The organism is Pseudomonas sp. VE 267-6A (assembly GCF_024126555.1).
Lineage (GTDB): Bacteria > Pseudomonadota > Gammaproteobacteria > Pseudomonadales > Pseudomonadaceae > Aquipseudomonas > Aquipseudomonas palmensis.
Map to the genome: position 1 here is coordinate 55609 of NZ_JAMYBY010000022.1, position 51225 is coordinate 106833.

Sequence of the window (51225 nt, forward strand, 5' to 3'; positions counted from 1 at the left end):
GCGCAGGGTAACGGTAGAGCCGGACATAGTATTTCCAACATCGTGTGGTCGTGAGGGTGCGCAAGAGCCTCGGCAGCAAGCCGGGCCCTGGGGCGCATGCAAAGTGGGTTCAGACGACGATGTGGGCAGGTGGCGCGCGGCTGCGGGCGCCGGGGAAGATGGCCTGGCGCGCATGGCCCTGGCGCGGCTGGGCGCGCAGGGTGGTGTGGGGCGAGACGGCCTCGGTGTCGAGCAGGCTGAGCGTCTGCGGCAGCGCCGGGCAGTGGAAGAACAGGCTGCAGTAGCCGCACTTTTCCCAGATGACGTGCAGTGCTGCCGGGTTGTCGGCCGGGCTGCTGGCGTGGCTGCCTGAGTGGCAGTCCATGGCCATGTCCATGCCGGGCATGGAGGCACGGTGATCCATCGGCATCGACTGGGAGACCAGTGGGCCGATGAAGATCATCAACATGGCGAACAGGCTCAGCCAGCTGCCGCGTGCTCGTTGGAGGTCAGCGGGGCGGGCGAGCCTGCTGCGGGGCAGGCGCATGGCGTGCAGCCGTCAGCGAATCAATGGCTGTGGGCGGTGCCCTCGGGGGCCTGTTTCTGCACGGCCACTTCGACCGTGATGTTGCCGGCCTTCTGGAAATGCAGGGTCAGCGGGAAGCGCTTGCCGTCGCTGAGCAGGCTGCGGTCCTTGGGCTGCATCAGCATCACGTGGTAGGCGCCGGGGGCGAACACCAGGTCGGCACCGGCGGGGATGTCGACACCCTGCACCTGCTGCATCTTCATCAGGCCGTCCTTGTGCACATGCTCGTGCAGTTCGGCGTTGTCGGTGATCGGGCTGTCGACGCCGAGCAGGCGGTCGGCGCTCTTGCCGTTGTTGTGCACGATGAAATAGGCGGCCACGTTGGGGGCGTTGGGCGGCAGCTCCTGCGACCACGGGTGGGCGATATGCAGGTCGCCCACGGTGTATTCATGGGCGTTGGCAAAGGTGGCGGGCAGCAGCAGGGCGGCCAGCAGCAGGGCGTTCTTGAGCATGGTCAATCTCCGTTCGGGTCAGGTTCGCAACTGGTAGCGTAGTGAACTCAGGCCTGGGGGGAGGCGCGGGGATTGAGCGCGGGCCATTGCTGGCGTGGCGTGGGGTGGTAGCTGGCGAGTAGCGGTGACGGGGTGTTGAAGGTGTGCTCGGACGTCACCAGCCGTGGCGGGTGGCCGGGTAGGGCCAGCAGTGGGGCAGTGCCGGAGCAGCACCAGCAGTGCTGCATGGTGGAGTGGTCGTCGTTCTGCTGTTGGCCGTCGGGGGCATTCAGCGAGATGGCGATCATCTTGGTCACGCCGCTGGAGCAGAAGGTGCCCCACAGCAGTTGTTCGGGTTGGGCTTTTGCAGCGGCGGCGGACAACGGCATGGCCAGCAGATTGAACAGCACTGCGAAGCAGGCGATCCAGGCGTAGGCGAGCCGGTGTGCGGGCATGGGGAGATCCGGTCAGGAATCGAGTGGGGCTATTTAGCCAGATGTCGAAGTATATGTAAAAAAGCCGGGGTGTGATGGAGTGTCGCAGGTGGGGTAACTGCGTCGACAGCGCATCTATCCTTCCCCTGACCTTGTGTCAGCCTTTTTTGATCGACTCTGGAGCTGTGTGCACCCGTCAAAGCGCCGCCAGCACATCGGCGACGCGCACGAACTCCCGATCCACCCCCGCCAGCGCCGGCCGCTTCAGGATCAGTACCGGCACACCCCGCTCGCGCGCCACTTCGAGCTTGGGTTCGGTCGCGGCGCTGCCACTGTTCTTGCTGATCAGCACATCCACCCGGCAACGCTCGAACAACGCCCGTTCATCCTCCAGGCGAAACGGCCCCCGCGCGCCGATCACTTCGCATCGCGCATTCCCCTCGCACGCCTCCAGCGCGCGCAAGGTCCAGAACTGCTGCGCGGGTATCTCGTGCAGGTGCTGCAACGGCTCGCGCCCCAGGGTGAACAGGGGCCGGCGAAACGGTTTCAATGCCTCGATCAACTGCGTCCAGTCTGCCACTTCCCGCCAGTCGTCACCGGCCTGCGCCTGCCACGCCGGGCGCCGCAACGCCCAGCATTCAACCCCGGCCAGGCGCGCTGCCTGCGCCGCATTGCGGCTGATCTGCGCCGCATACGGGTGGGTTGCGTCGATCACCAGACCGATGCCTTCGGCCCGCAGGTAAGCGGCCAGGCCCTCGGCTCCACCATAACCGCCCACCCGCACCTGGCACGCCAGGTCGCTGGGCACCCGGCCGATACCGGCCAGGCTGTAGACGTGCTGCGGGCCCAGTTGACGGGCTATCAACAGCGCCTCGGTCACGCCGCCCAGCAACAGGATGCGCCGGCTCATCGAACACCCGCCCGGCCGACGATGCCGCCCTGGCGGTCGATGGCGAACACCTCCACCTGTACCTGCGCCGGCACCACGCTGCGGGCGAAAGCCAGCGCGTGCTCGCACACCGCATCCCCCAGCCCGACCCCCGCCGCACTGGCCAGGGCCAACGCCTGCTGGCTGGTGTTGGCGCCGATGATCGCCGCCTGCAACGCGGCGTCGGCACCCACCGCTGCCGCCCAGCCAGCCAGTTGCGGCAGGTCGATGCTCGAATGCCGGCTGTGCAGGTCCATGTGCCCGGCCGCCAGTTTGCTGATCTTGCCGAAGCCGCCGCAGATGCTCAGCTTGCCAACCGGCACCTTGCGCAGGTGCTTGAGCACCGCGCCGACAAAATCGCCCATCTCGATCAGGGCGATGTCGGGAATGCCGTAGATCCGGCGCATGGTGTCTTCGCTGGCATTGCCGGTACACGCGGCAATGTGTTCGTAGCCATTGGTCTTGGCCACGTCGATGCCCTGGTGGATCGAGGCAATGTAGGCCGCGCAGGAAAACGGCCGCACGATGCCACTGGTGCCCAGAATCGACAGCCCGCCGAGGATGCCCAGGCGCGGGTTCATGGTTTTGAGGGCCAGGCTGTCGCCGTCCTGTACGTTCACGGTGACCTCGAAGCCCCCCGCGTAATCGCACTCCAGCGCCAGACGCTGCAGGTGCTCGGTCATCATGCGCCGCGGCACCGGGTTGATCGCCGGCTCGCCCACCCCCAGTACCAGCCCGGGGCGGGTCACGGTGCCCACGCCGATGCCGGCGACAAAGCGCACGCCCGGCTCGGCCAGCAGCCGCACCTGGCTGTAGAGCAGCGCGCCATGGGTCACGTCGGGGTCGTCGCCGGCATCCTTGAGGGTGCCGGCTTCGGCGCCTGGCCCGGCCAGCCGGCAGAACTCCAGGCGCATCTGCACCTGTCTGCCCTTGGGCAGGGTGATCTGCACCGCGTCGTCGCATTGCCCGCTCAACAGCAGGCGCGCCGCCGCCAGGCTGGTGGCGGTGGCGCAACTGCCCGTGGTCAGGCCGCTGCGCAGCGGCGCCGGCTGTTCTGCGGTTTCGTCACGCATCGAGGGGCTTTACCACATCAAGCAGGGTGATCGGCAGCGCCTGGCGCCAGGTGTCGAACTCGCCCAGCGGCTGCGCCTGGGCCACATGGATACGGGTGAGCTCGCCGCCATGACGTTCGCGCCAGCTCATCAGCAGGGTCTCGCTCTGCAGGGTCACGGCATTGGCCACCAGCCGGCCACCGGGGCGCAGGTGCGCCCAGCATTCGTCCAGCACGCCCTCGCGGGTCACGCCGCCACCGATGAAGATCGCGTGGGGCCGCTCCAGGCCCTGCAACGCCTGCGGGGCGCGCCCGCGCACCAGTTGCAGGCCAGGCACGCCCAGGGCGTCGCGGTTGTGTTCGATCAGTTGCTGGCGGCCGGCGTCGGCCTCGATGGCCAGTGCCCGGCAGCTGGGGTGGGCGCGCATCCATTCGATGCCGATCGAGCCGCTGCCGGCGCCCACGTCCCACAGCAGCTCGCCCGGCTGCGGGGCCAGGCGGGCGAGGGTGATGGCGCGCACGTCGCGCTTGGTGATCTGCCCGTCGTGCGCGAAGGCCGAATCGGGCAGGCCGGCCAGCGGCGACAGGCGCGGTGCATCGGCGCCGGCCCGGCAGTCGATGGCCACCAGGTTGAGGTCGGCGAAGTCGGCGTCCTGCCAGCCATCGGCACGGGCATCGATGCGCCGTTCGTCGGCGCCGCCCAGGTGCTCCAGCACGCTCAGGTGGCTGGGGCCGAAGCCGCGCTCGCGCAACAGGGCGGCCAGGGCGGCGGGGCTGCTGCGGTCATTGCTCAGCACCAGCAGGCGCTGGCCGCTGTACAGGTGGGCGGCCACGGCGGCGACCGGGCGTGCTACCACCGACAGCGTGACCACATCCTGCAGGGGCCAGCCCAGGCGGGCGGCGGCCAGCGAGTAGGAGGACGGTGCAGGCAGCACCCGCATGGCCTCGGCCGGCAGCTGGCGCGCCAGGCTGGCGCCTACGCCGTAGAGCATCGGGTCGCCACTGGCCAGCACGCACACCGGCTCGCCACGTTCGGCCAGCAGTGGCGCCAGGGAAAACGGGCTGGGCCAGGCGACGCGTTCGGCGCGCGAGCAGTGGGGCAGCAGGGCCAGCTGGCGCGGGCTGCCGAACACCTTGGTGGCTCGCAGCAGGGCATGCCGAGCCTGTTTGCCCAGGCCCGTGAAGCCGTCTTCGCCAATACCTACTACCGTCAACCAGGGCGCCATGCCGTTCCTCTTCGCTTGCCTATCCGACCGGCTGGCTTAGCCTGCCGACGGACAAAGCAGGCATAATACCGCGCCTTTGTGCTACCAGCGCCTTTTGACGATTGCCGGGTGATCCCTTGCCGCAACCCCTGCCCACTCCAGCTCTTCGCCCCTCGGCCTGCCCGGGGTTGTGGCGTATCGTGCAGGCGCTGGACGGCGGCATTTCACGCATCAAGCTCGACGCCGGCACCCTGAGCGCGGTCCAGGCACACGCAGTGGCCGATGCCGCCGAGCGCTTTGCCGGCGGCGTGATCGAGGTAACCAACCGCAGCAACCTGCAGATTCGCGGCATCGGTGCCGACCACGCCGGGCTGGTGGCATGCCTGCTCGACGCCGGCCTGGGCCCGCGCCAGGCGGCGGGCGACGATGTGCGCAACCTGATGCTCAGCCCGGCGGCCGGTCTCGACCCGGCCATGCTGTTCGACAGCCGGGCGCTGGCGGGGCAGATCCTCGAATCGCTGCAGACCTGCGAGCGCTTTCATCAGTTGTCTGCCAAGTTCGCCGTGCAACTGGACGCTGGCGAAGACCTGGCCATGCTCACCCACCCCCACGACCTGTGGCTGTCGGCACTGCGCCTGGACGGCGAGGTGTGGCTGGCCTTTGGCCTGGCCGGCTGCCCGGCCGAGGAGGGTGCGCTGGGCGCGGTGCCGCTGGCCGATGGGCACGCGCTGGTGCTGGCGGTGTTGCAGCGGTTTCTCGACCTGGCCACTGCGCAGCAGGCGCGCATGCGCCAGTTGCTGGCCGAATGCGGCAGCGAGGCTTTCGTGCAGGGCCTTGGCGTGGCGCTGCGCCGCGACCACGCGGTGCTGGGCTGGCGCCGGCCGCGACGTGACCAGGCCCGCCATCTGGGTGTCTACCCACAGCGCCAGACGGGCAGGGTCGCGGTGGGCGCCGCCGCACCGCTGGGGCGCCTGAGCGCCGCGCAGTTGCGTGGCGCCGCGCACCTGGCCAGCAGCCTGGGCGACGCCAGCCTGCGCATGACGCCCTGGCAAAGCCTGCTGCTGCCCAATCTTGCCGCCACCGACGCCGAGCAGGCGCTGGCCGGGCTGGCAGCGCTGGGTTTGCTGTGCGACCCGGCGCAGCCGCTGGCGCGCATGGTGGCCTGCACCGGTTCGGCCGGCTGCGCCAAGGCCCTGGCCGACACCAAGGCCGACGCCGTGCAGCTGGCGGCGCTGCTGCGCGAGCCGGGCCCGGTGGCCGGCATTCACCTGAGCGGCTGCGCGCGTTCCTGCGCGCTGGCCCACCGTGCACCGGCCACCCTGCTGGCGGTCGGGCCCGGGCATTACGACCTGTATTTTCACGACCCGGCGCAGCCGGGCCTGGGCGCCCCTGGCGGGCGCAACCTGACATTGAAAGAAGCGGGCGCGCAACTCGACGCCCGCCTACGGAGCAACCCCGATGATTGATTACATCCGCGACGGCCAGGAGATCTACCGCAACTCCTTCGCCATCATTCGCCAGGAGGCTCGCCTGGAGCGGATCCCGGCCGACCTGGAAAAACTCGCGGTGCGGGTCATCCATGCCTGCGGCATGGTCGAGGTGGTCGACAAGCTGCGCTTCAGCGAAGGCGCCGGCAAGGCCGGGCGCGAGGCGCTGGCCAACGGTGCGCCGATCCTGTGCGATGCGCGCATGGTCGCCGAAGGCATCACCCGTGCACGCCTGCCGGCCAACAACGAGGTGATCTGCACCCTGCGCGACGACAGCGTGCCGGGCCTGGCCAAGGAGCTGGGCAACACCCGCTCGGCGGTGGCCCTGGAGCTGTGGCGCCCGCACCTGGAAGGCAGCGTGGTGGTGATCGGCAATGCGCCGACCGCATTGTTCTACCTGCTCGAGATGATCGATGCAGGGGCGCCGAAGCCTGCGCTGATCCTCGGTTTCCCGGTCGGTTTCGTCGGCGCGGCCGAGTCCAAGGCGATGCTCGCGGCCGACAGCCGTGGCGTGCCGTTCGTGATCGTCGAGGGCCGCCTGGGCGGCAGCGCGATGGCAGCAGCGGCAGTCAATGCCCTGGCCACGGAGGTCGAATGATGCAGCCACGCGGACGACTGCTTGGCCTGGGCGTGGGCCCCGGCGACCCCGAACTGATCACGGTCAAGGCGCTGCGCCTGCTGCGCGAGGCGCCAGTGGTGGCGTATTTCGTGGCCAAGGGCAAGCGCGGCAATGCCTTCGGCATCATCGAGGCGCACCTGCAGCAGGCGCAGACATTGCTGCCGCTGGTGTACCCGGTGACCACCGAGGCACTGCCGGCGCCGCTGTCGTATGAGCAGGTGATCAGCGACTTCTACGACGGCGCCAGCCTGGAAGTGGCCGCGCACCTGGATGCCGGCCGCGACGTGGCGGTGATCTGCGAAGGCGACCCGTTCTTCTATGGCTCCTACATGTACCTGCACGACCGCCTGGCCGAGCGCTACGAGGCCCAGGTGATCCCCGGCGTGTGCTCGATGCTCGGTGGCGCCTCGGTACTCGGCGCGCCGCTGGTGTATCGCAACCAGAGCCTGTCGGTGCTGTCGGGCGTGCTGCCGGCCGACGAGCTCAAGCGCCGCCTGGCCGATGCCGACGCGGCGGTGATCATGAAGCTGGGGCGCAATTTCCCCAAGGTGCGCCAGGTGCTGGCCGAACTGGGCCTGGCCGAGCGAGCGCTGTACGTGGAGCGCGCGACCATGGCCAACCAGAAGATCGTGGCGCTGGATGCGGTCGACCCGCAGTCCTCGCCATACTTCTCGCTGATCATCGTGCCGGGTGAACGGTGGCAAGGGTGATGACATCTCACGCACCGGCCATCGTGATCCTGGGCAAGGGCAGCCTGGCCACTGCCCGCAGGCTCCAGCAGCTGTACCCCGATGCATTGATCCACGGCCTGGCCGGGCGGGTCGAGGGCACGGACCGCAGCTACCAGGACTTCGGCGCCACCCTGCGCCAGTTGTACCAGCAGGACACACCGATCATTGCCCTGTGCGCCGCCGGCATCGTGATTCGCAGCCTGGCCAGCGTGCTGCTGGAGAAGGGCGCCGAACCGCCGGTACTGGCCGTGGCCGAAGACGGCAGCGCCGTGGTGCCGCTGCTGGGCGGGCTGGGCGGGGTCAACGGGCTGGCTCGCGAGATCGCCGCCGGCCTCGGCGTGGCGCCGGCCATCACCACCAGCGGCGAGCTGCGCTTCGGCACCTGCCTGCTCAACCCGCCCAGTGGTTATGCGCTGGCCGACCTGGAGCTGGGCAAGCGTTTCGTGTCCGACCTGCTGGCCGGTGAAAGCGTGCGCATCGATGGCGCCGCGCCGTGGCTCGAACAGGCGCAACTGCCGCAGAGCGAGCAGGCGCAGCTGGCCATTCATGTGGGCTGCGATGCACGTGAGGCCGACGCCAACGAGCTGGTGATCTACCCGCGCTGCGTGCTGGTGGCCGTGAGTGCCCAGGTGCCGGAGCTGGCCGCGGCGGTGCGTGCGGCGCTGCACCGCGCGAAGATCGCCGAGCCGGCATTGGCCTGCCTGCTGGCGGCCGACAGCGAGATGGCCAGCCCGGCGTTGCACGCGGCAGCGGCCGAGCTGGGCGTGCCGTTGCGCTTCGCCCCGGCCGCCGGCAGCGTTGCCGAGCTGGCCGCGCAGGCCTGGCCGCAGTTGCTGGCGCCGCAGTGCGCAGGCGAGGGCGTGGCGATTGCGGTGGCCGGCCAGCCGATCGACCCGCAACGGATCGGGCGCGCCCGTGGCCGCCTGGCGGTGATCGGCCTGGGCCCGGGCGCCGCCGACCTGATGGTGCCGGCGGTCAAGGCCGAGCTGGCACGCGCCAATGACGTGCTGGGTTATGAAACCTATGTGCGCATGGCCAGCCCGTTCCGCGCCGATCAGGTGCTGCACTGCACCGACAACCGCGAAGAAATGCAGCGCGCACGGCATGCCTTCGAGCTGGCCGTGCAAGGCCGCTCGGTGGTGGTGGTATCGTCGGGCGACCCGGGCGTGTTCGCCATGGCAGCGGCGGTGCTCGAAGCCCTGCACGAGTCGACGGACCCGCAGTGGCACAGCGTCGAGCTGCAGATGCTGCCGGGCGTCTCGGCCTCGCTGGCCACCGCCGCGCAGGCCGGTGCGCCGCTGGGGCATGACTTCTGCGTGCTGTCGCTGTCGGACAACCTCAAGCCCTGGGACATCATCGAGAAACGCCTGGACCTCGCCTGCCAGGCCGACCTGGCGCTGGCCTTCTACAACCCGATCTCGCGCTCGCGGCCCTGGCAGCTGGGGCGTGCCCTGGAGATCGTGCGCCAGCACCGCACGCCGGCCACCCCGGTGGTGCTGGGCCGTGACATCGGCCGCCCCGGCCAGACCCTGCGCACCCTGACCCTGGGCGAGCTGACGCCAGAGCAGGTGGACATGCGCACCATGGTGCTGGTGGGGTCGTCCACCACCTGCGCCTTCGCGCGTGCCGACGGTGGCGAGTGGGTGTACACGCCGCGTTGGTATGGCGCCGGCCGCCCTGGATAGCCACAGGGTCTCGTAGGGAAAGAAAGGTGCGCCTGGAAACGGGCGCACCTTTTTTCATGCAGGCCCGGTGATAGTTTGCAGTGGCCTGGCTGTGCCGCGGCAAACCAAAACTGAACAAGGATGATGTTATGGATAACTCGACTGTGTTTCCCTGCGCGGAAAAAAGCGCTGAATTCTTCAGCAACCTGGAAGTACCGGATCTTCAGCATTCGCCGCTGTCCATGCGCGGGCTGCTGGCCAGTGAAGGGCTCGATGACGAAACGGGCGAAGTGGCACTGATGACCAGCGAAGGCCCGACGATTCTGACCTTTGCCGACAAGCTGTCGGCGGACAAGCGCCAGATGGCCAAGGACGCCACCCTGTTCGCCGAGATGGTGGCCAACACCTCGGGCAGTATCCAGGAGCGGCCCCTGCAATGGCTGGCAGCCTACCGGGAGGCCATGCTGCACGCCGGCTGGTTCATGACCAGTTCGGACCGTCAGAGCTACAACACCAGCAAGCGCGACATCACCATGGACAGCGTGGTGCTGGAAATCGTCGCCTCGGTGGCCGGTGGCAACGCAGCCGCCATGATCCCGCTGGTTTCCAGGGCCCTCGACAAGCTCAAGGGCGACGAGGACATGATCACCCTGTTCAACAACAACAGCACCGGCGCGAGCAAGGACAGTTGCCGCATTCTGCCGTGCCTTGAAACGGATAACGGCGAAGCCGTGACACTGTTCATCGGGCTTGAATACAACAAGCGTACCGACAAGGGCGGCGCACTGTTCTGGAAGTGGGACAACGAAACCATGGACATCACTCAGGTGGCCACCATGGTCAACTGGAACGAACGTGTCTATCAGCGCAACAAAGACGACATCCACGACTACATGGGTATTTCCTCGGATAACTTCTTCAGGAAAATCAAGAAGAAGTAATTCTACCGGCACCGGTGTCAAGGCGCCGGTGCCGCTATCCTCAAGGAGTCGAGGCATGGCAATGCAGTACGAGACATGGGTCAATGGTGCGCAGCTGATTTCATTTCCCGGCGGGTTGAGCGCACCGGACAGGGATGATGTATTGAACTCCCACTTGCTGGCGCAGGTGTCGGCCAACCAGGACGGCCTGGTCACCGCCAACCCCCGGGCCTGGTTCAAGCGCAATGTGGACGGCCTGGGCCAGCTCATGTGGAGCACCCAGACCGTGCAGTCCGATGTGTCCAGGTTCGCCGGCCTGGATGACCTGAGCATCGTCGCGCTGGTGACCAGGCACCTGAAGAAGAAGTTGCCTGCGGCCATCGTGCGGCAGATGACCGACATGCTGGAGCAGATTTGCGAACTGGCCTACGAGCACCCGGCGCGCCAGCTGTTTCGTGCCCAGGTGCTCGCGCACAGCCAGGCCAGCCAGCGCACGGCGATCAACTTCCAGCTCAGTGCGTGTACTGCGCCAGACCAGGTGTTCAGCCTGTTTGTGAGCCTGGCGCTGGTGGTGCCGCTTCAGCAGGACTTTCTGCACCAGACGTTCTGCGGGGTCGACAGCCCGGGCGACGCGCTGTTCTTCTACAGCCACAAGCAGTTGTCGGTTGCGCGCTATGCGCGACTGCGCGACATGACAGTGGCAGCCCTGGAGGACGATGCCGTTGTGCTCAGGCGGGTGGTGCCGCAGGCCAAGGCCAAGGCCGACTGCTCGCTGCAAGGGGGCACCCATGACCTCCACTGAACGTTCGCAGGTGATCGGCGACAACCGGGTGTCGTTCGGTGAGGGCATGGACCCTGCCGACATGCAGGACATGATGGACCTGATGGTGTACGCCGAGATGTACGCCAGCAAAGCGGTTGGTCAGCATGCCTCGCCGCAGGCCTGGAATGAGTTCCACCATGCCTGCCTGCTGCGGCATGGTTGCCGCCTGATCAGCTTTCTGTCGTCGGTGTCCACGGCTGCCCACGACCTGGCGCAGGTGCGTGCCTTCGAGGTCACGGTGGTACAGCGGGACGCCGAGGTGCTGTTTCACCAGGTGATCAGCCAGTCGCTGCGCGACCTCGACCTGGAGACCAAGGCCCGACGCCACTTCGAGTCTTCGGCCATGCCCAGGCGCGACGTGGAGAAGGCCATGCACTGCAAGGTCACGCCCTGTTTCACCGATCGACGCAACCAGCCCATGCTGTGTTTCTGCGGGCTGGTGATGCGCTTTGAAGTGGACGTCGAACACGGCTTTCTGACCGATACCTACCGGCGCTACGTGACCCTGACGCCCCATGGTGGCTGCTACCTGTTCGATCGCCAGGCGTACGCGAGCCATCGCACGTTCGTACTGGCCCAGACCCGGGCACTCTCGGAAGGTTTCTTCCAGGACCGGTAGGGGCTAGAGCACCAGGTAGCCCTTGATCCCGGTGAAGATGATCTGCGCCGCCAGGGCGCACACGAACAGGCCCATCAGCCGGCTGACGATCTGCAGGCCCTGGTCGCCAAGCAGCCGTTCGATGCGGTGCGACAGAAACAGCACCAGGCCAACGGTGAAGCTGGCCAGGGCGATACTCACGATGGCCAGCAGCTTGTCGTCCCAGTGCGGCTGGCTGACGCCCATCACCAGCAGCGCACCGATGGTGCCGGGGCCGACGGTCAGCGGGATGGTCAACGGCACGATGGTCACGTCCTGCTGCACGTTGTCGGTGTTGACCGCCGACTTGCCCTGGGCCATGCCCAGCGCCGAGATGAACAGCACGCTGCCGGCGCCGATGCGAAACGCGTCGGGGGTGATGCCGAAGATGCCGAAGATTGCCCGCCCGAACAGGTACAGCAGCACGCTGGCGATCAGTACCGCCAGCGCCACGCGCCAGGCCAGCTGCTTGCGCTCCTTGCTGGAGTGGCCGCGGGTCAGGCTGATGAAGCAGGACAGGACGAAGAACGGGCTGTAGAGCACGAGCATCTTCAGGTAGACGCTGAACAACTCATGGAGCATGGCGTGGGCTCGCGGCAAAGGGGGCGTTGGGCAAGTGTATCAGTGGGGGACGGGCGCGTTGTCGGGCTGCTCGTGGGGCTTGCGGTGGGCCACCCAGTATTCGATCAGTTCGCGCAGTTGCGACAGCTCCACCGGCTTGGCCATGTGCCCGTCCATGCCGGCCTGGCGTGCGCGCTCCTTGTGCTCGGCCAGGATGTGCGCGGTCAGCGCCACCACCGGCGTGCGCGGGCGCAGGCTGACCGCCTCCCAGGCGCGCAGCTGCTGGGTGGCCGAGAAACCGTCCAGCACCGGCATCTCGCAGTCCATCAGCACCAGGTCGTAGCGCTGCGCCTTCATGGCCTGCAGGGCTTCCTCGCCGTTGCTGGCGGTGTCGGGCTCCAGGTTGAGCTTGCCGAGCATGCCGCGGATCACCTTGGTGGAGATGTTGTTGTCTTCGGCCACCAGGATGCGGAAGTCGGCGGGCACGTCCAGCGGGGTGGCCAGGCTGGGCGGCTGCATGCCGAGCATCTGGCCCTTGCTGCGCTGGGCCAGTTCTTCGGCCAGGGTGGTCTTGAGGGTGTAGCCGGCCACGGGCTTGGCCAGGATGCGCTTGACCCCGGCGTTGCGGGCGATGACCTTGCTCGGCGCATTGGTGATGCCGGTGAGCATGATGATCAGGATGTCGTGGTTCAGGCTCGGATCTTCCTTGATCTTGGCAGCCAGTTGCATGCCGGTCATGCCGGGCATGTTCTGGTCGAGCAGCACGGCATCGAAGTAGTCACGCAGGTGCGCCTTGGTGCGCAGCAGCGCCAGGGCTTCCTTGCCCGAGGGCACGGCGCTCACGTTCATGCCCCAGGCGCTGCACTGCTGCACCAGCACCTTGCGGCAGGTGTCGTTGTCGTCCACCACCAGCACCCGGGCATCGCGCAGCGGGCCGTCGAGGTCGGCGGCGGGCTGTTCGAGGCGCTGCGGGTCCAGCGGCAGGGTCATCCACAGGGTGTTGCCCTGGTTGTGGCTGGTCTTGATGCCGAACTCGCCCTGCATCAGGGCGATCAGTTGCTTGGCGATCACCAGGCCCAGCAGGCCGCCGAGCTTGTTGCTCGACAGCACGTGCTCGCTGTGCAACTCGGCCTGCAGCAGTGCCTCGCGCTCGCTGGGCGGGATCGGTTCGCCGCTGTCCTGCACGGCCAGGCGCAGGCGCGGGCTGCTGCCGCGCTGGTCCAGTGCCACCACCAGCAGGATCTCGCCCTGCTCGGTCTTTTTCAGGGCGTTTTCCAGCAGGCTCAGCAGGGCCTGGCGCAGGCGCGTGGGGTCACCGCTGATGACCCGCGGCACCTGTGGCTGGGTGAAGCTGATCAGTTCGATGTTCTGCTGTTCGGCCTTGGCCCTGAAGATGCTCAGGCAGTCCTCGATCAGGGCGTTGAGGTCGAACTGCACGTCATCCAGCTCGATCTGGCCGGACTCGAGCTTGGAGATGTCGAGGATCTCGTTGATCAGGGTCAGCAGCTCGTTGCCGGCACTGTGGATGGTCTGTACATAGTCGCGCTGCTTGACCGACAGCGGGGTGCCCAGCAGCAGTTCGGTCATGCCCAGCACACCGTTCATCGGGGTGCGGATCTCGTGGCTGATGCGTGCCAGAAACTCTGCCTTGGCGTTGATTTCGGCGGTGCTGGCGGCCAGCTCGCGGCTGGCGCTGAAGCGCGCCTCGCTGATGCTGCGCAGGCGCTCGCCCAGGGCCATGTTGAGCAGAAGGCCGGTGAAGGCGGTGAACCCCAGCAGGATGAACAGCAGCCATTCGGTGGGGGTGCGGGTAAGGCCCAGCAGCGCCGGCAGCACCACCAGGCAGCCCAGGTTGAACACCAGCATGGCCAGGCTGAACAGGCGCGCCGGGGCGAAGCCGCGCACCCAGTGGCAAACGGCCGTGATCAGCATGCTCAGGCTGGCCAGGGCCACCAGCGCGTAGGTGGCCAGGTTCAACGGCAAGGTGTCGACGAACAGCAGCAACAGGCCGCCGATGGCGATCAGCAGGATCTCGCCTTGCAGCAGGCGGGCCAGGCGCGGCTGCTGCAGGGGGGCGAAGAAGCGCAGGGTGAAGGCCAGCCCGCAGAGGCTGGCGAGCAGGGCGGTGAGGTAGGCGGCCGGGGTCTGCGAAGTCTGCCAGAGGTTCCACGGCCCGCTCAGGTTGAGCAGGATCAGCGCGCTGAGCAGCATCAGGCTGTGGTAGCCGGCCAGCCACAGGCTGCTGGTGGAGCGCGAATAGCCGAAGCGCACCAGGTTGTGCAGGATCAGCATGCCCATGCAGCCGAACAGCAACCCGAACAGCAGTGGCTGGCGCTGGTCGGCGGCGGCGCTCACGGCGGGCATCAGGCTGATGCCGGGCCGCAGCTGGTGCTCGGAGACCAGCCGCAGGTAGAGGTCCTGGGCCTGGTCGCTGCTCGGCACCGCCAGCAGGTGATCGTTGGTGGTCAGGCTCACCGGGCCGTTGGTGTCCGGGCGGCCGTTGTGGGACTGCTCGATCAGCCGGGCGCCGTCGACCACATACAGGTTCAGGTGCGACAGGTCCGGGGCGAACAGGCGCAGTACCTGTTCGGGCTGGTGTGGGGGCAGGTGGTAATGCAGCCAGAGCGCCTGCTGGGGCTCGGCGGCATCGAGCTGGTTGAGCTCGATGGGACTGAACTGGTTACGGTAACGCTCGGAACGGATGTCGCTCAGTTGCAGGTTGGCCTGATCGTCGAGCAATACCGACCACCCACTGCCCGAATCGGCCGTGGCCGGGAACAGGCAGAGCAGAGTCAGCAGGCTGACGGTGAGTCCAATGGCAATCCTGAGCCAACGCACGAGATATCCCTTCCTAGCCAAATGCCGGTTTGCAACTATGCGCGGCGTGCCAAGCCGAAGGCAAGGCCCCTTTGGAGCCTTGCCGTGTCAGCTTACTCCTGGTGCTCGCCACGTTCACGGGCGATGGCGCGGTAGCCGATGTCGGTGCGGTAGAAACTGCCGTCCCACTCGATTTCGGCGGCCAGGCGGTAGGCCTGCTGCTGCGCGGCTTCGACGGTCTCACCCAGGGCAGTGGCACACAGTACGCGACCACCGCTGGTGACCACCTGGCCGTCCTTGAGGGCGGTACCGGCATGGAAAACCTTGCCGGTGAGCTTGGCTGCGGCGTCCAGGCCGCTGATCGGTGCGCCCTTGGCGTAGTCGCCCGGGTAGCCGCCGGCGGCCAGTACAACGCCCAGGCTCGGCTGCGGGTTCCACTGCGCTTCGACCTTGTTCAGGGCCTTGGCGAACGCCGCTTCGATCAGCAGCACCAGGCTCGATTCCAGGCGCAGCATCACCGGCTGGGTTTCCGGGTCGCCGAAGCGGCAGTTGAACTCGATGACCTTGGGGTTGCCGGCCTTGTCGATCATCAGCCCGGCATACAGGAAGCCGGTGTACACGTTGCCTTCGGCAGCCATGCCGTTGACGGTCGGCCAGATCACCTGGTCCATCACGCGCTGGTGGACCTCGGCGGTGACCACCGGGGCTGGCGAGTAGGCGCCCATGCCGCCGGTGTTGGGGCCGGTGTCGGCGTTGCCGACGCGCTTGTGGTCCTGGCTGGTGGCCATCGGCAGCACGTTCTGCCCGTCGACCATGACGATGAAGCTGGCTTCCTCGCCGTCGAGGAACTCTTCGATGACCACGCGCGAACCGGCGTCGCCGAAGGCATTGCCGGCGAGCATGTCGCGTACCGCGTCCTCGGCTTCAGCCAGGGTCATGGCGACGATCACGCCCTTGCCCGCGGCCAGGCCGTCGGCCTTGATCACGATCGGTGCGCCTTTTTCGCGCAGGTAGGCCAGGGCCGGCTCCACTTCGGTGAAGTTCTGGTAGTCGGCGGTCGGGATCTTGTGACGGGCCAGAAAGTCCTTGGTGAAGGCCTTGGAGCCTTCCAGCTGCGCCGCGCCCTTGGTGGGGCCGAAGCAGTCCAGGCCGCGGCTGCGGAACAGGTCGACCACGCCGGCCACCAACGGGCCCTCGGGGCCGACGATGGTCAGGGCGACGTTCTTCTCGGCAAAGTCGGCCAGTTGGTCCAGGGCGGTGACGTCGATGTCGACGTTCTTGCACTTGGCTTCGGTGGCGGTGCCGGCGTTGCCGGGGGCGACGAAGACAGTCTCGACGCGAGGGTCCTGGGCAACTTTCCAGGCCAGGGCGTGTTCGCGGCCGCCGCTACCGATGATCAAAACGTTCATGTCAAAACCTCGATGACGCTAATTCGGAGAGTAACTGTAGGAGCCGGCGTTGCCGGCGAAGGTCGCACCGCGTTGACCGGGCGGGCCCATTCGCCGGCAACGCCGGCTCCTACACGCAGTGGATCAGTGACGGAAGTGGCGCATGCCGGTGAACACCATCGCGATGCCGGCTTCGTCGGCCGCGGCAATCACCTCGGCATCACGCATCGAACCGCCTGGCTGGATCACCGCAGTGATACCCACCTTGGCCGCGTTGTCGATACCGTCGCGGAACGGGAAGAACGCATCCGAGGCCATGACCGCACCCTGTACCTGCAGGCCGGCATGCTCGGCCTTGATCGCGGCAATGCGCGCCGAGTTCACGCGGCTCATCTGGCCGGCGCCGACACCGATGGTCTGGCGGTTCTTGGCATAGACGATGGCGTTGGACTTGACGTACTTGGCCACTTTCCAGGCGAAGATCAGGTCGTGGATTTCCTGCTCGGTCGGCGCACGCTTGGTCACCACCTTCAGGTCGCCCTCGGTGATCATGCCGATGTCGCGGCTCTGTACCAGCAGGCCGCCGGTGACGCGCTTGTAGTCCCAGGCAGCGGCACGCTCGGCCGACCACTGGCCGCACGCCAGCAGGCGCACGTTGGCCTTGGCGGCCACCACGGCGCGGGCTTCTTCGCTCACGCTCGGGGCGATGATCACTTCGACGAACTGACGCTCGACGATGGCCTTGGCGGTTTCGGCATCCAGCTCGCGGTTGAACGCGATGATGCCGCCGAAGGCTGATTCGGTATCGGTGGCGTAGGCCAGCTCGTAGGCCTGGCGGATGCCGCCCTCGGCGTCCGGGCTGACGGCCACGCCGCACGGGTTGGCGTGCTTGACGATCACGCAGGCCGGCTTGACGAAGCTCTTGACGCATTCCAGCGCGGCGTCGGTGTCGGCCACGTTGTTGTACGACAGCTCCTTGCCCTGCAGCTGGGTGGCGGTGGCGATGCCGGCCTCGCTCGGCTTGGCCTCGACGTAGAACGCCGCGCTCTGGTGCGGGTTCTCGCCGTAGCGCATTTCCTGGGCCTTGACGAACTGGCTGTTGAAGGTGCGCGGGAACTGGCTGCGGTCTTCGGTGCTCAGGGTGTCGGCCGACTGGTTCACGGTGCCCATGTAGTTGGCGATCATGCCGTCGTAGGCGGCGGTGTGCTCGAACGCCTTGAGCATCAGGTCGAAGCGCTGGGCGTAGGTCAGGCCACCGGCCTTGAGGCTCTCGAGTACCTGGCCGTAGTCGCTGGCGTTGACCACGATGGCCACGTCCTTGTGGTTCTTGGCCGCCGAGCGAACCATGGTCGGGCCGCCGATGTCGATGTTCTCGATGGCGGTCGGCAGGTCGCAGCCCGGCTTGGAGATGGTGGCTTCGAAGGGGTACAGGTTGACGGCGACCAGGTCGATCGGCTTGATCCCGTGCTCGGCCATGATGGCGTCATCGGTACCGCGACGGCCGAGGATGCCACCGTGGATCTTGGGGTGCAGGGTCTTGACCCGGCCGTCCATCATTTCGGCAAAGCCGGTGTAGTCGGCAACTTCCACCGCGGCGACGCCATTGTCCTGGAGCAACTTGAAGGTGCCACCGGTGGACAGGATCTCGACGCCGAGCTGTTGCAGCTCACGGGCGAATTCGAGGATTCCGGTCTTGTCGGAAACGCTGATCAAGGCGCGGCGGATCGGCAGGCGGGTAGTCTGGTCGGTCATTTCAGATTCCATAACGCGGTGGAGTCAGCAAAAAAGGCGACCTCATCGAATGGGAGCCGCCTTTTCTGGTGTGGATTCGTTGTTACAGCAGATCGTACTGCTTGAGCTTCTTGCGCAAGGTGCCCCGGTTGAGCCCCAGCAGCTCGCTGGCCTTGGTCTGGTTGCCCTTGACGTAGTTCATCACGCTTTCGAGCAAGGGTGCCTCGACTTCAGAGAGCACCAGGTTGTACACGTCCGTGACAGCAGCGCCCTCGAGGTGCGCAAAGTAGTTGTGCAGCGCCTTCTCCACGCTCCCGCGAAGGGTCTGGCCCTCTTCGCTCGGGGTGTTCAGGTGCTGTTTCAGGTTGACGTTGTCGCTCACGGGCGTTGTTCCACTCACTAAAGTCTCGGTCATCATCGTCATGCGGCCACCCCTTGTCCGTCCTCTGTCTCAAGGCTCTGTTCACGTTCGCGGAAAAACTCGCGAACGTCGGCGCACTGCGCGTGTGTTTCTTCCAAACCATTGAAGCGGGCGCGAAACTCCCTGGCGCCCGGTAACGTTGCCAGGTACCAGCCCACATGCTTGCGGGCGATACGCACACCCATCACATCGCCATAGAAGGCGTGCAGCGCGGCCAGGTGCTCCAGCAGAATTCGTTCCACTTCAGCCAACTGCGGTGCCGGCAACAGCTCGCCGGTGCGCAGGTAGTGCTCGACCTCGCGAAAGATCCACGGCCGCCCCTGGGCGGCGCGGCCGATCAGCAGGCCGTCGGCGCCGGTGGCGTCGAGCACCTGTCGGGCCTTTTGCGGCGACGTGATGTCGCCATTGGCAAATACCGGTATCGACACCGCCTGCTTGATGGCGGCGATGGTGTCGTACTCGGCGTCGCCGGTGTACAGGTCGGCACGGGTGCGGCCATGTACGGCCAGTGCCTGAATGCCTGCCTGCTCGGCGATCTTCGCCACGGTCAGGCCATTCTTGTTGTCCCGGTCCCAGCCGGTGCGGATCTTGAGGGTAACGGGTACGTCCACGGCGGCGACCACCGCCTGGAGGATCTCGTTGACCAGCACTTCATCCTTCAATAAAGCAGAGCCTGCAGCTTTGTTGCAGACTTTTTTTGCCGGGCAGCCCATGTTGATATCGATGATCTGCGCGCCGGCCTCGACATTGGCCCGGGCCGCGGCCGCGAGCATCTGCGCGTCACCGCCGGCGATCTGCACCGAGCGGGGCTCGGGATCGCCATCGTGAATCATGCGCAGGCGCGACTTGCGGCTGTTCCACAGGCTCATGTCGCTGCTGACCATTTCGGACACCACCAGGCCTGCGCCCATTCGTCGGCACAGCTGACGAAAAGGCTGGTCCGTGACCCCGGCCATAGGGGCAAGGATCAGGGCGTTCTGCAGTGTGTATGGGCCGATGCGTACCGCCGACATAGGAGTTCCCTGTTGTGGGGGCCGATCTTAGAGTTCGAAAAAGGGTGGGCATGATACCCGCTCTCGGTGACCGGATAAAGGTCGATCTGGATAAAATATGAACAGTTTGAGCGGCAAGCGACAAGCTTCAAGCCCCAGCCAAAAGCAGGAGTGGCGTGATACCGCGCTTTTCTCTTGCCGCCTGAAGCTTGCCGCTGGTCGCTGGGTTTACTCCGGCGAGCGGAAGCTCAGGCTGTAGTTGACCGCCTTCGGGCCCGGATCGAGGATGTCCAGGGCGATGTGGATCGGGGTCTGGCTGGGCATTTCGGCCTTGCCGGCCAGCTCGCCGCTCAGGTACTCGCCGGGCTTGAAGCGACGGCTGGCGATCAGTTGGCCGTTGAGGTCGGCAAACCGCAGCTCCAGCAGCGGGAATGGCTGCGAGAAGGGCGCACGATTGTAGATGATCGCGTCCACGATCAACGCGCCGGCAAAGTCCGGGTGGCTGCGGACCACCAGGTTGCTGCTCTTGATGCGGGCGATGTCGACCTTGGAAGGCACTTCGCAGCCCAGTTGCGGGCACAGCTGCTGGAACCAGGGGCGGTACTGGTCCTGGCGGGCCAGTTCGTCGAAGTGATAGGCGATGTACTGGCCAGCCAGTGCCGCGCCAGCCAGCAGAGTCAGCAGCGCCCACAGCAGGCGCCGGCCCCAGTGGCTGCGCGGCTTCTGCCAGTCGAGCTGCAGCGGGTCGTCGACGATGTCGACCAGCGCCGGCTTGCGTGGCGAGCGTGCGGCCATCGGGCCAAGGTCGGGTTCGTGGCGGGTATTCGGGGCGTCGTCGAACGCCGGGTCCGGCGCGTCGGGCTCATCGCCCGGGTCGCGTGCCGAAAGGTGCTCGGCCACCACGTCGGGGTCGTGGAGGGGCTGCTCGCGCAGCGGGGGCTCGTCATCCAGGCCGTCCAGGTCCAGCGACAGCGAGGGTTCGGTGCGCTCGCCCGGCAGCGCCACGGTAGCCGGGACGGGTTCGTCGACCAGCGGCGGCTGCGGCGTTGCCTGGGCTTCGCGTTCGTCGGCCGGGCTGCTGAACAGGCTGTCGGTGTACGAGGTGTCGTCCGGGCCGTCGCGCTGGGCGCTGAGGCTGTCCTCGCGGCGTGGCGCCAGGTCGAAGTCTTCGGCCTGGCTGCGCTTGAACTCGCTGATCGGCTGGATTTCGCGTTGCTCCAGGCGGGCGAGTTCCTGGTCGAGGTCCAGTTGGTCGAGGTCGACGTCCAGCGCGCTGGCCGTCCATTCGCGCTGGCTGATCGGCGCGGGCTGCGGTGCATGTTCGGTTTCGGCCACCGGCGCAGGCAACGGCGTTGCCGGCGGCAGCGCGGGGGCGACCTGCAGCGCCTGTTGCGCTGCACTCTGCTCCAGCAGCTGCTTGGCGGCGTTGAATACCTGCAGGCAATTGCCGCAGCGCACTACCCCGCGGGCCACACTCAATTGAGTGTGGCTGACGCGAAAGCTGGTCTGGCAATGCGGGCACTGGGTGACGAAACTGTCGGTCATGCGGCGGTCCGGGTTGTGCAGAGTTGTAGTCTAGGCGCAGTTAGCGCCGGCGACCACTGATGCGTACCCAGCCATCGCGCACGGCGATCGGGTCCAGGTCGAAGTCCTTGGCGTAGGCGGCGGCCACTTCATCGCCCTGTTCGGCGAGGATGCCCGACAGCGCCAGCAGGCCGCCGGGGCGTACCAGGCCGGACAGCTGCGGGGCCAGCGAGACCAGCGGGCCGGCGAGGATGTTGGCCACCAGCACGTCGGCCTGCATGGCCGGCATGTCCTGGGGCAGGTACAGGTCGAACAGCACGTCGGCGATGCCGTTGCGCCCGGCATTGTCGCGCGAGGCCTCGATGGCCTGCACGTCGATGTCGGTGCCCACCGCCTTGCGTGCGCCCAGCAGCAGCGCGGCGATGGCGAGGATGCCTGAGCCGCAGCCGAAGTCGAGTACTTCAGTGCCGTTCAGGTCCTGGCCGTCGAGCCATTCCAGGCACAGGGCGGTGGTCGGGTGGGTGCCGGTGCCGAACGCCAGGCCCGGGTCGAGCAGCAGGTTGACGGCGTCCGGCTCGGGGGCGGCGTGCCAGCTGGGCACGATCCACAGGCGCTGGCCGAAGCGCATGGGCTGGAAGTTGTCCATCCAGCTGCGTTCCCAGTCCTGGTCTTCGATCACTTCGGCCTGGTGCTCGGGCAGGGCGGCCCCGGTCAGCAGTTGCAGGTGGGCAAACACTGCCTCGGGTTCGGCGTCGGCTTCGAACAGGGCCAGCAGGTGGGTGTGCGACCACAGCGGGGTGGTGTTGAGGTCCGGTTCGAAGATCGGCTGGTCTTCGGCGTCCATGAAGGTGACGGAGACGGCGCCGACTTCGAGCAGGGCATCTTCGTAGGTTTCGGCTTGTTCCGGGCTGATGGCCAGACGTACTTGCAGCCAGGGCATGGCGGGCACCTTTGGGTAATTCGTGGAGGGCAGCCGCTGGGGGCTGCGCGAAGCGCGCCAGTTTACTTGAGTGCGAGGGGTTTGTATCGGGGGCGCTGCAGTGTCTGTACTGGCGTGATCGCGGGTCAAGCCCGCTCCCACAGAGACGGCAGTGATCCTTGTGGGAGCGGGCTTGACCCGCGATCGGGCTGCAGAGCAGCCCTCGAGACACAAACCGGTGCTGGTCAGTGCCCGCGCAAAAACGCCAGCAGCCGCGCATTGACCTGCTCGGCCGCTTCCAGCTGCACCATGTGCCCCTGGCCCGGCAGTATCGCCACCTCGGCTGGCAGGCCGTCCACATGGGTGGCCGGGATGATCGCGTCATCGCTGCCCCACAGCACCAGCGTCGGCTGCTGCGCCACCACCGGGCGCAGATCGTGACGCTGCACGCCGTCGCTGGCCAGTGCGTCGGCCAGTTGTCGCAGGGCCTCGTCCACCCCCTCCAGGCGCTTGAACCTGAGCATGTCCTCGAGCATCTGCCGGGTCACCAGCCCGGGGTCGGAGAACAGCTGCGTCATCTGCGGCTTCAGGGCGTTGCGGTTGGCCGCCGCAACGATGCCCTGCAGGTAGCCGCCATTGATCTCGCGCCCCAGCCCGGCGCTGGCGATCAGGCTCAGCGACTGCACCCGCGCAGGTGCCAGCCGCGCCAGGTTCAAGGCCACCGCACCACCCATGGAGTGCCCGGCCAGGTGCACGCGCCCCAGGTCCAGGTGATCGAGCAGGGCCAGCACGCTCTGGCTCAGCTCATCCAGGTCGCCGCGTTGCAGGTGCTTGCCCGACTCGCCATGCCCGGGCAGGTCGAGGGCGATCACCCGGCGCTCGGCGGCCAGCGCCGGGTGGTTGAACATCCAGTTGTTCAGGTCGCCGCAGAAGCCGTGGATCAACACCAGCGGCGTACCACCTTCGCCGAGGTCGAAGTAGCGCACCCGGTGCCCGTCCAGCTCGACTTTCTGCGGCGCCGGGCCGCTGTCCTGCTCGGCGCTGTCACCGGGCACGAACTCGGCCTGAAAGCGCTGCACCACCGCATCGATCTGCGCGTCGCTGGCCTCGCCCTCGACCACCACGGCCAGCAGCGCCCCCACTGCCAGGGTTTCGTCGGGCCTGGCGATCTGACGTCGCAGCACGCCGCTGAACGGGGCCTCGACGCTGCTGGAGATCTTGTCGGTCTCCACGTCCAGCACCTCGTCGCCCTTGCTGATGTGCTCGCCTTCCTGCTTGAGCCAGGTGTCGATGCGCCCCTCGGTCATCGACAGGCCCCACTTGGGCATGGTCAGGGTATGGATCTGGCTCATGCCGCGTCCCTCCCTTTCATCACTGTGTGCACGGCAGCCTCGATCTTGGCGGCGGTGGGGATGTAGAGGTCTTCCAGCGCGTCGGAGAACGGCACCGGGGTGTGCGGCGCAGTGACCATCTCGATCGGGCCCTTGAGTGCGCCGAAGGCTTTCTGCGCCACCAGCGCACTGATGTCGGTGGCCATCGAGCAGCGCGGGTTGGCTTCGTCGATCACCACCAGGCGGCCGGTCTTTTCCACGCTTTCGAGAATGCTGTCTTCATCCATCGGGCTGGTGGTGCGCAGGTCGAGCACCTCGCAGTCGATGCCCTGGCGTGCCAGGTTGGCCGCCGCCTCCATGGCCAGGTGGACCATGCGCCCGTAGGTCACCAGAGTGATGTCGTCGCCGTCACGCAAGAAGTTGGCCTCGCCGAACGGCACGGTGTAGACCTCTTCCGGCACTTCGCCCTGCAGGCTGTAGAGCAGCTTGTGCTCGCAGAAGATCACCGGGTCGTTGTCGCGGATCGCCTGGATCAGCAGGCCCTTGGCGTCATACGGCGACGACGGGCACACCACCTTCAGGCCCGGGATGTGGGTCCACAGCGAGGTGAGCATCTGCGAGTGCTGGGCGGCGGCGCGCAGGCCGGCGCCGACCATGGTGCGCATCACCAGCGGGGTGACCGCCTTGCCGCCGTACATGTAGCGAAACTTGGCTGCCTGGTTGAGGATCTGGTCCAGGCAGCAGCCGGCAAAGTCGACGAACATCAGTTCGCACACCGGGCGCAGGCCCTGGGTGGCGGCGCCGACCGCTGCGCCCACATAGCCGATTTCCGATAGCGGCGCGTCCAGCACGCGGCCGGGGAACTGCCCGTAAAGGCCCTTGGTGACGCCGAGCACACCGCCCCAGGCGTCATTCTCGCCCGGTGCACCGGCACCGCCGGCGACGTCCTCGCCAATGATGAACACCGTGGGGTCGCGGCGCATTTCCTGGGCCAGGGCTTCGTTGATGGCCTGCTGGTAGCTGATTTTTCTCGCCATGATGATTCTCCGATTGTTCTTGTTGTAAGGGCAGCGTGCTCAGGGGTAGGCGACGTACACGTCGCTGAGCAGGTCGGCAGGCTGGGGCTTGGGGTCGGACTTGGCGCGGCGCACGGCGTCTTCGATCAGGTCCTCGACCTGGGCATCCACCAGGTCCAGCTGGGCGTCGCCGAGCAGCCCGGCGCGGGTGGTGCGCTGGCGGAACTGCATCAGGCAGTCGCGGGTTTCGCGCAGGTTCTTCACCTCGTCCGGGGCGCGGTAGGTTTGCGCGTCGCCTTCGAAGTGGCCGTAGTAGCGGGTCAGCTTGACCTCCACCAGCGACGGGCCCTGGCCGCTGCGGGCACGCTCGATGGCGGCGCCGGCCGCCTCGTGCACGGCAAAGAAGTCGTAGCCGTCGATGGTCACCCCGGGCATGCCGAAGCCGGCGGCGCGGTCGGCGATGTGGTCGCACGCCACCGACCAGTTGGAGGCGGTGGCCTCGGCGTAGCCGTTGTTCTCGGCCACGAAGATGCACGGCAGGTTCATGATCGCGGCCAGGTTCATGGCCTCGAACACCGCACCCTCGTTGGAGCCGCCGTCGCCGAAGAACACCACGGCCACGTCATCGGTGCCCTTGAGCTTGGCCGCCAGGGCAGCGCCGGCCACCAGGGGCGCGCCGGCGCCGACGATGCCGTTGGCGCCGAGCATGCCCTTTTCCAGGTCGGCGATATGCATCGAACCGCCCTTGCCGCCGCACACGCCGGTCTTCTTGCCGTAGATCTCGGCCATCATGCCGTGCACGTCCACGCCCTTGGCGATGCAGTGGCCGTGGCCGCGGTGGTTGGAGGCGATGCAGTCGCTGTCGCGCAGGTGCGCCATGACCCCGGCGGCCGACGCCTCTTCGCCGGCATACAGGTGCACGAAGCCTGGGATCTCGCCGGTGGCGAACTCGATGTGCAGGCGCTCTTCGAAGGCGCGGATGGTGCGCATGACCCGGTAGGCATGCAGGAGTTGCTCGGTGTTCAGGTGAGTGGACATCTTGTTGTTCTCCAGGGTTGTCTCAGCACTGAGGGTGCGCAGGGTGTTGCGGGTGTTCGCGGCCTACCGCCAGCAGGCGATGGCGGGCGGCGAAGGCCAGTACGGCCTCCACGTCGATGCTCAGGGGGCCGTGGGCGTCGAGGGTGACGGTGGGACGGTCGTGCTCGCTGAACTCGATCTCGCGCTCGCCGTCCAGCGCCAGGGTGCCGCTGGACAGGCTCAGGGAGTAGGCGACGCCCGGTGCCAGCGGGCCGGCAGCGGTGATGCCGCAGCCTTGCACCAGGCCAGGGGCCAGCGGCGCCAGCAGCGCCTGTTCGGCCTGGCCGTTAAGACGCACCCAGGCGCCTTCGGCGGCGTGGCGCGACACCGGGCACCACAGCCCGCACAGCGCCGAGAGGCCGATGGCATGGGGTTCGGCGAAGGTGGCGAAGACTTCGGCAAGGTCTTCGGCGCGGCTCAGGGCGCGGGCGCCGATGAAGCGCTGCGGCGACACCGCGACTTCCACCAGCGCCCATTCGCACAGCTCCCGCGCCGGGTCGCGCACCAGCAGGCGCTTGTTGCGGCGCAGGCCCACCTGGGCCGGGATGCGCCCGGCGGCGAACAGCCCGCCGGCCAGCCCGGCGCTGGTGGCCTCGCGCAATTCGGGGAAGGCGTTGTTGGTACCGGTGGAAAGGGTCAGCAGCGGAATGTCGCCGACCTCGGCGGCCACCGCCTTGTGGGTGCCGTCGCCGCCGAGCACGGCGATCAGTGCGACCCCGCGGGCGAGCATCTGGCGCGCGGCCAGGCGGGTGTCCTCCACGGTCTGGTGCAGCGGCATGTCGAGGATGTCCAGTTGCGGCCAGCGCTGGCCGGCGGCCTGCGGGCCGTTGCTGGCCTTGAGCACGGCGGCGGCGATGCCGGTCATGTCCGGCGGCAGCAGCACGCGCCGGATGCCGGTGGCGGCGAAGGCGGCCAGCAGGCGTTGCACGGCCGAGGCCTTGTCGGTGCTGGAGTACAGGCCGGCGCTGGCGGTAAGCCTGCGCAGGTCGCGGCCCGAGGCCGGGTTGACGATGATGCCCACGGTGGGGGCGGGATGGCTCATGGCGCACCTCTGGTTCTTGTGTACCAGGGCTGGAGCAAGGGTGGTGCCAGGTTGGGTGAAAGGCTTGACCCAGAGCCTTTGCGCAGCATTCCAAGGGCGTACTCGCGGGGTGTCGGCAAGACGCTGCGTTGCAGTGCGGGCAGCGCCGCGGCGAGACGCCGAGACGCTGCGTCTCACGGCGCCGCTTGCCCAGGCGGTGCTTGTCGGGGCCTGGCAAACGGCGCTTAATGGGCCGCATAACGACAAGAACACGAGAACCGGAGGCCCCATGCTTGCCGCGAACTCCAGAGCCCACGTCGACTGTGTCAGCCGTGTGCTCAAGAATGCCGACCGCCAGCCCCAGGCGCCGGTACCGCCGTTGATCCTCGACTCCTGGCGCCGCTCGATGGAGCAGCACCGCCTCGACCCTTCCTCGCAGCAAGGGCCGCGCATCCTGTCGCAAACCCTGCTCAACGAATGCCGCGAACGCGCCGAGCTGTTCATGCGCATTGCCAGTGATGCGGTGGCGCGCCTGCACGAGCGGGTGCGCGGTGCCGACTACTGCGTGCTGCTGACCGACGCGCAGGGTCGCACCATCGACTACCGCGTCGACGCCGCGCTGCGCAACGACTGCCGCAAGGCCGGCCTGTACCTGGGCACCTGCTGGTCGGAAGGCGAGGAGGGCACCTGCGGGGTGGCGGCGGTACTGACCAGCCAGGTGCCGGTCACGGTGCACAAGCGCGATCACTTTCGCGCCGCGTTCATCGGCCTGACCTGCTCGGCGGCGCCGGTGTTCGACCCGCAGGGCAAGCTGCTGGGGGTGGTCGACGTGTCGGCGCTGCAGTCGCCGGACGACCGGCGCAGCCAGCACCTGATCCGCCAACTGGTGGTGCAGACCGCGCGGGAGATCGAGAACGCGTTTTTCATGCACAACGCCCAGGCGCATTGGGTGCTGCGGGCGCACAGCGCGCCGGGGTATGTGGACAGCCAGCCGGACTTTCTGCTGGCCTGGGATGCCGACGGACGCCTGCAGGCGCTCAACAGCCTGGCGCGCTCGGCATTGCTCTCGCGCTACGGCGAGCTGCCGGCGCATATCGGCCAGCTGTTCGACCTGGACCAGTTGCGCGCGGTGACCGACGAGTCGGCCCAGCGCCTGAGCTGGCGCGCCGATGGCGATGCGCTGCATGTGCGGGTCAGCTCGCCACAGCGTTCGGCGCGGGTGGTGCCGGTGCCGGGCGGGGTGGATGCACGGGTGGAGGAAAGCCTGCGCCTGGCGGTGCGGGTCAAGAACTGCAACCTGGCGGTGCTGGTGGTGGGCGAGACCGGTGCGGGCAAGGAGGTGTTCGCGCGCCAGCTGCATGAACGCAGCGCGCGGGCCGGCAAGCCGTTCGTGGCGCTCAACTGCGCGGCGATTCCCGAGAGCCTGATCGAGAGCGAGCTGTTCGGCTATGTGGCCGGGGCGTTTACCGGGGCCTCCAGCAAGGGCATGCGCGGGCTGCTGCAGCAGGCCGATGGCGGCACGCTGTTTCTCGACGAGATCGGCGACATGCCGCTGGCCTTGCAGACCCGCCTGCTGCGGGTGCTGGCCGAAGGCGAGGTGGCGCCGCTGGGTGCGGCCAGGCGCGAGCGTGTGGATATCCAGGTGATCTGCGCCACGCACCGCGACCTAGCGGCGCGGGTGGCCGACGGGCGCTTTCGCGAAGACCTGTACTTTCGCCTGGCCAATGCGCGCTTCGAGCTGCCGCCGCTGCGCGAGCGCAGTGACCGGCTGGCCTTGATCAACCGCTTGCTGGCCGAGGAGGCGGCCGGTTGCGGGGTGGACGTGGGCTTGAGCGAGGCAGCGCTGGAGTGTCTGCTGGGGTATCGCTGGCCGGGTAACCTGCGCCAGTTGCGCCAGGTGCTGCGTTACGCCTGCGCGGTGTGCGCCGGTGGCACGCTGCAGTTGCAGGACCTGCCGGCGGATGTGCGCGGGGCGCAGGTGCAGGGCCAGGTGCAAACCAGCATGAGCCCGCAGCGCCAGGTGCTGCTGGAGGCGCTGGTACGCCATCGCTGGAAACCGGGGGAGGCGGCCAAGGCGCTGGGTATTTCGCGGGCCACCTTGTACCGGCGGGTGCATGCGCATGGCATCGAGATGCCGCGCATGGGGCAGCATTAGGCGGCGCGCCTTCGCCGGCAAGGCCGGCTCCTACAGATTCGACGTTCCCCTGTAGGAGCCGGCCTTGCCGGCGAAGAAGGCAACACAAAAAAAAGACCCCGGCACCAGGCCGGGGTCTTTTTCACATCACACCTGCATCACTCGTCGTTGGCGAGCTTGTGTTCCAGGTAGTGAATGTTCACGCCACCTTTGCAGAAACCTTCATCGCGCACCAGTTCGCGGTGCAGCGGGATGTTGGTCTTGATGCCGTCGACGACGATCTCGTCCAGCGCATTGCGCATGCGCGCCATGGCTTCGTCACGGTCCTTGCCGTAGGTGATCAGCTTGCCGATCAGCGAGTCGTAGTTCGGCGGTACCGCATAGCCACTGTACAGGTGCGAGTCGACGCGAACGCCGTTGCCGCCCGGTGCGTGGAAATGCTTGACGGTACCCGGGCTTGGAATGAACTTCTTCGGGTCTTCGGCGTTGATCCGGCACTCCAGCGAGTGACCGCGAATCACCACGTCATCCTGGGTGAACGACAGCTTGTTGCCAGCAGCGATGCTGAGCATCTCCTTGACGATGTCGATACCGGTGACCATCTCCGAAACCGGGTGCTCCACCTGAACACGGGTGTTCATTTCGATGAAGTAGAACGCGCCGTTCTCGTAGAGGAACTCGAAGGTGCCGGCACCACGGTAGCCGATGTCGATGCACGCCTTGACGCAGCGGGCGAAGACTTCCTGGCGGGCCTTTTCGTCGATACCCGGGGCTGGCGCTTCTTCCAGCACCTTCTGGTGGCGGCGCTGCAGCGAGCAGTCGCGGTCACCCAGGTGCACGGCGTTGCCCTGGCCGTCGGACAGTACCTGGACTTCCACGTGACGCGGGTTGGTCAGGAACTTCTCCAGGTACACCATCGGGTTGCCGAAGGCGGCGCCGGCTTCGCTGCGGGTCAGCTTGGCCGAGGCGATCAGGTCCTCTTCCTTGTGCACCACGCGCATGCCGCGACCACCACCGCCACCGGCGGCCTTGATGATCACCGGGTAGCCGACTTCACGGCCGATGCGCAAGGCTTCTTCCTCGTCTTCCGGCAGCGGGCCGTCGGAACCCGGAACGGTCGGTACGCCGGCCTTGATCATCGCGTCCTTGGCCGACACCTTGTCGCCCATCAGGCGGATGGTGTCGGCCTTGGGGCCGATGAAGGCGAAGCCGGAGTTCTCGACCTGCTCGGCGAAATCGGCGTTTTCCGCGAGGAAACCGTAGCCTGGGTGAATGGCGGTGGCGCCGGTCACTTCAGCGGCTGCGATGATCGCCGGGATGTGCAGGTAGGAGTGGGTGGCCGAAGCCGGGCCAATGCATACCGATTCGTCGGCCAGGCCCAGGTGCATCAGCTCGCGGTCGGCGGTGGAGTGCACGGCGACGGTCTTGATGCCCATCTCTTTGCAGGCGCGCAGGATCCGCAGGGCAATTTCCCCGCGGTTGGCGATCAGGACTTTTTCCAACTTGGCTGGCATCGTTGGTTCTCCGCGGTTCAAACGATGGTGAACAGCGGCTGGTCGTACTCAACCGGCTGGCCGTCTTCTACCAGAATGGATTCGATCACACCGCTGGTTTCAGCTTCGATGTGGTTCATCATTTTCATGGCTTCGACGATGCACAGGGTGTCGCCTTTCTTCACGGTCTGGCCGACTTCGACGAAGGCAGGCGAGGTAGGCGAGGCTTTGCGGTAGAAGGTACCGACCATTGGCGAGCGGGCCACGGTGCCGTTGAGCTTCGGCGCGGCTGGCGCTTCGGCGGCAGCCGGGGCAGCGGCGGCCACAGGGGCGGCGGCCGGTGCGGCAGCCATCGGGGCTGGCGCGTAGTACTGCTGGGCCGGGGTCTTGCTGTGGCGGCTGATACGGACGGACTCTTCGCCTTCCTTGATCTCCAGCTCGTCGATGCCAGACTCTTCCAGCAGTTCGATCAGTTTCTTGACTTTACGGATATCCATTAATCATCAACTCCCAAGGGTCGGTCAGGGTCGTATAAACGTGAATGTTAACGTTCGTACACGGCCCGGCCTGCGGCCAGGCTTCGGTTATTCAGGGTTTGGCGTGCGCTGCCAGGTGTTCCAGGGCGGACTCCAGGGCCAGGCGATAGCCGGTGGCGCCCAGGCCGCAGATCACCCCTACGGCGACGTCTGAAAAGTAGGAGTGGTGGCGAAACGGCTCGCGCTTGTGCACGTTGGACAGATGCACTTCGATGAATGGGATGCTCACCGCCAGCAATGCGTCACGTAATGCGACGCTTGTGTGCGTGAAAGCCGCCGGATTGATCAGGATGAAGTCCACCCCTTCGTTGCGTGCGGCGTGGATGCGATCGATCAGTTCGTACTCGGCATTGCTTTGCAGGTATTGCAGATGGTGGCCGGCGGCGCGTGCACGCTGCTCCAGGTCCTGGTTGATCTGGGCCAGGGTCACGGCCCCGTAGACGCCCGGTTCGCGGGTGCCTAGCAGGTTCAGGTTGGGGCCATGCAGCACCAGTAGCGTTGCCATCTGCGGTTCCTTTTATTGTCGGGCAAAAACGTAGCGCGGCGACTATGCCGCAAACTGCCGAGCACTGTCCAGTTACCTGCAATAGCCAGCACGATGACCGAGATTCGCGCGAAATTTATGACTATCTTGCCAATTTCGGTCATCCGTGGCGCTTTTCAAGCGGCCCCAGCAGTTATAGACCCACTTCGCTGCGAATGCGCGCCAGGTGTTCGGCAAATTCGCCGGCTTTTACCTCGCCTATCACCCTGCTGTCGGTTTTTTCGCTGCCGTTCGCGGCAAACACCAGGAAGCCCGGCGGGCCGAACAGCTGGTAGCGGTCCAGCAGCGCGCGTTGCTCGGCGTTGCTTTCGGTGATGTCGAACCGTACCAGGCGGTAGCCCTGCAGTTGCGCCTGCACGGCCGGATCGCCGAGCACGTCATGCTCGATCACCTTGCAACTGATGCACCAGTCGGCGTACCAGTCCAGCAGCAGCGGTTGCCCGGCCGCCCTGGCTTCGGCCAGCAGGCCATCCAGGGCGGCGGGGGTGTTAACCGTCTGCCAGGCGCTGACCGGTGCGGCCGAGGGGGTGCTGGCGGGGGCGGGGAGTGGCCGCAGCGGGTCGGCCTGGCCACTGAAGGCGCCGTACCAGCAGGCCAGCGCGTAGGCCAGCAGCAACAGGCCGAGCAGCTGCGCCAGGCGCTGGCCGGTGGTCTTCACGCCGAACTCCAGGGCGCCGAGGAACAACGCCACGCCGGCTGCCAGCAGGCCGATCAGCAGCAGGGTGAGCGGGCCGGGCAGCACGCGGCTGAGCAGGCCGATGGCCAGGCCCAGCAGCAGCACGCCGATGGCGTTCTTCACCGTGACCAGCCACGGCCCGCTTTTGGGCAGCCAGGCCGCACCGCCGGTGGCCACCAGCAGCAGCGGCGCGCCCATGCCCAGGCCCAGCGCGAAGAGTTTCAGCGCCCCGCCGATGGCATCGCCGCTGGCGCTTATATATAGCAGCGCACCAGCCAGTGGCGCCGACACGCAGGGCGAGACCAGCAGGCTGGAAACCACCCCGAGTACGGCGGCGCCCAGCAGCGAGCCGCCCTTGGTCTGCCCGGCCACGCGGTCCAGGCGGCTGCTGATGAACTGCGGCAGCTTCAGTTCGAACAGGCCGAACATGGCCAGGGCGAATACCACGAAGAATGCCGCGAAGGGCACCAGCACCCAGGCCGATTGCAGGCGTGCCTGCAAATTGAGCTGGGCGCCGAACAGGCCCATCAGCGCGCCGAGCAGGGCGAAGCAGGCGGCCATCGGCAGCACGTAGGCCAGCGACAGGGCCAGGCCGCGACCGCCACCGACCTGGCCACGCAGCACCACCCCGGAAAGGATCGGCAGCATCGGCAGCACGCAGGGGGTGAAAGTCAGGCCGACGCCGGCAAGAAAGAACAGCAGCATTTCCTTCCAGCTCCAGGCATTGCTGCTGGCCGGGGCGGCGGCGGTGGACGCGGCGCCGACGCCGTCGATGCTCAGGCGCTCGGTTTCCGGCGGGTAGCACAGGCCCTTGTCGGCGCAGCCCTGATAGCTCACCACCAGGGTGAAGGGGCGCTGGTCGGCAGTGCGTGGCAGGTCGATGTCGAGGATGCCGTGGTACACCTCCACGTCGCCGAAGTACTCGTCGTGCTTGGCCTCGCCGGCAGGTAGCTGCGCGGTGCCCAGGGCGATGTCGGCAGGTTCGGTACGGAACTGGAAGCGGTGGCGATAGAGGTAGTAACCCTCGGTGGTGACGAAGCGCAGCTTGATGGCCTGGGCGTCGCCCTGGATCAGGTTGAGCTTGAAGGCTTCGCGCACGGGCAGGAAGTCGGCGCTGTTGTTCAGGCCCGGTGCGCCGAGGGTGGCGCTGGGGCGGTTGTCGAGCAGCCCGGCGCCCATGGCGGGCAGGGCCAGGACCAGAAGCAGGAGGCAAAGCAGGCGACGCATGAGCGGTCTCGCTGGGGGGAACGTGGGGGCAATGATAACGGAGTTTGAGCAGGAGCAATCGAGTTGAACCCATCGCGGGTCAAGCCCGCTCCCACAGACAATGCATCTGGCTCAATCAGGATGCATACCTGTGGGAGCGGGCTTGACCCGCGAGAGTCCCCTGGATCAGACCCGGAACGCCTGCACGGCGGTGTTCAGCTCCCCGCCTAGGCGCAGCAGATGCTCACCCTGCTCGCGCCCCTCGCCAATGCGCTCCAGGTTGTCCGCGCCCAGTTCGTGGATCCGTTCGCTATGGTCGCGAATCTCGCTCACCGCACCGCTCTGCTGCGCGGTCACGTCGGCGATGCGTACGGCGGTCTGCGCAATGGTCTGGATCGCCGCGACAATCTCGTCCAGCGCTCCATCGGCCGACTGCGCCTGCTGGGCAGTGGCCTCGGCGTGCTCCAGTTGCGCGCGCATGCCTTCCACCGATTCGCGTGCCGCCTGCTGCAGGCGCGCGATCAGGGTCTGGATTTCGCCGGTGGCTCCGGTGGTGCGCTGGGCCAGCGAACGCACCTCCTCGGCCACCACGGCAAAGCCGCGGCCCATCTCGCCGGCCCTTGCCGCCTCGATGGCCGCATTCAGGGCCAGCAGGTTGGTCTGTTCGGCAATCGAGCGGATCACCGTGAGCACGCCGCCAATGGTCGCCGACTCCTGGGCCAGGCCCTCGATCATCTGTGCATTGCCCTGCACCTCGTCCACCAGCAGACGCAGCCCGCTCAGGCTCTGGCCGATCACCGCCTGGCCCTGTTCCACCGCCAGCCCCGCGTGGCGGCTGGCGTCGGCGGCCTGGCTGGCATCGCCGGCCACCTGGGTGATGGTGGCCTCCAGTTCGCCCAGCGCATCGCGGATCTGCGCGGTGTCGCCGGCCTGGCGCTCGGCGCCGTCGTGCAGCGCGCTGCTCATGCCGGCCAGGGCGTGGCTGCTGCCGGCCACCTGCTCGGCGTTGCTGCGGATGGTGCCCACCAGGTCCACCAGGTAGGCACGCAGGCGGTTGAGCGAGTCCTGGATGTCGTGCATTTCGCGGTTGCTGCGCCCCAGCGCAATGGCCTGGCTGAAGTCGCCGCCGGCCCACTGCGAGAGCGCCGGCGCCAGGTTGCCCAGCACCCGCGCCAGGCGCCGCTGCAAGGTGTCGATGAGCAGGGCGATCAGCAGGATCAACCCGATCATCAGGCCCTGGATCACCCGCACTTCGCCCTGGATCTGCCCATGCTGCGCGCGCACCCCCGGTTCCAGGTCGGCGATGGCCTGCTGCACGGCGGCCATGCGCGCCTGGGTGGTGGTGGCCAGTTCGGTACGGCGCTCGATCTGCGCGCGGGTGCGCTGCAGTTCTGCCGGGTAGCGCGCCAGCAAACTGCCCAGCTCGCGCTTGAGGGCCACGCCGACGTCTTCGGCGCTGGTGGTGGCCTCGCTCTGCAGGCCCATCATCGCGGCGAAGTCGTCGGCGCCGGATTCCACCGCCGCGGTCACGCCCAGCAATGGCAGGGCGTCGAGGGCTTTGGCCTGGGTGATGATCAGTTGCAGTTCGCGCTCCACCTCGTCGGCCAGCTCGCTGCGCCCGCTGCTCACCAGCTTGTCACGCGCCAGCGACAGGCGGCCCAGGTGCAGGCTGGCTTCCAGCAGTGCCGATTGGTAATGCGCCGCCTCGGGGTGGCCGCTGTCGTGGGCGTAGCGGGCGAGTTGTTCGAGGTTGGCGCCCAGTTCGCGTTCGGCCTGCAGCAACAGGGCCTGGGGGTCGCCGGCGAGCTTGCCGGCGGCCAGCAGCTCATTGGCGGTGAATGCCTGCAGGGTGTCGAGGCTGGGGCGCAGTTGCGCGGCCAGCTCATCGGGCAGCTGGGCCAGTTCCTGTTGCAGGTCCTGGGTGCTTTGCAGGGCGGTGGCGTGGCGCAGGGCATCGCCACTGTTCAGGTAATCCTGGGTGTTGCGGGCCACCTGGTTCTGGAACTGCTGGGACAGCGCCAGGTAACGCTCCATCAACAGGTAGGGCTGTTCCAGGGCACGTTGCGACCACCACAGGGTCGCCCCCAGGGCCAGGCACACGGTTACCAGCAGCAGGGTGTTCAGATTGGTCAGCAACTTCAGGCGCATGAGCGGGCTCTACCAACGGCGGGATGGCAAGTGCCTGAAGTTATTGCGTTTTTATGACGTGGTTATGACGCTGGCAGGGGTGTTGCGAAATAAAGTGGCTAAATGCTGGCCCTGTCGCCGGCAACGCCGGCTCCTACAGGGGCCGGGTTGCTGGCGAAAAGGCTCAGGCCTCGACCCGCTGTACGCAGTTGCGCCCCGCACCCTTGGCCAGGTACAGCGCCTCGTCCGCTGCGGTGGCCATGCTCAGCGCATCCAGCCCGTCGCTCAGTTGCACCACCCCGGCACTGAAGGTGCACGACAGGTCACGCGGCTGCGCCGGGTAGTGGATCTCGGCAAAGCGCCGGCGAATCTCGTCCAGCACCTTGTGCGCCGCGTGCAGGTCGGTGTTGGGCATCACGATGGCGAACTCTTCGCCGCCATAACGGCCGATGAAGTCGGTCTTGCGCAGGCGCTGCTTGAGAAACAGCGCCAGGCTCTTGATCACCCGGTCGCCCATGGGGTGGCCGTGGCTGTCGTTGACCTTCTTGAAGTGGTCGATGTCGAGCATGGCAAAGCTCAGCGGGCGGTCTTCGCGCCGCGCCCGGAAGCTGCAGTCTTCGAGCAGTTGCAGGATGTGCGTGTGGTTGTACAGCCCGGTGAGGCTGTCGCGCACCATGCGCGCCTTGAGGTTGCGCGCCCTGGCCGCACGGTTGCGCACGGTGGTGATCAGGTGGCGCGAACGGATCGGCTTGGTGAGGAAGTCGTCGCCACCCTCGCTCATGGCATCGAGCTGCTTGTCCAGGTCGTCCTCGGCCGACAGGTAGATGATCGGCACGCTCACATAGCGGTCGTTGTGGCGGATCACCTTGGCCAGCTCGGTGCCGGTGCAGGCGGGCATGTACATGTCGAGGATGATCAGGTCGGGCTGAAAGTCGGCCAGCTCGGCCATGGTCTGGATCGGATCGGTGAGGGTGCGGGTGACGATGCCGGCATTGTTGAGCAGGCGCTCGGTGTGCAGTGCCTGGGCCCGCGAGTCGTCGATCACCAGCACCTTGAACGGTTCGTACTGGGTCACGCTGGTGAGCAGCTCGACCTTTTCCAGCAGGCTGGAGGCCTCCAGGGTACCGGTGAGAAATTCCTGGCCGCCGGCGCGTACCGCGGCAAGCCGGGTGGGGGTGTCGGTTTCGTGCAGGCTGAAGAACAGCAGCGGCACGCGCTGCTCCAGGCCCTGCTGGGCCTGGGCAGCCAGCTGCAGGCCCTGGCCCTGGCCGCCGAAGTCGACATCCATGACGATCGCCGCCGGCAGGCGCTCGGCCATCGAGGCCTGGAAAGCCTCGGGGCTGTACAGCGGCTCGACCCCCAGGCCGAAGAACTCCAGCTGCTTGGCCAGGCGCTCGGCGCGCTCGTGGTCCTGCAGCATCACGTAGATGGGCTTGCGCAGCGGCGGCAGCGGGGTGCGCTCGAGCTGGTCGCCCTGGCGCAGCCCGGTACGCGACAGGCGCTGCATCAGGCGGTTGAGTTCGTTGATCAGGCTGCTGCTCAGGCGCGCGCTGTTGGCCTCCACCGCCGCCAGGGTCTGGCCGATGGCATCGGCCAGCAGGCTGTGCTCGGGCTGCTCGAAGCGTTCGGCGTAGCGCTGCAGGCGCAGGTTGGCCTCGCCCAGCTCGCTCAGGTCGCAGCTGGTCCACTCGCTGCGCTGCAGGCGCTGCCAGATCTCGAGAATTTGCCGGGCCTGGTGAATGACCCGCTGGGCAAAGTGTTGCTTGAGGCGCGCACGATTCGGGTCTTCTGGCTCGGTCATGTCCTGACTACTTGTAAGGGGTGAGGCAATTCGAGTGATGGCTCTATGCTAGCACCACTTTTCCGGCAATCGAGTGTGCTGCATCAATTAACTGGGGTGGCGCTAAATTCCTTTCCTGACCCGTTAGTCACTTATGCGAAGCGGCGCGCTTGATTTATAGTGCAGGCTTGGCTGGCGCCCCGGCCGCGCACGCTGGCACACAATGCTGGCCGGCGTGGGCACGAAGCGGGGGCCGCGCGGTCGAACCCTGGACACGACCTGACAGAAAGGACAACGCCATGCTGGACTGGAAAAACCGTACAGGCAAAGCCGAGGCACGCGAGCGGGTGGACGCCCGTGGCTCGGGCACCCGCAGCTACTTCGGCGGGCTGTTGTTCAGCCGGGCGCTGGGCACCCTGATCGGTCTGTACCTGCTGGTGACCATCGCCCTGGGCTGGTACTGGAGCCAGGAGCCCGACCTGTTCCCGGTGCAGCAGAACGCCCAGGCCGCCGCCGAGCGCAACGGCCAGCAGATGGTCGTCGGCTACACCACCGTCGAAACCCTCAAGACCGTGGTTGCCACCCTGCTCGACAAGCCAGGCGGCTACATCTCCAACGACCGCTTCCCGCCGGGCCTGTGGATGGACAACATGCCCAGCTGGGAATATGGCGTGCTGGTGCAGGTACGTGACCTCAGCCGTGCCCTGCGCAAGGACTTCGCCCGTTCGCAGTCTCAGTCGGCCGAAGACGCCGACCTTGCCAAGGCCGAGCCGCGCTTCAACTTCGACAACAAGAGCTGGATCCTGCCGTCGAGCGAGTCGGAGTACCAGGAAGGCATCAATTCACTGAACCGCTACCAGAAGCGCCTGGCTTCGCCCGACCAGCAGGGCGCGCTGTTCTACACCCGTGCCGACAACCTCAACAACTGGCTGGGCGACGTGGCCACGCGCCTGGGCTCGCTGTCCCAGCGCCTGTCGGCCAGCGTGGGCCGGGTCAAGCTCAACACCACCCTCAAGACCGAATCGGTGGTGCCGGGCCAGGTGCCGCAGCTGGACGAGGAAGTGGTCGAGACGCCGTGGCTGCAGATCGACAACGTGTTCTATGAAGCCCGTGGCCAGGCCTGGGCGCTGTCGCACCTGCTGCGCGCCATCGAGGTCGACTTCGCCGACGTGCTGGCCAAGAAGAACGCCACCGTCAGCGTGCGCCAGATCATCCGTGAGCTGGAAGCCTCGCAGGAGCCGCTGTGGAGCCCGATGGTACTCAACGGCAGCGGCTTCGGCATGTGGGCCAACCACTCGCTGGTGATGGCCAACTACATTTCCCGCGCCAACGCCGCAGTGATCGACCTGCGCCAGCTGCTGTCCCAGGGCTGATGCTGTTCAGCCAGAGCGAGGCGGCGCACCGCGCCGCCTCGGATGCCGAGCGCATCGCCTGGGTCGACGAGCAGGACAACCTGCTCGGCGCCAGGCCGCGGGCCGAGCTGCGCGAGCAGGGGCTGATCGGGCGGGGCACCTACATCCTGCTGTTCAACAGTGCCGGCGAGCTGTGCGTGCACCAGCGTACCCTGAGCAAGGCGATCTACCCCGGCTACTGGGATGTGGCCGCCGGCGGCATGGTCGACGAGCACGAAAGCTACGAGCGCTGCGCCGCGCGCGAGCTGGCCGAGGAGCTGGGGGTGAGCGGCGTGGCGCTGAGCTTCCACGAGCGCTTCTTCTTCGACCAGCCTGGCAACCGGCTCTGGTGCGCGGTGTTCTCGGCGGTCTGGGACGGGCCTTTGCGCCTGCAGCCCGAGGAGGTCAGCCAGGCCCGCTTCATGCCCTTGCAGGCAGCCCTGGACGACAGCCTGAGCACCCCCTACTGCCCCGACTCGCTGGCGGCGCTGAACCGTTTCGTGGCGCGGCGCGGCTGACGTCGCGAAAGCCAAGCAAAATGGCGCAGTTTTGCACTTAGCATTCGGCGCAATTGTGGTTACACTGCGCGGCCTTTTCACCCTGCCACGGCTTGCCGCGGCAGGTGCGCTGCCCCTGCCAGAGTGGGGCTTCGCGGTCGGTACCTCGCCCCGGGGCATCGACCAGTTTTTGTCCTCAACGCAGAGGATCAAAAGTGGCCAAGAAAGCCGCATCATTCGCCGCCCTCGGTGGCCTGGTGTTCTCCACCGATGCAGGCCGGCATTGCCCGGACTGCAGCAAACCCGTCGATGCCTGCATCTGCAAGCAGACACTCATCCCCGAAGGCGACGGCATTGCCCGTGTGCGTCGTGAAAGCAAAGGCCGTGGCGGCAAGACGGTGACCACCATCAGTGGCGTACCGCTCCCCCTGGATCAACTCAAGGAACTGGCCACCACGCTCAAGCGGCGTTGTGGTACGGGCGGCGCGTTGAAAGACGGCGTCATCGAGATCCAGGGCGACCACGTCGAGTTGTTGCTGGCCGAGCTGATCAAGCAAGGCTTCAAGGCGAAAAAGTCCGGCGGCTGATGGCCGCTGCGAGGTTTTTCCTGCAGCACTTCTAAACTCGTTCCCTGGGCAGGGGTCTATGCCTGAACAGGGAGAATCGTCATCTTCATTTTCTACACTGGCCAGCACGCCCTGGCCGGTGTTCACGACTTTCTTTATAGGGGACTTCGATGTCCGTACGACGCACACGCAAAGACGATGGCAGCCAATGGACCGTGGCCGACAGCCGCAGTGTTTACGGCATTCGCCATTGGGGCGCGGGTTACTTCGCGATCAACGAGGCCGGGCGCGTCGAAGTACGCCCCAACGGGCCGGACAGTGCGCCGATCGACCTGTACGAGCAGGTCGACGAGCTGCGCCAGAGCGGCCTGTCGCTGCCGCTGCTGGTACGTTTCCCCGACATCCTGCAACACCGCGTGCGCCAGCTGACCGGCGCATTCGACGCCAACATCGCGCGCCTGGAGTACCAGAGCCAGTACACCGCGCTGTACCCGATCAAGGTCAACCAGCAGGAAGCGGTGGTGGAGAACATCATCGCCACGCAGAACGTGTCCATCGGCCTTGAGGCCGGTTCCAAGCCCGAGCTGCTGGCGGTGCTGGCGCTGGCGCCCAAGGGCGGCACCATCGTCTGCAACGGCTACAAGGACCGCGAGTTCATCCGCCTGGCGCTGATGGGGCAGAAACTGGGTCACAACGTGTTCATCGTGATCGAGAAAGAATCCGAAGTGGCACTGGTGATCGAGGAAGCCGCCGACCTCAAGGTCAAGCCGCAGGTCGGCCTGCGCGTGCGCCTGTCGTCGCTGGCTTCGAGCAAGTGGGCCGATACCGGCGGCGAGAAGTCCAAGTTCGGCCTGTCGGCTGCGCAACTGATTTCGGTAGTCCAGCGCTTTCGCGATGCCGGCCTGGACCAGGGCATTCGCCTGCTGCACTTTCACATGGGCTCGCAGATCGCCAACCTGGCGGACTACCAGCACGGCTTCAAGGAAGCCATCCGCTACTACGGCGAGCTGCGTGCGCTGGGCCTGCCAGTGGACCACATCGACGTGGGCGGCGGCCTGGGCGTGGACTACGACGGCACCCACTCGCGCAATGCCAGCTCGATCAACTACGACATGGACGACTACGCCGGCGTGGTGGTGGGCATGCTCAAGGAGTTCTGCGACGCGCAGGGCCTGCCGCACCCGCACATCTTCTCCGAGAGCGGCCGCGCGCTGACCGCGCACCACGCGATGCTGGTGGTGCAGGTAACCGACGTCGAGAAGCACAACGACGAAGTACCCGAGATCGAGGACAAGCAGAGCCTGCCCGAAACCGTGCAGTGGCTGGCCGACCTGCTGGGCCCGACCGACATCGAGATGGTCACCGAGACCTACTGGCGTGCCACCCACTACATGAGCGACGTGGCCGCGCAATACGCCGACGGCAAGATCACCCTCGCGCAGAAGGCCCTGGCCGAGCAGTGCTACTTTGCCGTGTGCCGCCGGTTGCACAACTCGCTCAAGGCGCGCCAGCGCTCGCACCGCCAGGTGCTGGACGAGCTCAACGACAAGCTGGCCGACAAGTACATCTGCAACTTCTCGGTGTTCCAGAGCCTGCCCGACACCTGGGCCATCGGCCAGGTGTTGCCGATCCTGCCGCTGCATCGCCTGGGCGAAGAGCCGCTGCGCCGTGCGGTGCTGCAGGACCTGACCTGCGACTCGGACGGCAAGATCAACCAGTACGTCGACGAGCAGAGCATCGAGACCAGCCTGCCGGTACACGCCATCAACGAGGGCGAGGACTACCTGCTGGGGATCTTCCTGGTGGGCGCGTACCAGGAAATCCTCGGGGACATGCACAACCTGTTCGGTGACACCGACTCGGTGAACATCTACCAGAACCCCAACGGCAGCGTGTACCACGCCGGCATCGAGACCCACGACACCATCGAGGACATGCTGCGCTACGTGCACCTGTCGCCCGAAGAGCTGATGACCCACTACCGCGACAAATGCGCCAGCGCGAAGATCACGGCGCGTGAGCGTACCCAGTTCCTGGATGCCTTGCGCCTTGGGCTGACCCGCTCGTCCTACCTGTCCTCCTGACCGCTTTCGCCGGCAAGGCCGGCTCCTACAGGTTCATGCAATACCCTGTAGGAGCCGGCCTTGCCGGCGAAGAGGCCGTCATTCACGCCACAAACCACCCATCCCTACGCTGCAACCGCCACCCCATCACCCCCAGCGTCACCGCCCGCAGCCCCATGAACAGCAGAAAGCCCAGCCACAGCCCGTGGTTGCCCAGCCCGCTGGCCGCATAGGCGAACGGCAGTGCTATCGCCACGCTCAGCAGCATGCCGTTGCGCATCTCCCGTGCCCTTGTCGCGCCGATGAACAACCCGTCGAGCAGGTAGCTCCACACCGCCACCAGTGGCAGCAGCGCCAGGTATGGCAGGTACTCGAACGCCGTCTCGCGCACGCTGGGGATATCCGTCTGCAACTGGATGAACCAGTGCCCGCCCAGCAGGAAAACCCCGGCAAACCCCAGGCTGACGATCAACGACCAGCCACACGCCACCGTCATCGAACGGCGCAATGCGCCGCGGTCCCCGGCGCCGATCGCATGCCCGCACAGTGCCTCCACCGCATGCGCCAGACCGTCCAGTGCATACGCGGTCAGCAGCAGGCCGTTGAGCAGCAGCGCATTGGCCGCCACCGTCGCCTCGCCCAGGCGCGCACCCTGCACAGTGATCAGGAAGAACACCCCCTGCAACGCCAGGCTGCGAATGAAGATGTCGCGGTTCACGCTCAGCAGCGGGCGCCAGCTCTGCCAGCGCCTGAGCAGCGCCCAGGCCACCTGCCCGGGGTAGGCGCGCAGGGCCGGGCGCGTGAGCGCCAGGCCGAGCAGCGCGGCCGACCATTCGGCGATCACCGACGCCCGCGCCGAGCCCAGCACACCCCAGTCCAGCCCCAGCACGAACCACAGGTTGAGCACGATGTTGAGCAGGTTGGTGGTCAGCAGGATCGCCAGCGGGGCACGGGCGTTCTGCGTACCCAGAAACCACCCCACCAGGGCAAAGCTGGCCAGCGCTGCCGGCAGGCCGAGCAAGCGCGTGTGGAAGAACGCCAGGGTGTTTTCCTGCAGTGCGGCACTCGGTTGCATCAGGCCCAGTGCCAGGTGGCTGAAGGGAATCGCCAGTGCCCCCAGCAGCACGGCGAACAGCAACGCCAGCAGCAGCCCCTGCACCAGCACCTGGCGCAGCGCGGCGCCGTCGGCGCGTCCGGCCGCCTGGGCTGCAAAGCCGGTGGAGCCCATGCGCAGGAAGCCCATCAGAAACGCCAGGAAGGTATACAGGCTGGCGCCCACCGCCACGGCGCCGAGCTGGTGCGCGTGGGGCAGGTGGCCGATCACGGCGCTGTCCACCAGCGCCACCATGGGCACGGAAATGTTGGAAAGAATCATCGGCGCGGCCAGCGCCCAGACCCTGTGGTGGGTCGGGCGGTCGCGCCAGTCGCTGAGTAGTCGGGACATGCAGGCTCCTTGAGAACCGGCATTGTAGCCGCCCCCGGCACTAAAACTGGTGAACGCTGTCTCACGCCGGGCGCCTCGATCAGCGATGCCCGCGAGCTTGCTATATAGTGCTCGTCTCAGACCCTGCTACCGGAAGAGTTACCCTCCATGCTCAACAAAGGATTGTGGCTGGCGTGCGCCATGGCGCTGCTCAGTGCTTGCGACTCGTCTACTGATAAACCGGCCCCGGCCCCCGCGCCAACGGAACAGGCCGCCCCGGTAGCCCCGGCGCCGGCCCCCGCCGAACCGGCCGCGCCCGCAGCTGCACCGGCCCCGGCGGCGACCCCGGCGCCCACCCAGGCGAGCCTGGGCGAGCGCTACGCCGGTCGCGAGCTGACGGTGGTAGACGTTTCCGAAGTGCAGGTCGACGGTGCCAGCGCCTTGTCGGTGACCTTCTCGGTGCCGCTGGACAAGGACCAGAACCTTGCCGAGCGCGTGCACCTGGTGGACACCACCCGGGGCAAGCTCGACGGCGCCTGGGAGCTCAGCGAAAACCAGATGGAGCTGCGCCTGCGTCACCTGGAGCCGCAGCGCAAGCTGGTGCTGACCGTGGATGCCGGCCTGCTCGGGGTAAACGGCAAGAAGCTCCCCAGCGAGTACGTCAGCCGCCTCGAAACCCGCGACATGCAGCCCACCGTGGGCTTCGCCAGCCGCGGCTCGCTGCTGCCCACGCGCCTGGCCGAAGGCCTGCCGGTGATCGCGCTGAACATCGACAAGGTGGACGTCGAGTTCTTCCGCATCAAGCCCGAGTCGATGTCCAGCTTCCTGGCCAGCTGGGGCCGCAACACCTCGCTCGAGTACTACAACTCCGAAGAACTGTTGAGCAAGGCCGACCTGGTGTATGCCGGCCGCTTCGACCTGAACCCGGTGCGCAACACCCGCGAAACCCTGCTGCTGCCGATTGCCGGGATCAAGCCGTTGCAGGAACCGGGGGTGTACCTGGCGGTGATGCGCGCCTCGGGCCGCTACAACTATTCGCAGCCGGCCACCCTGTTCACCCTGAGTGACATCGGGCTGTCGGCGCATCGCTACACCAACCGCCTGGACGTGTTCACCCAGGCGCTGGACGGCGGCAAGGCCCTGGACGGGGTCAACCTCGAACTGCTCGACCGCGAAGGCAAGCTGCTGGCCCAGGCCAAGACCGACGGCGATGGCCATGCGCAATTGCCGATGCCGCCCAAGGCCGACGTACTGCTGGCCAAGCAGGGCGTGCACACCACCTTGCTGCGCCTGAACAGCGCCGCGCTCGACCTCTCCGAATTCGCGCTGACCGGGCCGCAGGCCAACCCGCTGCAGTTTTTCGTGTTCGGCCCGCGCGACCTCTATCGTCCGGGTGAAACCGTGCTGCTCAACGGCCTGCTGCGCGACCAGGATGGCAAGCCGGTGAAAGCCCAGCCGGTCAGTGTCGAGGTGCGTCGTCCGGATGAACAGGTCAGCCGCAAGTTCGTGTGGGAGGCCGATGCCAATGGCTTCTACCAGTACCAGTTGCAACTGGCCAGCGAAGCCCCGACCGGGCGCTGGCAGCTGGTGTTCGACCTGGGCGGCGGCAAGAAGCAGGTGTTCGAGTTCCTTGTCGAAGACTTCATGCCCGAGCGCCTGGCCCTGGAACTCAAGGGCAGCGCGACCCCGCTGAGCCCGGGTGAAACCGCTGAAATCCATGTCAATGGCCGCTACCTCTACGGCGCCCCGGCCTCGGGCAACCGCCTCAGCGGCCAGGCCTACGTGCGCCCGCTGCGCGAAGCGGTGCCGGCCTTGCCGGGCTACCAGTTCGGCTCGATCACCGAGGAAGACCTGAGCCACGACCTGGAACTGGACGAAACCACCCTGGACGCGTCGGGCGATGCCACGCTGCAGATCGAAAGCCGCTGGTCCGAGGCGCATTCGCCGCTGCAACTGAGCGTGCAGGCCAGCCTGCAGGAGTCCGGTGGCCGGCCGATCACCCGGCGCCTGGAGCAGCCGATCTGGCCGGCCGAGCGCATGCCCGGCCTGCGTGGGCTGTTCGACGGCGAAGAGGTCGACGGCAACACCCCGGTCGAGTTCGAACTGCTGATGGCCGACCGTGACGGCCACAAGCTGGCCGCCGACAACCTCAAGGTGCGCCTGATTCAGGAGCGCCGCGACTACTACTGGAACTATTCCTCCAGCGATGGTTGGGATTACAACTACAACGAGAAATTCCTGCTGCAGTCCGAGCAGCCGGTCAGCATCAAGGCCGGCAGCACTGCCAAGCTGAGCTTCCCGGTGGAATGGGGCCCGTACCGTGTCGAGGTCGAAGACCCGAGCACCGGCGTGACCAGCAGCGTGCGCTTCTGGGCTGGCTGGCGCGCCCAGGACAACACCGACGGCGGCGCCGTGCGCCCCGACCAGGTCAAGCTGGCGCTGGACAAGCCGGCCTACGCCGATGGCGCCACCGCGCAGATCACCGTGACCCCGCCGGCTGCCGGCAAGGGTTACCTGATCGTCGAGGGCAATGACGGCCCGCTGTGGTGGGAAGAAATCGACGTGCCTGCCGAAGGCAAGACCTACGCGGTCAAGCTCGACCCCAAATGGGCCCGCCACGACCTGTACGTCAGCGCCCTGGTGATCCGCCCTGGCGAGCGCAAGGCCAATGCCACGCCCAAACGTGCCGTGGGCGTGCTGCACCTGCCGCTGGATCGCGCCGAGCGCAAGCTGGCGCTGACCCTCAAGGCCCCGGAAAAGATGCGTCCCAAGCAGCCGCTCACCGTCAAGGTGCAGGCGCGCAATGCCGATGGCAGCATCCCCAAGCAGGTGCAGGTGCTGCTGGCCGCGGTGGACGTGGGCATTCTCAACATCACCAGCTACGCCACCCCCGACCCGTTCACCGGCATGTTCGGCCGCAAGGCCTACGGCGCCGACCAGCTGGATATCTACGGCCAGCTGATCGAAGCCGGGCAGGGCCGCCTGGCCAGCCTGGCATTCGGCGGTGACGCGGCCATGGCCAAGGGCGGCAAGCGTCCCAGCACCAGCGTGACCATCGTGGCCCTGCAGAGCGCCCCGGTGACCCTGGACGCCAAGGGCGAAGGTCAGGCGACGGTGGACATCCCCGACTTCAACGGCGAGCTTCGGGTGATGGCCCAGGCCTGGACCGACGAGCGCTTCGGCATGGCCGAGGCCAAGACCGTGGTCGCCGCGCCGCTGATCGCCGAACTGTCGGCCCCGCGTTTTCTGGCCGGCGGCGACCGTACCGAGCTGGCGCTGGACCTGTCCAACCTGTCGGGCAAGGCGCAGAAGTTCACGGTCAAGGTGACCACCGAGGGCCAGTTGAACCTGCTGACCCCGTCCGAGCAGCCACTGAGCCTGCGTGACGGCCAGCGCGTGACCTCGCTGCTGGGCGTGCAGGCCGTGGGTGGCCTGGGCCAGGGCAAGGTCAAGGTGCAGGTCAGCGGCCTGGTGCTGCCGGGCGAACCGAACACCGCCTTCACCCGCGAGTGGACCCTGGGCATTCGCCCGGCCTACCCGGCGCAGCTCAGGCACTACCGCGCCGCGCTCAAGGACCAGCCATGGACCTTGCCCGCCGAGGACCTGGCCGCGTTCGAACCCCAGGGCCTGGAGGCGATGCTGTCGCTGTCGAGCCGCCCGCCGCTGAACATCGCCGAGCAGATCCGTGCCCTCGAGGCTTATCCCTATGGCTGCCTGGAGCAGACCACCAGCGGGCTGTACCCGTCGCTGTACGCCGATGCCGAGACGCTCAAGCGCCTGGGCATCAAGGGTGAAGAGCCCAAGGTGCGCCAGCGCAAGATCGAGATGGGCATCGAGCACCTGCTCGGCATGCAGCGCTACAACGGCAGCTTCGGCCTGTGGAGCGCGGACGACAGCGAGGAGTACTGGCTGACCGCCTACGTCACCGACTTCCTGCAGCGTGCCCGCGAGCAAGGCTATGCGGTGCCGCCCGAGGCGCTGAAAAAGGCCAACGAACGCCTGCTGCGCTACCTGCAGGAACGCAACCTGATCGAGCCGTACTACACCAGCAACGCCGAGCACAGCCGCTTCGCGGTACAGGCGTATGCGGCGCTGGTGCTGGCGCGTACCCAGCAGGCCCCGCTGGGTGCCCTGCGCAGCCTGTTCGAGCGCCGCGCCGATGCACGCTCGGGCCTGCCGCTGGTACAGCTGTCGATCGCACTGGACAAGATGGGCGACAAGCCGCGCTCGGCGCAGGCCCTGCAGGCGGGCCTGGCGGTCAAGCGCCAGGACGTGTGGCTGAGCGACTATGGCAGCCCGGTACGTGACGAGGCGCTGATCCTGGCCCTGCTCGAAGAGAACAAGCTGGCCACCGACCAGCTCGACCAGCGCCTGTTCGAGCTGTCGGACAAGATGGCCAGCAGCTCGTACCTGTCCACCCAGGAGCGCAATGCGCTGTTCATGGCCGGGCGTGGCATGCTCAAGCAGCCTGAAGGCCGCTGGAGTGCACGCCTGGACAGCGCGGGCGAGCTGCGCGACCTGGGCCCGACCCAGGCCGGGCTCAAGCTGGAGGGGCCGTTGCTGGCCTCGCCGCTGACCGTGACCAACACCAGCGACAAGACCGTGTACCAGCAGTTGACCGTGTCGGGTTACCCGCGCTTCGCACCCCGTGCGGTGGGCACCAACATGAGCATCTACCGCGAGTACCTGGGCATGAATGGCCGGGCACTGAACATCAAGGCGGTCAAGAGTGGTGACCTGGTGCTGGTGCACATTGGTATCCGCGCCAACGAGCGGGTGCCGGACGCGCTGATCGTCGACCTGCTGCCGGCGGGCCTGGAGCTGGAAAACCAGAACCTGGCGCAAAGTGCGGCCAGCCTGGACAACGCCAGCAGTGCAGTGAAGGAATGGCGTGAAGCGATGCAGAACGCCAACGTGGTGCACCAGGAGTTTCGCGATGACCGCTACGTGGCGGCGATGAACGTCGACCCGTATGGGGTGACGCACCTGCTGTACCTGGCCCGTGCGGTCACGCCGGGCACCTACCGCGTGCCGCCGGTGCAGGTGGAGTCGATGTACCGGCCCAACTGGCAGGCGGTGGGCGAGAGCCCGGGTGACATGGTGATTCTGGGGCGCTAGTCAGGCCCCATCGCGGGTCAAGCCCGCTCCCACAAGGGTCGCAGTAATCCCTGTGGGAGCGGGCTTGACCCGCGATGCTGTCACCGCACCACCCAGCTCAACACCCACAACCCCAGCATCAGCCAGATGATCCCCATGATGATCGAGGCGCGCATGAACGCGCGCACCGCCGAGTACAGCAACAGCAGGCCGATCACCAGCATCAGGATGCTGACCAGCGAGGTGTCCATGCCCAGTGTGCGTGCCAGGCCGTCGATGAAGTTGCCGCCGGCATTGGCCAGTAGATTGAACAACCCGCTCAGGGCATCCACCACGAAGCGGATCACCGCGCCAAGCGCTTGCCCCAGCCATTCGAAAAAACCTTCTACATGCATAATCGCTTCCTGATCGACGCTACGGCGCAGTCGCCGTGCCCAGAGCTTTGGCCATCATCCTGCCGGCTCGGTTCCTCACCCACGCAAAAAGGTGTCCGCGCCTGATGTTCAGCTTAGCCCGACCCCGCTCGCGCATCGCCCGGCTGCTGTGCGCCGCCTTTGCCGGCGTGCTGTTGCTGTGGCTGGCTGATCGCCTGTGGCCATTGCCGATGCCGGCCGACGATCTGGCGCGGGTGGTGCTGGCCGAAGACGGCACGCCGCTGTGGCGCTTTGCCGATGCCGAGGGCGTGTGGCGCTACCCGGTCACCCTCGATCAGGTGTCGCCTTACTACCTCGAAGCCTTGCTCACCTACGAGGACCGCTGGTTCTACCGGCACCCCGGGGTCAACCCGCTGGCCCTGGGCCGTGCCGCCTGGCAGAACCTAACGGGCGGGCGCGTGCTGTCGGGCGGCAGCACGCTGTCGATGCAGGTGGCGCGCCTGCTCGACCCGCACTCGCGCACGCTGCCGGGCAAATTGCGCCAGGTGTGGCGCACCGCGCAGCTGGAATGGCACCTGTCCAAACGCCAGATTCTGGAGCTGTACCTCAACCGCGCACCGTTCGGCGGCACCCTGCAGGGTGTGGCGGCAGCCAGCTGGGCGTACCTGGGCAAGTCGCCCTTGCAACTGACCCCGGCCGAGGCTGCGCTGCTGGCGGTGCTGCCCCAGGCGCCCAGCCGTCTGCGCCCCGACCGCCACCCGGAGCGCGCGCGCCTGGCCCGGGACAAGGTGCTGCAACGCCTGGGCGAGTACCAGGTGTGGCCGCAGCAGCGCATCGCCGAAGCGCAGGAAGAACCGCTGCTGCTGGCACCACGCCAGGAGCCGGCGTTGGCTCCGCTGCTGGCTCGCCGGCTGAACCGTGCCGACAGCCCGCCGCTGATCCACACCACCCTCGACGCTGCGCTGCAACGGCGCCTGGAAGACCTGCTGCTGGGCTGGCGCGCACGCCTGCCCGAGCGCACTTCGGCGGCGATCCTGGTGGTGGAGTCGCAGAACATGGCAGTGCGCGCCTACCTGGGGTCGGTGGACCTTGGCGATGAGCGCCGTTTCGGCCACGTCGACATGATCACTGCCCTGCGTTCGCCGGGCTCGACCCTCAAACCGTTCCTGTACGGCATGGCCATGGATGACGGCCTGATCCATTCGGAGTCGTTGCTGCAGGATGTGCCACGCCGCTATGGCGACTATCGCCCCGGCAATTTCTCGATGGGTTTCAGTGGCCCGGTGGCGGCCAGCTCGGCATTGGCGTTGTCGCTCAACCTGCCGGCGGTGCAGTTGCTCGAAGCCTACGGGCCCAAGCGCTTTGCCGCGCAGATGCGCATGGGCGGCATGCCGCTGAGCCTGCCGATGGCAGCCGAGCCGAACCTGTCGCTGATCCTGGGCGGCGCCGGCAGCCGCCTCGAAGACCTGGTCAGTGGCTACAGTGCGTTCGCCCGCGACGGCATGAGCGCGCCGCTGCGCCTGCAACCGGATGCGCCGCTGGTCGAGCGCCGGCTGCTGTCGCCGGGCTCGGCGTGGATCATCCGGCGCATCCTCAGTGGCCAGGCGCGTCCCGACCGCGACCCGCACGCCGAACTGGTGCAGCGCCCGCAGCTGGCCTGGAAGACCGGCACCAGCTACGGCTTTCGCGATGCCTGGTCGATCGGCGTGGGGCCGCGCTACCTGATCGGCATCTGGATCGGCCGCCCCGACGGCACCCCGGTGCCGGGGCAGTTCGGCCTGGCCTCGGCCGCGCCGCTGATGCTGCAGGTGCATGACGTGCTGAGCAACCGCGACAGCCAGCGCGGCATTGCCGCCCCGGTGCCGGCAGTGCCGGGCAACGTCGGGGTGGCCGCGATCTGCTGGCCGCTGGGCCAGCCCATGGCACGTACCGACCCCAACTGCCGGCGCCAGCGCTTTGCCTGGACCCTGGACAACACCACGCCGCCGACCCTGCTCGCGCAGGACCAGCCCCTGGGGGTGGGGCTGCTGGAGAAGGTATGGGTGAATGCCCGGGGCCTGCGAGTGGATGCAGCCTGTGCGGGGGCCGCGCCGCGCGACATCGCGCTGTGGCCGGCACCACTGGACCCGTGGTTGCCGCGCCTGGAGCGGCGCGAGGCGCGTTTGCCGGCCATCGACCCGAGCTGCCCGCCGCAGGTACCGGCCAGTGCCGCGCCGTTGTCGGTGGTGGGGATACGCCCGGGCGACCAGTTGCGCCGTCCCGCCACCAGCCGCGATGCCCTGCACCTGAGCGTTTCGGCGCTGGGTGGCGAAGGCCAGCGCTGGTGGTTCCTCAACGGCGCACCCTTGGGCGAGACCACAGCCCAGGCGGCGCTGGCCGTGAACCTGGAGGAGGTGGGGCGCTACGAGCTCAGCGTGCTGGATGCCAGCGGGCAGACCGCGCGGGTCGAGTTCCAGGTCAACGACTGACCGCGCACCCGTAAGATGGATATAACGCGAAAGGGGAAGGGCTGCCAAAGCACCTTCCCCTTGCTTTCAAGTGCCTGAAGCAAAAGGGCTTTTGCTGGTGCTGCGACTGTATATATCGGGTTAATACCAAGCTCAGAATTGTTCCCCTTGCGCCTGCGCGCTCAGATAGCTGCAACGGACGTGGAGTGGCCGGAAACCCGGTGCTTCACACCTATAAAAGCAGCGGCAGCAGTAGCAGGGAGTCGCCATGAAAACTCAAGCGTGGATCAAAGCAAGTACGGCAGTGATGTTGATCTTGACCGTGAGCCTGGCCGGTTGCAGCAGCGGCGGTGGCGGTCACAAGAGTCACGTAAGCAGTTCCACACCCGATTCGGGTACCGATGGCGGCAGTGGTGGTGGCGGTACCGGCGGCGGTACTGACGGTGGTGGCGGCACAGGTGGTGGCGGTACGGACGGCGGCGGTGGTACTGGCGGTGGCGGTACGGACGGCGGCGGTGGTACTGGCGGTGGCGGTACGGACGGCGGCGGTGGTACTGGCGGTGGCGGTACGGACGGCG

41 protein-coding genes (1 of these 41 only partly in view) are annotated in these 51225 nt (G+C 67.1%); 14 read left to right on the forward strand and 27 right to left on the reverse strand.

Translation table 11 applies throughout. From position 1 onward, the window contains the following. The 7 genes from NJH59_RS22305 to NJH59_RS22335 form a co-directional block, all read right to left on the reverse strand. Positions 1–27, reverse strand: the start of a protein-coding gene (locus tag NJH59_RS22305; protein ID WP_253087326.1) for a TonB-dependent copper receptor. It extends 2034 nt beyond the left edge of the window; only the first 27 of its 2061 coding nucleotides appear in the window; the start codon lies at positions 25–27; its stop codon lies beyond the left edge, outside the window. An 82-nt stretch (positions 28–109) separates the two neighbouring features. Further along, positions 110–526, reverse strand: coding sequence for a DUF2946 domain-containing protein (locus NJH59_RS22310; protein WP_088514157.1), 417 nt, complete (start codon positions 524–526; stop codon positions 110–112). Positions 527–546: 20 nt separating this feature from the next. Then, positions 547–1017, reverse strand: coding sequence for a copper chaperone PCu(A)C (locus NJH59_RS22315; protein WP_043863478.1), 471 nt, complete (start codon positions 1015–1017; stop codon positions 547–549). A gap of 47 nt (positions 1018–1064) precedes the next feature. Then, entirely contained in the window at positions 1065–1451 is a 387-nt protein-coding gene (locus tag NJH59_RS22320; protein WP_058541571.1) for a DUF2946 domain-containing protein, read from the reverse strand. Between the two features lie 175 nt (positions 1452–1626). Further along, complete coding sequence (locus NJH59_RS22325; RefSeq protein ID WP_253087327.1) at positions 1627–2340, reverse strand: cobalt-precorrin-6A reductase; 714 nt, start codon at positions 2338–2340, stop codon at positions 1627–1629. Continuing rightward, complete coding sequence (locus tag NJH59_RS22330; RefSeq protein ID WP_253087328.1) at positions 2337–3431, reverse strand: cobalt-precorrin-5B (C(1))-methyltransferase; 1095 nt, start codon at positions 3429–3431, stop codon at positions 2337–2339. Before NJH59_RS22330 ends, NJH59_RS22325 begins: the two co-directional genes overlap by 4 nt. Further along, positions 3424–4635, reverse strand: coding sequence for a bifunctional cobalt-precorrin-7 (C(5))-methyltransferase/cobalt-precorrin-6B (C(15))-methyltransferase (locus NJH59_RS22335; protein ID WP_043863474.1), 1212 nt, complete (start codon positions 4633–4635; stop codon positions 3424–3426). The genes NJH59_RS22330 and NJH59_RS22335 overlap by 8 nt, the downstream gene beginning before the upstream one ends. Before the next feature lie 116 nt (positions 4636–4751). On the opposite strand from NJH59_RS22335, the gene cobG reads away from it, so the two are divergent. From cobG to NJH59_RS22370, 7 genes are all read left to right on the forward strand, one after another. Further along, on the forward strand, positions 4752–6080 hold the full coding sequence (gene cobG / locus NJH59_RS22340; protein WP_263010596.1) for a precorrin-3B synthase: 1329 nt from the start codon (positions 4752–4754) through the stop codon (positions 6078–6080). Next, positions 6073–6699 carry a precorrin-8X methylmutase gene (locus NJH59_RS22345; RefSeq protein WP_054916150.1) on the forward strand — a complete coding sequence of 209 codons (627 nt, stop codon included), beginning with the start codon at positions 6073–6075 and terminating at the stop codon, positions 6697–6699. Before cobG ends, NJH59_RS22345 begins: the two co-directional genes overlap by 8 nt. Then, complete coding sequence (locus tag NJH59_RS22350; RefSeq protein WP_054916149.1) at positions 6699–7430, forward strand: precorrin-2 C(20)-methyltransferase; 732 nt, start codon at positions 6699–6701, stop codon at positions 7428–7430. The genes NJH59_RS22345 and NJH59_RS22350 overlap by 1 nt, the downstream gene beginning before the upstream one ends. Further along, the gene (cobJ, locus tag NJH59_RS22355) at positions 7430–9136 is read left to right on the forward strand and encodes a precorrin-3B C(17)-methyltransferase (protein WP_196932986.1); all 1707 of its coding nucleotides are present in this window, start codon (positions 7430–7432) and stop codon (positions 9134–9136) included. Before NJH59_RS22350 ends, cobJ begins: the two co-directional genes overlap by 1 nt. 128 nt (positions 9137–9264) lie before the next feature. Next, on the forward strand, positions 9265–10056 hold the full coding sequence (locus NJH59_RS22360; protein WP_253087329.1) for a hypothetical protein: 792 nt from the start codon (positions 9265–9267) through the stop codon (positions 10054–10056). Between the two features lie 55 nt (positions 10057–10111). After that, entirely contained in the window at positions 10112–10837 is a 726-nt protein-coding gene (locus NJH59_RS22365; RefSeq protein WP_253087330.1) for a hypothetical protein, read from the forward strand. Then, positions 10824–11477, forward strand: coding sequence for a hypothetical protein (locus NJH59_RS22370; RefSeq protein ID WP_043860476.1), 654 nt, complete (start codon positions 10824–10826; stop codon positions 11475–11477). The genes NJH59_RS22365 and NJH59_RS22370 overlap by 14 nt, the downstream gene beginning before the upstream one ends. A 3-nt stretch (positions 11478–11480) precedes the next feature. Here the strand turns inward: NJH59_RS22370 and NJH59_RS22375 are convergent, their stop codons facing one another. The 12 genes from NJH59_RS22375 to NJH59_RS22430 form a co-directional block, all read right to left on the reverse strand. Then, on the reverse strand, positions 11481–12077 hold the full coding sequence (locus NJH59_RS22375; protein ID WP_043860475.1) for a MarC family protein: 597 nt from the start codon (positions 12075–12077) through the stop codon (positions 11481–11483). Positions 12078–12116: 39 nt separating this feature from the next. Then, the gene (locus NJH59_RS22380) at positions 12117–14894 is read right to left on the reverse strand and encodes a hybrid sensor histidine kinase/response regulator (protein WP_043860474.1); all 2778 of its coding nucleotides are present in this window, start codon (positions 14892–14894) and stop codon (positions 12117–12119) included. A 92-nt stretch (positions 14895–14986) separates the two neighbouring features. Beyond that, positions 14987–16282: a phosphoribosylamine--glycine ligase gene (gene purD / locus NJH59_RS22385; protein ID WP_043860473.1), complete on the reverse strand. Its 1296-nt coding sequence runs from the start codon at positions 16280–16282 to the stop codon at positions 14987–14989. Positions 16283–16405: 123 nt separating this feature from the next. Beyond that, entirely contained in the window at positions 16406–18013 is a 1608-nt protein-coding gene (gene purH, locus NJH59_RS22390; protein WP_058541562.1) for a bifunctional phosphoribosylaminoimidazolecarboxamide formyltransferase/IMP cyclohydrolase, read from the reverse strand. Positions 18014–18095: 82 nt separating this feature from the next. Beyond that, entirely contained in the window at positions 18096–18416 is a 321-nt protein-coding gene (gene fis / locus NJH59_RS22395; RefSeq protein ID WP_003186237.1) for a DNA-binding transcriptional regulator Fis, read from the reverse strand. Beyond that, positions 18413–19426 carry a tRNA dihydrouridine synthase DusB gene (dusB, locus tag NJH59_RS22400; RefSeq protein ID WP_043860471.1) on the reverse strand — a complete coding sequence of 338 codons (1014 nt, stop codon included), beginning with the start codon at positions 19424–19426 and terminating at the stop codon, positions 18413–18415. The genes fis and dusB overlap by 4 nt, the downstream gene beginning before the upstream one ends. A 207-nt stretch (positions 19427–19633) precedes the next feature. Then, complete coding sequence (locus NJH59_RS22405) at positions 19634–20950, reverse strand: DUF3426 domain-containing protein (RefSeq protein ID WP_253087331.1); 1317 nt, start codon at positions 20948–20950, stop codon at positions 19634–19636. A 40-nt stretch (positions 20951–20990) separates the two neighbouring features. Beyond that, positions 20991–21869: a 50S ribosomal protein L11 methyltransferase gene (gene prmA, locus NJH59_RS22410; protein WP_253087332.1), complete on the reverse strand. Its 879-nt coding sequence runs from the start codon at positions 21867–21869 to the stop codon at positions 20991–20993. Between the two features lie 224 nt (positions 21870–22093). Beyond that, complete coding sequence (locus tag NJH59_RS22415; RefSeq protein WP_116052632.1) at positions 22094–23200, reverse strand: acetoin dehydrogenase dihydrolipoyllysine-residue acetyltransferase subunit; 1107 nt, start codon at positions 23198–23200, stop codon at positions 22094–22096. Then, positions 23197–24216, reverse strand: a complete 1020-nt coding sequence (locus NJH59_RS22420) for an alpha-ketoacid dehydrogenase subunit beta (protein ID WP_058541559.1) — start codon at positions 24214–24216, stop codon at positions 23197–23199. Before NJH59_RS22420 ends, NJH59_RS22415 begins: the two co-directional genes overlap by 4 nt. A 39-nt stretch (positions 24217–24255) precedes the next feature. Further along, entirely contained in the window at positions 24256–25233 is a 978-nt protein-coding gene (locus NJH59_RS22425; protein WP_043860466.1) for a thiamine pyrophosphate-dependent dehydrogenase E1 component subunit alpha, read from the reverse strand. A 22-nt stretch (positions 25234–25255) separates the two neighbouring features. Then, entirely contained in the window at positions 25256–26314 is a 1059-nt protein-coding gene (locus NJH59_RS22430; RefSeq protein WP_088514168.1) for an NAD(+)/NADH kinase, read from the reverse strand. A 268-nt stretch (positions 26315–26582) separates the two neighbouring features. Between NJH59_RS22430 and NJH59_RS22435 the strand changes: the two genes are divergently transcribed. Then, on the forward strand, positions 26583–28448 hold the full coding sequence (locus tag NJH59_RS22435; protein ID WP_253087333.1) for a sigma-54-dependent Fis family transcriptional regulator: 1866 nt from the start codon (positions 26583–26585) through the stop codon (positions 28446–28448). Between the two features lie 137 nt (positions 28449–28585). Here NJH59_RS22435 and accC read toward each other — a convergent pair whose 3' ends face one another. The 6 genes from accC to NJH59_RS22465 form a co-directional block, all read right to left on the reverse strand. Beyond that, the gene (gene accC / locus NJH59_RS22440; protein WP_043860463.1) at positions 28586–29941 is read right to left on the reverse strand and encodes an acetyl-CoA carboxylase biotin carboxylase subunit; all 1356 of its coding nucleotides are present in this window, start codon (positions 29939–29941) and stop codon (positions 28586–28588) included. A 17-nt stretch (positions 29942–29958) separates the two neighbouring features. Beyond that, complete coding sequence (gene accB / locus NJH59_RS22445) at positions 29959–30417, reverse strand: acetyl-CoA carboxylase biotin carboxyl carrier protein (protein ID WP_043860462.1); 459 nt, start codon at positions 30415–30417, stop codon at positions 29959–29961. A gap of 91 nt (positions 30418–30508) precedes the next feature. Beyond that, complete coding sequence (gene aroQ / locus NJH59_RS22450; protein ID WP_043860461.1) at positions 30509–30961, reverse strand: type II 3-dehydroquinate dehydratase; 453 nt, start codon at positions 30959–30961, stop codon at positions 30509–30511. A gap of 172 nt (positions 30962–31133) precedes the next feature. After that, positions 31134–32903 carry a protein-disulfide reductase DsbD gene (locus NJH59_RS22455; protein WP_104572965.1) on the reverse strand — a complete coding sequence of 590 codons (1770 nt, stop codon included), beginning with the start codon at positions 32901–32903 and terminating at the stop codon, positions 31134–31136. 165 nt (positions 32904–33068) lie between these two features. Beyond that, positions 33069–35030, reverse strand: coding sequence for a methyl-accepting chemotaxis protein (locus NJH59_RS22460; protein WP_054916139.1), 1962 nt, complete (start codon positions 35028–35030; stop codon positions 33069–33071). 163 nt (positions 35031–35193) lie between these two features. Further along, positions 35194–36810, reverse strand: coding sequence for a PleD family two-component system response regulator (locus tag NJH59_RS22465; protein WP_043860458.1), 1617 nt, complete (start codon positions 36808–36810; stop codon positions 35194–35196). Between the two features lie 278 nt (positions 36811–37088). On the opposite strand from NJH59_RS22465, the gene NJH59_RS22470 reads away from it, so the two are divergent. The 4 genes from NJH59_RS22470 to speA all read left to right on the forward strand — a co-directional run bounded on the left by NJH59_RS22470 (position 37089) and on the right by speA (position 41327). Then, the gene (locus NJH59_RS22470; RefSeq protein WP_043860457.1) at positions 37089–38162 is read left to right on the forward strand and encodes a DUF2333 family protein; all 1074 of its coding nucleotides are present in this window, start codon (positions 37089–37091) and stop codon (positions 38160–38162) included. Next, positions 38162–38698 (forward strand): NUDIX hydrolase, encoded by a 537-nt coding sequence (locus NJH59_RS22475; RefSeq protein WP_253087334.1) that lies wholly within the window; start codon positions 38162–38164, stop codon positions 38696–38698. The genes NJH59_RS22470 and NJH59_RS22475 overlap by 1 nt, the downstream gene beginning before the upstream one ends. A 194-nt stretch (positions 38699–38892) precedes the next feature. Then, complete coding sequence (locus NJH59_RS22480; protein ID WP_043860455.1) at positions 38893–39264, forward strand: translation initiation factor Sui1; 372 nt, start codon at positions 38893–38895, stop codon at positions 39262–39264. A 149-nt stretch (positions 39265–39413) separates the two neighbouring features. Then, the gene (gene speA, locus NJH59_RS22485; RefSeq protein WP_043860454.1) at positions 39414–41327 is read left to right on the forward strand and encodes an arginine decarboxylase; all 1914 of its coding nucleotides are present in this window, start codon (positions 39414–39416) and stop codon (positions 41325–41327) included. Between the two features lie 82 nt (positions 41328–41409). On the opposite strand, the gene NJH59_RS22490 is transcribed toward speA, so the two are convergent. After that, on the reverse strand, positions 41410–42750 hold the full coding sequence (locus tag NJH59_RS22490; protein WP_078481555.1) for an MATE family efflux transporter: 1341 nt from the start codon (positions 42748–42750) through the stop codon (positions 41410–41412). A gap of 147 nt (positions 42751–42897) precedes the next feature. Between NJH59_RS22490 and NJH59_RS22495 the strand changes: the two genes are divergently transcribed. Beyond that, entirely contained in the window at positions 42898–47847 is a 4950-nt protein-coding gene (locus NJH59_RS22495) for an alpha-2-macroglobulin (protein ID WP_253087335.1), read from the forward strand. A gap of 80 nt (positions 47848–47927) precedes the next feature. On the opposite strand, the gene NJH59_RS22500 is transcribed toward NJH59_RS22495, so the two are convergent. Next, complete coding sequence (locus NJH59_RS22500; protein WP_043860925.1) at positions 47928–48221, reverse strand: hypothetical protein; 294 nt, start codon at positions 48219–48221, stop codon at positions 47928–47930. A gap of 104 nt (positions 48222–48325) precedes the next feature. Between NJH59_RS22500 and pbpC the strand changes: the two genes are divergently transcribed. After that, positions 48326–50668: a peptidoglycan glycosyltransferase PbpC gene (gene pbpC, locus NJH59_RS22505; protein ID WP_253087336.1), complete on the forward strand. Its 2343-nt coding sequence runs from the start codon at positions 48326–48328 to the stop codon at positions 50666–50668. Positions 50669–51225 lie beyond the last annotated feature (557 nt).

Coding starts and splice junctions, on each gene's coding strand:
- NJH59_RS22310 (WP_088514157.1), bottom strand. CDS start 526: ATGCGCCTGCCCCGCAGCAGGCTCGCCCGCCCCGCTGACCTCCAACGA.
- NJH59_RS22315 (WP_043863478.1), bottom strand. CDS start 1,017: ATGCTCAAGAACGCCCTGCTGCTGGCCGCCCTGCTGCTGCCCGCCACC.
- NJH59_RS22320 (WP_058541571.1), bottom strand. CDS start 1,451: ATGCCCGCACACCGGCTCGCCTACGCCTGGATCGCCTGCTTCGCAGTG.
- NJH59_RS22325 (WP_253087327.1), bottom strand. CDS start 2,340: ATGAGCCGGCGCATCCTGTTGCTGGGCGGCGTGACCGAGGCGCTGTTG.
- NJH59_RS22330 (WP_253087328.1), bottom strand. CDS start 3,431: ATGCGTGACGAAACCGCAGAACAGCCGGCGCCGCTGCGCAGCGGCCTG.
- NJH59_RS22335 (WP_043863474.1), bottom strand. CDS start 4,635: ATGGCGCCCTGGTTGACGGTAGTAGGTATTGGCGAAGACGGCTTCACG.
- NJH59_RS22345 (WP_054916150.1), top strand. CDS start 6,073: ATGATTGATTACATCCGCGACGGCCAGGAGATCTACCGCAACTCCTTC.
- NJH59_RS22350 (WP_054916149.1), top strand. CDS start 6,699: ATGCAGCCACGCGGACGACTGCTTGGCCTGGGCGTGGGCCCCGGCGAC.
- cobJ (WP_196932986.1), top strand. CDS start 7,430: ATGACATCTCACGCACCGGCCATCGTGATCCTGGGCAAGGGCAGCCTG.
- NJH59_RS22360 (WP_253087329.1), top strand. CDS start 9,265: ATGGATAACTCGACTGTGTTTCCCTGCGCGGAAAAAAGCGCTGAATTC.
- NJH59_RS22365 (WP_253087330.1), top strand. CDS start 10,112: ATGGCAATGCAGTACGAGACATGGGTCAATGGTGCGCAGCTGATTTCA.
- NJH59_RS22370 (WP_043860476.1), top strand. CDS start 10,824: ATGACCTCCACTGAACGTTCGCAGGTGATCGGCGACAACCGGGTGTCG.
- NJH59_RS22375 (WP_043860475.1), bottom strand. CDS start 12,077: ATGCTCCATGAGTTGTTCAGCGTCTACCTGAAGATGCTCGTGCTCTAC.
- purD (WP_043860473.1), bottom strand. CDS start 16,282: ATGAACGTTTTGATCATCGGTAGCGGCGGCCGCGAACACGCCCTGGCC.
- purH (WP_058541562.1), bottom strand. CDS start 18,013: ATGACCGACCAGACTACCCGCCTGCCGATCCGCCGCGCCTTGATCAGC.
- fis (WP_003186237.1), bottom strand. CDS start 18,416: ATGACGATGATGACCGAGACTTTAGTGAGTGGAACAACGCCCGTGAGC.
- dusB (WP_043860471.1), bottom strand. CDS start 19,426: ATGTCGGCGGTACGCATCGGCCCATACACACTGCAGAACGCCCTGATC.
- NJH59_RS22405 (WP_253087331.1), bottom strand. CDS start 20,950: ATGACCGACAGTTTCGTCACCCAGTGCCCGCATTGCCAGACCAGCTTT.
- prmA (WP_253087332.1), bottom strand. CDS start 21,869: ATGCCCTGGCTGCAAGTACGTCTGGCCATCAGCCCGGAACAAGCCGAA.
- NJH59_RS22415 (WP_116052632.1), bottom strand. CDS start 23,200: ATGAGCCAGATCCATACCCTGACCATGCCCAAGTGGGGCCTGTCGATG.
- NJH59_RS22420 (WP_058541559.1), bottom strand. CDS start 24,216: ATGGCGAGAAAAATCAGCTACCAGCAGGCCATCAACGAAGCCCTGGCC.
- NJH59_RS22425 (WP_043860466.1), bottom strand. CDS start 25,233: ATGTCCACTCACCTGAACACCGAGCAACTCCTGCATGCCTACCGGGTC.
- NJH59_RS22430 (WP_088514168.1), bottom strand. CDS start 26,314: ATGAGCCATCCCGCCCCCACCGTGGGCATCATCGTCAACCCGGCCTCG.
- NJH59_RS22435 (WP_253087333.1), top strand. CDS start 26,583: ATGCTTGCCGCGAACTCCAGAGCCCACGTCGACTGTGTCAGCCGTGTG.
- accC (WP_043860463.1), bottom strand. CDS start 29,941: ATGCCAGCCAAGTTGGAAAAAGTCCTGATCGCCAACCGCGGGGAAATT.
- accB (WP_043860462.1), bottom strand. CDS start 30,417: ATGGATATCCGTAAAGTCAAGAAACTGATCGAACTGCTGGAAGAGTCT.
- aroQ (WP_043860461.1), bottom strand. CDS start 30,961: ATGGCAACGCTACTGGTGCTGCATGGCCCCAACCTGAACCTGCTAGGC.
- NJH59_RS22455 (WP_104572965.1), bottom strand. CDS start 32,903: ATGCGTCGCCTGCTTTGCCTCCTGCTTCTGGTCCTGGCCCTGCCCGCC.
- NJH59_RS22460 (WP_054916139.1), bottom strand. CDS start 35,030: ATGCGCCTGAAGTTGCTGACCAATCTGAACACCCTGCTGCTGGTAACC.
- NJH59_RS22465 (WP_043860458.1), bottom strand. CDS start 36,810: ATGACCGAGCCAGAAGACCCGAATCGTGCGCGCCTCAAGCAACACTTT.
- NJH59_RS22470 (WP_043860457.1), top strand. CDS start 37,089: ATGCTGGACTGGAAAAACCGTACAGGCAAAGCCGAGGCACGCGAGCGG.
- NJH59_RS22475 (WP_253087334.1), top strand. CDS start 38,162: ATGCTGTTCAGCCAGAGCGAGGCGGCGCACCGCGCCGCCTCGGATGCC.
- speA (WP_043860454.1), top strand. CDS start 39,414: ATGTCCGTACGACGCACACGCAAAGACGATGGCAGCCAATGGACCGTG.
- NJH59_RS22490 (WP_078481555.1), bottom strand. CDS start 42,750: ATGTCCCGACTACTCAGCGACTGGCGCGACCGCCCGACCCACCACAGG.
- NJH59_RS22495 (WP_253087335.1), top strand. CDS start 42,898: ATGCTCAACAAAGGATTGTGGCTGGCGTGCGCCATGGCGCTGCTCAGT.
- NJH59_RS22500 (WP_043860925.1), bottom strand. CDS start 48,221: ATGCATGTAGAAGGTTTTTTCGAATGGCTGGGGCAAGCGCTTGGCGCG.
- pbpC (WP_253087336.1), top strand. CDS start 48,326: ATGTTCAGCTTAGCCCGACCCCGCTCGCGCATCGCCCGGCTGCTGTGC.